The 57,104-nt window shown below is 64.8% G+C and carries 50 protein-coding genes, 1 tRNA gene and 1 pseudogene (1 of these 52 running past the window's edge); 33 read left to right on the top strand and 19 right to left on the bottom strand.

Translation table 11 applies throughout. The features are described 5' to 3' along the window. On the top strand, positions 1–117 hold the 3' portion of the coding sequence (gene hutG / locus IB236_RS22850) for an N-formylglutamate deformylase (RefSeq protein ID WP_192422321.1). The gene continues 699 nt to the left of window position 1, outside the view; the window shows 117 of its 816 coding nt (coding positions 700–816); the start codon falls outside the window, past its left edge; its stop codon occupies positions 115–117. A 118-nt stretch (positions 118–235) separates the two neighbouring features. After that, positions 236–445, top strand: a complete 210-nt coding sequence (locus IB236_RS22845; RefSeq protein ID WP_056063577.1) for a hypothetical protein — start codon at positions 236–238, stop codon at positions 443–445. A 45-nt stretch (positions 446–490) separates the two neighbouring features. Here IB236_RS22845 and asd read toward each other — a convergent pair whose 3' ends face one another. The 6 genes from asd to IB236_RS22815 form a co-directional block, all read right to left on the bottom strand. Further along, positions 491–1,342 (bottom strand): archaetidylserine decarboxylase, encoded by an 852-nt coding sequence (gene asd, locus IB236_RS22840; RefSeq protein WP_121942744.1) that lies wholly within the window; start codon positions 1,340–1,342, stop codon positions 491–493. 64 nt (positions 1,343–1,406) lie between these two features. After that, on the bottom strand, positions 1,407–2,120 hold the full coding sequence (locus tag IB236_RS22835; RefSeq protein ID WP_056063569.1) for an ABC transporter ATP-binding protein: 714 nt from the start codon (positions 2,118–2,120) through the stop codon (positions 1,407–1,409). A gap of 1 nt (position 2,121) precedes the next feature. Next, a complete protein-coding gene (locus IB236_RS22830) occupies positions 2,122–2,895 on the bottom strand; it encodes an ABC transporter ATP-binding protein (protein WP_192422320.1) in 774 nt (257 codons plus the stop codon). Continuing rightward, complete coding sequence (locus IB236_RS22825) at positions 2,888–3,886, bottom strand: branched-chain amino acid ABC transporter permease (RefSeq protein WP_192422319.1); 999 nt, start codon at positions 3,884–3,886, stop codon at positions 2,888–2,890. The genes IB236_RS22830 and IB236_RS22825 overlap by 8 nt, the downstream gene beginning before the upstream one ends. A gap of 82 nt (positions 3,887–3,968) precedes the next feature. Beyond that, a complete protein-coding gene (locus IB236_RS22820; RefSeq protein ID WP_056063561.1) occupies positions 3,969–4,832 on the bottom strand; it encodes a branched-chain amino acid ABC transporter permease in 864 nt (287 codons plus the stop codon). A gap of 213 nt (positions 4,833–5,045) precedes the next feature. Then, positions 5,046–6,233, bottom strand: a complete 1,188-nt coding sequence (locus IB236_RS22815; protein ID WP_015014404.1) for an ABC transporter substrate-binding protein — start codon at positions 6,231–6,233, stop codon at positions 5,046–5,048. A 547-nt stretch (positions 6,234–6,780) separates the two neighbouring features. On the opposite strand from IB236_RS22815, the gene IB236_RS22810 reads away from it, so the two are divergent. From IB236_RS22810 to IB236_RS22795, 4 genes are all read left to right on the top strand, one after another. Then, entirely contained in the window at positions 6,781–7,953 is a 1,173-nt protein-coding gene (locus IB236_RS22810; RefSeq protein ID WP_121942748.1) for an HPP family protein, read from the top strand. Positions 7,954–8,255: 302 nt separating this feature from the next. After that, on the top strand, positions 8,256–8,507 hold the full coding sequence (gene infA, locus IB236_RS22805; RefSeq protein WP_015014402.1) for a translation initiation factor IF-1: 252 nt from the start codon (positions 8,256–8,258) through the stop codon (positions 8,505–8,507). Between the two features lie 188 nt (positions 8,508–8,695). Then, positions 8,696–8,772: transfer RNA gene (locus IB236_RS22800), tRNA-Pro, on the top strand. 235 nt (positions 8,773–9,007) lie between these two features. Beyond that, a complete protein-coding gene (locus tag IB236_RS22795) occupies positions 9,008–9,823 on the top strand; it encodes a heparan-alpha-glucosaminide N-acetyltransferase (RefSeq protein WP_192422318.1) in 816 nt (271 codons plus the stop codon). A 101-nt stretch (positions 9,824–9,924) separates the two neighbouring features. On the opposite strand, the gene IB236_RS22790 is transcribed toward IB236_RS22795, so the two are convergent. The 6 genes from IB236_RS22790 to IB236_RS22765 form a co-directional block, all read right to left on the bottom strand. After that, on the bottom strand, positions 9,925–10,710 hold the full coding sequence (locus tag IB236_RS22790) for a peptidylprolyl isomerase (RefSeq protein ID WP_056063551.1): 786 nt from the start codon (positions 10,708–10,710) through the stop codon (positions 9,925–9,927). Between the two features lie 66 nt (positions 10,711–10,776). Then, positions 10,777–11,037, bottom strand: coding sequence for a BolA family transcriptional regulator (locus tag IB236_RS22785; RefSeq protein ID WP_056746271.1), 261 nt, complete (start codon positions 11,035–11,037; stop codon positions 10,777–10,779). A gap of 15 nt (positions 11,038–11,052) precedes the next feature. Next, the gene (locus IB236_RS22780) at positions 11,053–11,592 is read right to left on the bottom strand and encodes a septation protein A (protein ID WP_056063543.1); all 540 of its coding nucleotides are present in this window, start codon (positions 11,590–11,592) and stop codon (positions 11,053–11,055) included. Between the two features lie 24 nt (positions 11,593–11,616). Then, entirely contained in the window at positions 11,617–12,030 is a 414-nt protein-coding gene (gene msrB / locus IB236_RS22775) for a peptide-methionine (R)-S-oxide reductase MsrB (protein WP_192422317.1), read from the bottom strand. After that, positions 12,027–13,508, bottom strand: coding sequence for a YdiU family protein (locus tag IB236_RS22770; RefSeq protein ID WP_192422316.1), 1,482 nt, complete (start codon positions 13,506–13,508; stop codon positions 12,027–12,029). Before IB236_RS22770 ends, msrB begins: the two co-directional genes overlap by 4 nt. A gap of 79 nt (positions 13,509–13,587) precedes the next feature. Then, entirely contained in the window at positions 13,588–14,655 is a 1,068-nt protein-coding gene (locus IB236_RS22765) for an AraC family transcriptional regulator (RefSeq protein ID WP_192422315.1), read from the bottom strand. Between the two features lie 185 nt (positions 14,656–14,840). On the opposite strand from IB236_RS22765, the gene IB236_RS22760 reads away from it, so the two are divergent. Then, the gene (locus IB236_RS22760) at positions 14,841–16,574 is read left to right on the top strand and encodes a carboxylesterase family protein (RefSeq protein ID WP_192422314.1); all 1,734 of its coding nucleotides are present in this window, start codon (positions 14,841–14,843) and stop codon (positions 16,572–16,574) included. A 46-nt stretch (positions 16,575–16,620) separates the two neighbouring features. Here IB236_RS22760 and IB236_RS22755 read toward each other — a convergent pair whose 3' ends face one another. After that, complete coding sequence (locus IB236_RS22755; protein WP_192422313.1) at positions 16,621–17,307, bottom strand: Crp/Fnr family transcriptional regulator; 687 nt, start codon at positions 17,305–17,307, stop codon at positions 16,621–16,623. 288 nt (positions 17,308–17,595) lie between these two features. Between IB236_RS22755 and IB236_RS22750 the strand changes: the two genes are divergently transcribed. The 19 genes from IB236_RS22750 to IB236_RS22660 all read left to right on the top strand — a co-directional run bounded on the left by IB236_RS22750 (position 17,596) and on the right by IB236_RS22660 (position 38,379). Next, positions 17,596–19,239: a 3-(methylthio)propionyl-CoA ligase gene (locus tag IB236_RS22750; protein ID WP_099730444.1), complete on the top strand. Its 1,644-nt coding sequence runs from the start codon at positions 17,596–17,598 to the stop codon at positions 19,237–19,239. 187 nt (positions 19,240–19,426) lie between these two features. Next, the gene (locus IB236_RS22745) at positions 19,427–20,659 is read left to right on the top strand and encodes a branched-chain amino acid ABC transporter substrate-binding protein (protein WP_056063523.1); all 1,233 of its coding nucleotides are present in this window, start codon (positions 19,427–19,429) and stop codon (positions 20,657–20,659) included. An 83-nt stretch (positions 20,660–20,742) separates the two neighbouring features. Next, positions 20,743–21,696 (top strand): branched-chain amino acid ABC transporter permease, encoded by a 954-nt coding sequence (locus tag IB236_RS22740; RefSeq protein WP_192422312.1) that lies wholly within the window; start codon positions 20,743–20,745, stop codon positions 21,694–21,696. A 4-nt stretch (positions 21,697–21,700) separates the two neighbouring features. Beyond that, positions 21,701–23,023 (top strand): branched-chain amino acid ABC transporter permease, encoded by a 1,323-nt coding sequence (locus tag IB236_RS22735; RefSeq protein ID WP_056746259.1) that lies wholly within the window; start codon positions 21,701–21,703, stop codon positions 23,021–23,023. Positions 23,024–23,025: 2 nt separating this feature from the next. Next, complete coding sequence (locus IB236_RS22730; protein ID WP_015014388.1) at positions 23,026–23,811, top strand: ABC transporter ATP-binding protein; 786 nt, start codon at positions 23,026–23,028, stop codon at positions 23,809–23,811. A gap of 1 nt (position 23,812) precedes the next feature. Further along, entirely contained in the window at positions 23,813–24,508 is a 696-nt protein-coding gene (locus tag IB236_RS22725; protein ID WP_056063513.1) for an ABC transporter ATP-binding protein, read from the top strand. Positions 24,509–24,842: 334 nt separating this feature from the next. Further along, positions 24,843–26,942, top strand: coding sequence for a 3-hydroxyacyl-CoA dehydrogenase NAD-binding domain-containing protein (locus tag IB236_RS22720; RefSeq protein ID WP_192422311.1), 2,100 nt, complete (start codon positions 24,843–24,845; stop codon positions 26,940–26,942). A gap of 40 nt (positions 26,943–26,982) precedes the next feature. Next, a complete protein-coding gene (locus IB236_RS22715; protein ID WP_056063507.1) occupies positions 26,983–28,158 on the top strand; it encodes an acetyl-CoA C-acyltransferase in 1,176 nt (391 codons plus the stop codon). A 3-nt stretch (positions 28,159–28,161) separates the two neighbouring features. Next, positions 28,162–28,662 carry a PaaI family thioesterase gene (locus IB236_RS22710; protein WP_225581328.1) on the top strand — a complete coding sequence of 167 codons (501 nt, stop codon included), beginning with the start codon at positions 28,162–28,164 and terminating at the stop codon, positions 28,660–28,662. Between the two features lie 115 nt (positions 28,663–28,777). Further along, on the top strand, positions 28,778–30,646 hold the full coding sequence (locus IB236_RS22705; RefSeq protein WP_121942756.1) for an acyl-CoA dehydrogenase: 1,869 nt from the start codon (positions 28,778–28,780) through the stop codon (positions 30,644–30,646). Then, complete coding sequence (locus IB236_RS22700) at positions 30,646–30,855, top strand: hypothetical protein (protein ID WP_146871973.1); 210 nt, start codon at positions 30,646–30,648, stop codon at positions 30,853–30,855. The genes IB236_RS22705 and IB236_RS22700 overlap by 1 nt, the downstream gene beginning before the upstream one ends. Positions 30,856–31,038: 183 nt before the next feature. Further along, positions 31,039–31,830 carry an SDR family oxidoreductase gene (locus IB236_RS22695; RefSeq protein WP_056063500.1) on the top strand — a complete coding sequence of 264 codons (792 nt, stop codon included), beginning with the start codon at positions 31,039–31,041 and terminating at the stop codon, positions 31,828–31,830. A gap of 152 nt (positions 31,831–31,982) precedes the next feature. Beyond that, complete coding sequence (locus IB236_RS22690; protein ID WP_192422310.1) at positions 31,983–32,414, top strand: PaaI family thioesterase; 432 nt, start codon at positions 31,983–31,985, stop codon at positions 32,412–32,414. A gap of 114 nt (positions 32,415–32,528) precedes the next feature. Beyond that, positions 32,529–33,545 (top strand): NADP-dependent oxidoreductase, encoded by a 1,017-nt coding sequence (locus tag IB236_RS22685; protein WP_192422309.1) that lies wholly within the window; start codon positions 32,529–32,531, stop codon positions 33,543–33,545. Continuing rightward, positions 33,545–33,997, top strand: coding sequence for a GNAT family N-acetyltransferase (locus IB236_RS22680; protein WP_192422308.1), 453 nt, complete (start codon positions 33,545–33,547; stop codon positions 33,995–33,997). Before IB236_RS22685 ends, IB236_RS22680 begins: the two co-directional genes overlap by 1 nt. Before the next feature lie 53 nt (positions 33,998–34,050). Further along, positions 34,051–35,718 (top strand): isovaleryl-CoA dehydrogenase, encoded by a 1,668-nt coding sequence (locus IB236_RS22675; protein ID WP_192422307.1) that lies wholly within the window; start codon positions 34,051–34,053, stop codon positions 35,716–35,718. Between the two features lie 30 nt (positions 35,719–35,748). Beyond that, entirely contained in the window at positions 35,749–36,684 is a 936-nt protein-coding gene (locus tag IB236_RS22670; RefSeq protein WP_192422306.1) for a glutathione S-transferase family protein, read from the top strand. A 148-nt stretch (positions 36,685–36,832) separates the two neighbouring features. Next, a complete protein-coding gene (locus tag IB236_RS22665; protein WP_056063479.1) occupies positions 36,833–37,738 on the top strand; it encodes an SDR family oxidoreductase in 906 nt (301 codons plus the stop codon). A gap of 50 nt (positions 37,739–37,788) precedes the next feature. Beyond that, positions 37,789–38,379, top strand: a complete 591-nt coding sequence (locus IB236_RS22660; protein WP_192422305.1) for a methylated-DNA--[protein]-cysteine S-methyltransferase — start codon at positions 37,789–37,791, stop codon at positions 38,377–38,379. Positions 38,380–38,385: 6 nt separating this feature from the next. Here the strand turns inward: IB236_RS22660 and IB236_RS22655 are convergent, their stop codons facing one another. Next, positions 38,386–39,168 (bottom strand): IclR family transcriptional regulator, encoded by a 783-nt coding sequence (locus tag IB236_RS22655; RefSeq protein WP_192422304.1) that lies wholly within the window; start codon positions 39,166–39,168, stop codon positions 38,386–38,388. Positions 39,169–39,410: 242 nt separating this feature from the next. Between IB236_RS22655 and IB236_RS22650 the strand changes: the two genes are divergently transcribed. The 6 genes from IB236_RS22650 (at position 39,411) to IB236_RS22625 (ending at position 52,063) form a co-directional block, all read left to right on the top strand. Continuing rightward, positions 39,411–40,364: a TRAP transporter substrate-binding protein gene (locus IB236_RS22650; RefSeq protein ID WP_192422330.1), complete on the top strand. Its 954-nt coding sequence runs from the start codon at positions 39,411–39,413 to the stop codon at positions 40,362–40,364. 129 nt (positions 40,365–40,493) lie between these two features. Beyond that, the gene (locus tag IB236_RS22645; RefSeq protein WP_010465590.1) at positions 40,494–40,943 is read left to right on the top strand and encodes a type II 3-dehydroquinate dehydratase; all 450 of its coding nucleotides are present in this window, start codon (positions 40,494–40,496) and stop codon (positions 40,941–40,943) included. Between the two features lie 384 nt (positions 40,944–41,327). Then, positions 41,328–41,570 (top strand): hypothetical protein, encoded by a 243-nt coding sequence (locus tag IB236_RS22640; RefSeq protein WP_192422303.1) that lies wholly within the window; start codon positions 41,328–41,330, stop codon positions 41,568–41,570. Positions 41,571–41,629: 59 nt separating this feature from the next. Continuing rightward, a complete protein-coding gene (locus tag IB236_RS22635; protein ID WP_192422329.1) occupies positions 41,630–50,245 on the top strand; it encodes a GH36-type glycosyl hydrolase domain-containing protein in 8,616 nt (2,871 codons plus the stop codon). A 226-nt stretch (positions 50,246–50,471) separates the two neighbouring features. Then, positions 50,472–51,146, top strand: a complete 675-nt coding sequence (locus tag IB236_RS22630) for a Crp/Fnr family transcriptional regulator (protein WP_056746691.1) — start codon at positions 50,472–50,474, stop codon at positions 51,144–51,146. A gap of 212 nt (positions 51,147–51,358) precedes the next feature. Continuing rightward, positions 51,359–52,063: a Crp/Fnr family transcriptional regulator gene (locus tag IB236_RS22625; RefSeq protein WP_056746240.1), complete on the top strand. Its 705-nt coding sequence runs from the start codon at positions 51,359–51,361 to the stop codon at positions 52,061–52,063. Positions 52,064–52,112: 49 nt separating this feature from the next. Here IB236_RS22625 and IB236_RS22620 read toward each other — a convergent pair whose 3' ends face one another. Further along, positions 52,113–52,784 carry a BON domain-containing protein gene (locus IB236_RS22620; protein WP_056746237.1) on the bottom strand — a complete coding sequence of 224 codons (672 nt, stop codon included), beginning with the start codon at positions 52,782–52,784 and terminating at the stop codon, positions 52,113–52,115. A 169-nt stretch (positions 52,785–52,953) separates the two neighbouring features. Next, on the bottom strand, positions 52,954–53,856 hold the full coding sequence (locus IB236_RS22615) for a GGDEF domain-containing protein (RefSeq protein WP_225581327.1): 903 nt from the start codon (positions 53,854–53,856) through the stop codon (positions 52,954–52,956). 317 nt (positions 53,857–54,173) lie between these two features. On the opposite strand from IB236_RS22615, the gene IB236_RS22610 reads away from it, so the two are divergent. Further along, entirely contained in the window at positions 54,174–55,199 is a 1,026-nt protein-coding gene (locus tag IB236_RS22610; RefSeq protein WP_146871978.1) for a diguanylate cyclase, read from the top strand. Positions 55,200–55,217: 18 nt separating this feature from the next. Here IB236_RS22610 and IB236_RS22605 read toward each other — a convergent pair whose 3' ends face one another. From IB236_RS22605 to IB236_RS22595, 3 genes and pseudogenes are all read right to left on the bottom strand, one after another. Continuing rightward, positions 55,218–56,303 (bottom strand): DUF72 domain-containing protein, encoded by a 1,086-nt coding sequence (locus tag IB236_RS22605; protein ID WP_192422301.1) that lies wholly within the window; start codon positions 56,301–56,303, stop codon positions 55,218–55,220. A 46-nt stretch (positions 56,304–56,349) separates the two neighbouring features. Further along, positions 56,350–56,754, bottom strand: coding sequence for a hypothetical protein (locus tag IB236_RS22600; RefSeq protein WP_056063453.1), 405 nt, complete (start codon positions 56,752–56,754; stop codon positions 56,350–56,352). A gap of 241 nt (positions 56,755–56,995) precedes the next feature. Further along, positions 56,996–57,104, bottom strand: a pseudogene (locus tag IB236_RS22595) (DUF4148 domain-containing protein); the annotation flags it as partial.

Raw genomic sequence — 57,104 nt, 5'->3', positions numbered from 1 at the left:
TACATGCAAGAAGCCTTGCCGTTTGACTATCTGCCCGATGTGGCGGCAGGCGTTCAGCCGCACCTGCGCCGCATGCTGCAGGCCACGCTGGCCTTTGCGGCAGCGCAAACAGTTTGAAATGGGCACCCCGCGGCGGGAGGGATCGGTGCTAGTATGAACTGGTCGGTCCACCATGGACCGCCGTCAGGGCCTGCATTCACGCAAGGGCCCGTTGTAGCGGGAGGAGCCGCGCCCCATGGACCCCACCGCTTACTACTACATGCCCCTGTTCAAGCCCGGCGCGTTTGTGCAATGGAACCACCAGCGCGAAACCGTGAGCCATGTGGTGGTGCGCCGAAACTCTCTCATGGTGTATCTGGTGGGGCATGAATCCCCCGTGCACCCTGAAGCGCTGCACCTGGCACCCACCGCCTTCCGGCTCACGCGCGCGCCAGACCGTTTGTGAGCGCGGCGCCCCGGCCGAAGGGCTACTGGGCTGATGGGCTGAAGGTCAGCCGCCAGTGCACTGCGCCATCGACTCGCCCAGCTGGATGGGGCGCGTGGGCGACCACTGCGGGTTGAACTGCAGCGGCCCCTGTGGGAACAGCATCACCACGGTGGAGCCGAGCAAGAAGCGGCCCATTTCCTCACCTTGCTGCAGGCTCACCTGGCCCTTGGCGTAGTCCCACTGCCGCAGCGTGCCAGTGCGCGGCGGGTTCACCTGCCCATGCCACACGGTGGCCATGCTGCCCACGATGGTGGCGCCCACGAGTACCAGCACAAACGGCCCCTGGGCCGACTCAAAGAAGCACACCACGCGCTCATTGCGGGCGAACAGGCCGGGCACGCCGCGTGCCGTGGTGGGATTGACCGAAAACAGGTCGCCCGGCACATGCACCATGCGCGTGAGCTCGCCCGCGCAAGGCATGTGGATGCGGTGGTAGTCGCGCGGGCTCAGGTACAGCGTGGCGAAGTGGCCGTTGTCAAAACGGGCTGCGGCGGCCGCATCGCCACCCACCAGGGCGGTGGTGGAGTAGGTGTGCCCCTTGGCCTGGAAAACCTGGTCCTTGGCGATGGGGCCAAACTGGCTGATCGCACCGTCCACAGGACAGATCAGGTCGGCTGAGGCCAGCGGGCGGGCGCCGGGCTTGAGCGCCCGCGTGAAGAAGTCATTGAACGACGTGTAGCTGGCAATGTCGGGGTTGGCCGCCTCGGCCATGTTGACGTTGTAGCGACCCACGAACCAGCGGATCACCGAGGTGGTGAGGCCGCCAAGGCGGGCCGATGCGAACTTGCCAGCCAGGGTGGTCAGTGCCTGCTTGGGCAGGAGGTATTGCGGCAGAACTGCCAGGCGATCAGACACGGGCGAACCCCTCAAAGACGAAAGCGGACGATTCTATCGGCGGTGCGCCATCGCCCGCGCAGGGTCATACCCCGAGGTACTGCTCCAGCAGGAGGGGCTGCGCATGCAGTGCGTCCGAGCTGCCGTCAAACACCACCTGGCCCTTGACCAGGATGATGTTGCGGTCGGTGATCTGCGTGACGTGCTTCCAGTTCTTGTCCACGATCACGCTGCTGATGCCGCTGTCCTTGATGAGGCTGCAGATGCGCCAGATCTCGCGTGCGATCAGCGGCGCCAGGCCCTCGGTGGCTTCGTCGAGGATGAGCACGTCGGGGTTGGTCATCAGCGCGCGGCCGATGGTGAGCATCTGCTGTTCGCCACCGCTGAGCTGCTGGCCGCCGTGGCCCAGGCGCTCCTTCAGGCGCGGGAAGGTCTCCAGCACGCGCTCGTAGGTCCAGTCGCGCTGGCCGCGCGTACCGGCGCGGGCGGCCATCTGCAGGTTCTCGACCACGCTCAGGTTGCCGAAGATCCCACGGCCCTCGGGCACGTAGGCAATGCCCAGCCGGGCCACTTCGTAGGGAGGCTTGCCAGTCATGTCGCGGCCCGCCACGGCCACACTGCCTGAGCGGGGCTTGACCAGGCCCATCAGCGACTTGAGCAGGGTGCTCTTGCCCATGCCGTTGCGGCCCATGAGGCCGATGGTCTCGCCCTGGCCCACGGTGAAATCAATGCCGTGCAGGATGTGGCTGCTGCCGTAGAAGGTGTGGATGCCCTTGGCATCGATCCATGGAGTGGTCATCTCAGTGGTCCTCCCCCAGGTAGGCGGCCTGCACGGTGGCATCGGCGCGTACCTCGGGCGGTGTGCCATGCGCAATCACCTCGCCGTTGACCATCACCGTCAGGCGGTCGGCCAGCGCAAACACGGCATCCATGTCGTGCTCGACCAGCATCATGGCGTGGGCAGGCTTGAGTCGCTGCAGCAGCTCCACCATGCGTTCGGCCTCGGCCACCCCCATGCCGGCCAGAGGCTCGTCGAGCAGCAGCACCTGCGGCTCGGTGGCCAGGGTCATGGCAATTTCCAGCTGGCGCTGCTCGCCGTGGCTCATGGCACCCGCAATGGCCATGCGCCGGTCTTTGAGACCGGACAGCTCGATAGCGCTTTCAAGACGTGCGCTGGTTGCTCTGTTTTTGATAGTGCCCGAGCGGGTGTCCTGCCACCAGCGCAACGGGTTCCAGGGCTGCTGTGCATCGCGCGACTGGGCCGCCAGGCGCACGTTTTCGTGCACAGTGAGCGGCAGGAAGATGTTGGTCTTCTGGTAGCTGCGGCCCAGGCCCTGGCGCGAGATGCGTTCGGGCGCCCAGCCGGTCACATTGGTGCCGCCCAGCAGCACCTGGCCCGAGGTGGGGGGCAGGTCGCCCGAGAGCAGGTTGGTCAGGGTGGACTTGCCAGCGCCATTGGGGCCGATCACCGCATGGATCTTGCCCCGCCAAAGGTCTACCGAGACACCATTGACGGCAGCCAGGCCGCCGAAGCGTTTGGTGACTTTCTGTGCAGACAACAGGACTTCAGCCATGGTGCGATCCCTCCGAGGCCTTGGCTGCGCTCCGCTGCGCAAACATGCCCAGCAGCCCGCGCGGCGCGGCCACCACCACCAGCACGATGAAGCCTCCCATCAGAAGCTGCCAGTGTTTGCTGATGTCCTTGAACACGTGCAGCAGGTACTCGAAGGCAAACGCACCCACGATGGCACCTGCGAAGTTACCCATGCCGCCCAGAATGACCATCATGATGGCGTGCGCGCTCATGTGAAATCCCATGAGCTCAGGATTCACATAGCCGGTCTGCGCGCCCCACAGGTAACCGGCCAGGCCTGCCAGCGCCCCAGCGATGGTGAAGGCGGTGAGTTTGTAGCCCCGTGTGCCAAAGCCCATGGCGCGCATGCGGTGCTCGTTGATGCGGATGCCCGCCAGCGCGCGGCCCAGCGGGCTCCACAGCAGGCGGCGCAGCAGCACGTACACCAGCACCACCAGCGCCAGCGTGAAGTAGTAGAAGGTCTTGCGTCCCTCCAAATCGAACGGCAGCCAGCCGAAGAGCGACGCATCGGGCCGGAAGTTGATGTACAGCCCGTCCGAGCCACCCAGCACCTTGTTGTCGAAGAACAGGTAGAAGACCATCTGCGCAAAAGCCATGGTGACCATGATGAAGTAGATGCCGTGGGTGCGCACCACAAAGAACCCGATCACCAGTGCCACCAGGCCGGCCACAGCCACGGCCAGCGGCAGCGACCACCACAGGCTGACCGGCATGTCTGCAGGGGTGAGAAAGGCCAGGGCGTAGCCCGCCACGCCAAAGTACGCAGCATGGCCCAGTGATACCAGTCCGGTCACGCCCTGCAGCAGATCCAGGCTCATGGCAAAGATGGCCATGATCATCATGCGGGTGACCATCTGTACGTAAAAGTCGGTGCCCACCACAGGGAACAGCAGCAACGCAGCCAGCCCCAGTGCCAGGGCGAACTGCACGCTGCGCGGCAGCACTTCGATATTGGCGCGCGGGGTGCTCATGAGCGGCCGCCGGGCCGCCCCAAGGCAGCGAAGGCCCCCTTGGGGGGTAGCGAGGTACACGAGGTGATGAGCGTGGGGGTAATCATTGCTTAAACAGGCCTTCGGGTTTCCACAGCAGCACGGCCGCCATCAGCATATAGACCAGCATGCCCGCGGCCTGCGGCAGCAGCACCTTGCCAAACGTATCGACCAGGCCCACCAGCAGCGCCGCAATCAGCGCTCCCCGTACTGAGCCTATGCCACCAATCACCACCACCACAAAGCACATGATGAGGACCGACGAGCCCATGTTCGGGTACACGCTGGACACCGGTGCAGCCACCATGCCCGCGACGGCCGCCAGGCCTACACCCAGCGCGAACACGATGGCATGGATGAGCTTGATGTTCACGCCCAGCGACTCGGCCATGTCGCGGTTGAAGGCGCCCGCGCGGATCTTCATGCCCAAACGCGTCTTGGAGATCAGCAGGTACAGCGCCACAGCCAGCGCGATGCACACGCCCGATATGAACAACCGGTAGACCGGGTAGGAGAGGGTGTCGGTGAGCGGGATCGACCAGTCAAGCATTTGGGGGATGGGCACGCCGTGCACATCGTCGCCCCACAGGATGGAGCGCAGTTCTTCAAAGATGTAGATCAGCCCGAAGGTCAGCAATACCTGATCCAGGTGGTCGCGGTGGTAGAAGTGGCGAAACAGCAGCCATTCAAGCGCCAGCCCGAAGACCACCGACAGCAGCGCGCCACCCACGATGGCCAACGCCAGGCTGCCGAAATGCCCTGAGAGCGAATACGCGAGGTAAGCCCCCAGCATGTAAAAGCTGCCGTGCGCCAGGTTCACCACGCCCATGATCCCGAAGATCAGCGTGAGCCCGGCCGCCAACATGAACAGCAGCAGGCCGTATTGAACGCTGTTGAGCAGCTGGATCAGGAAGGTGGCGAAGTCCATGAATGTGGTGATGTTGGCGGCCTGCCGATGTGGCTGGTAGCCACTGGTGAAAGGGGCTTTGTGCGGGCGATGTGCCCGTGGAGTTGGTAACTGGCGCGGCCCCATGGAGGGCAGCCGAGCAAGGGCCGCCCCGCAGCGAGGGCTGCGTCCCCCTGCACGCTGCGCGCAGCGCTGCGAGAACGGGGGGAAGGCGCGCAGCGCCTCAGGGGGGTGTTATCCCATCCTGCAACCGGCGCCGCTGTCGGCCAGCGCCTTGGCGGCTACGCCGATCACCTTGTTTTCCTTGTTCTCGACGCGGCGCAGGTAGATGTCCTGCACGGGGTTGTGCGACTTGCTCATCGTCCACTTGCCGCGTGGGCTGTCGATGACTGCGCTTTCCATCGCCTTGATGACGGCCGGTTTGGCAGAAAGGTCGCCCTTGACCGCGTTGGCGCCCTGCACCAGCAGCAGGCCGGTGTCGTAGCCTTGCACGGCATACACGTCGGGCTGGCTGCGAAAGGCCTTGGCGTATTCCAAGCGGAACTGCTTGTTGCGCGGCGTGTCCAGCGAATCGCTGTAGTGCATGGTGGTGATGATGCCGTCGGCCGCGGGGCCGGCAGCGTCCAGCACGCCCTCGGTGAGGAAGCCCGAGCCGTACAGCGGAATCTTGTCCTTGAGGCCGGCCGCCGCATAGTCCTTGATGAACTTGGCCGCGCCGCCACCGGCGAAGAAGCAGGCCACGGCATCAGGCTTGAGGGCCGCGATCTCGGTCAGAAGCGCCTGGAATTCGACGTTGGGGAAGGGCAGGCCCAGCTCCTTGACGATGGTGCCGCCGGCCTTGGTGTAGCTTTCCTTGAAGCCCTCAAACGCCTCGTCACCAGCAGCGTACTTCCAGGTGATCCACACGGCCTTCTTGTGGCCTTTTTCGACCATGGCCTTGCCCAGCGCCAGGGTGGGTTGGGAGTTGCTGAACGAAGTGCGGAATACATTGGGCGCGCACAGCGCGCGGGTGGCGGCGTGCACGCCCGCGTTGGGGATGAGGTTGAGCACACCGGTGTCGCGCGCCACCTTCTGGATGCCCATCTGCACGCCCGAGTGCACAGTGCCAATCAGCACATCCACCTTGTCGCGCTGGACCAGCTTGCTGGCGTTTTCCACGCCCTTGCTGGGCTCGGACTCGTCATCGACCTTGAACCATTCGATCTCGCGGCCGCCGAGCTTGCCGCCTTGCTGGTCGATGGCCAGGCGCACGCCGTTTTCGATGGCCACACCCAGCTGGGCAAAGGTGCCGGTGTAGGGCAACATGAACCCCACGCGCACCTTGCCGCTTTGAGCACGCACGATGGAGGGCAGCAGCAGGCCCGTGGATGCTGCGCCAACGAGGGCGGCACTGCGGCTGATGACGAGGCGGCGGGTGGTCATGGGGCTTGTCTCCTTTGTTTAGGCTTAAAGTAATTTACTGCAAGCGTTCGGTGGTGAATACCTATGGGTTACCCGTACCGGTGCTGGCGTGCGGTTCCACGTGCATGGGTCGTGGCGTCCGTGGGTTCTCTGTCTTCGCTGCTAGAGGCCTGACGAATCCGCGTGACATGGCTGCGAACGTTGATGGCTGCCGCAGCCATAGGGTAACTTTGAAACATGAATTAAAATGCATGTATTAAATTTTTGTGCAGTATAGATCGTGTTTTTTGGATTCGGGTGGCCGATTTGAGCCTGCGTTCTAGGTAGTTTCCAGCAGGGAGGCGGTAGCGGCGCCGACCGGTGCCCGGAGGTGTTCCAACGGACCGATGACCTCTCGCGCTCCTGCAGCATGGCTCTACCTGCACAATCGCGGACTGATCATCGGCCCCGTCGCATATGGAAGGACGTCTTGCCGGGGTGATAGCAGTGTTAACTGCACGGCGCCCGCCACCATCCAGTCTGCGCCGAGTTGATGCAGCTTGCGGTTGCATCCGCATTTTTATTCTGTATGCCTCCTTCTTCCCCCTCCGACCTTTCTCCTTCTGTACCGTCCCGGCCGCCATTGGTGGCGCGCCTGGCCGAATGGCTGCGGCATTTCTGGCCCGCCCCGCTGGGTATTGATGGCAAAGAGCGCCTGCGCTTTGTGGTGGGCGCGGTGATCGGTGTGCTGCTCACGGCATGGCTCAGCCGCTGGTGGGCCCAGGGGAATGGCACTGGGCCGTGGATGGTGGCTTCTCTGGGCGCCAGTGCCGTGCTGGTGTTTGGCATGCCCTCCAGCCCGCTGGCGCAGCCCTGGCCAGTGTTGGGTGGCAGCACCTTGTCGGCGCTGGTGGGGGCGGTCTGCTGTGCGTTGATTCCGGACAAGGCTCTGGCGGGGGCGGTGGCAGTGGGGCTGGCCATCGCGCTCATGGTGCCATTGCGTTGTCTGCATCCTCCGGGTGGGGCCATGGCGTTGTACGTGGTGTTGACCTCTGGCGATGGGTGGCACCTTGCGGCATTCCCGGTGTTGTTCAACGTCGTACTCCTGTTGATCGCCGCCGTGGTCTACAACGGTTTGACAGGCCGTCGCTACCCACATCCTCAGCGTGTCACGCCGCGGGTGGCAACAAGCCAGGGCGCTTTCACTGCGTCGGATGTCGATGCGGCGCTGGCCCATTACAACCAGGTGCTCGACGTGAGCCGGGCAGATTTAGAGGGGTTGTTGCACCTGGCGGGCCGTGCAGCTTTCCAGAGAACCCTGGGAGAGTTGCGCTGCGCGGACATCATGTCCAGTCCGCCTCACGCTGTGGAGGCCGGCGTGTCGCTGAAGGAGGCGTGGGCTCTGATGCGTTTGCAGCAAATCAAGGCGCTGCCGGTGGTGGATGCGCAGCGCCAGGTGATCGGTATCGTGACGGTGGCCGACTTCATGCGGCTAGCCAACCTGGACACCCATGAAGGGCTTGGGCAGCGGTTGCGCACACTGGTCATGGGGCGTGGTGGGCAACCCCAGGCAGTGGGCGAGATCATGTCCCACCCTGTCCAGGTGGCGCGCTCGGCCCAGCATGCGATGGATCTTGTGCCGCTCTTTTCGCAGGGCGGACACCATCACATTCCCATCGTGGATGATGTAGATCACCTCGTTGGCATCATCACCCAGACCGACCTCGTGCGCACCCTGGCCTCGGCGGTGCAAGGCCGATAGCGGATGGTTTTCGAGGTTCTGGCTGCGAGCGCTGCGCCCGCGCCACAGGGCAGACCGGGTGTCCCATAGGCAAAACACGGCTTGTCGCGGTACAATTGACAGGCTTTGCACAGCGCTGACGCCTGTTCATTGAAGCCGTCTCCCGGCCCTCTGCCTGATCTGCGCCCTGGGTGCAGCGACTCCCACCGCCCGCCATGCACCGTGTGTCGAGTTTCGACAACGCTGCAGCTGCCGTGGTGAATGCAATAAAACCGCTCAGGCGCCGACCACAGAACATTTGCTTTGAAGAGATAGAGAAACACATGGCCAAAGAAGAACTCATTGAAATGCAGGGCTCCGTCACGGAAGTCTTGCCCGACTCGCGATTTCGCGTCACGCTGGACAACGGCCACCAACTGATTGCCTACACCGGCGGCAAGATGCGCAAGCACCACATCCGTATCCTGGCTGGTGACAAAGTGTCCCTGGAGATGTCGCCTTACGACCTGACCAAGGGCCGCATCACGTTCCGCCACCTCGCCGGTCGCGGTCCTGGCCCTTCCTCCAGCCGCTGATCTTTCCGTTTTCGGTCCGTGGCAGACCGAGGCGGTTTTCTAGTTTTTTCTGGTTCGTCTCTTGCCACGTCGCGTTCGCGCGACCGCTCCCTCCTGCGATCTCTTCGCCCTGCTACTTTCTAAAAAAAGTCAAAAAAGCAGGCGATGAGCCAAAAACAGGGGAATTGGCGGGTTAGAATACGAGCTGTCGGAGCGTAGCGCAGCCTGGTAGCGCATCTGCTTTGGGAGCAGAGGGTCGCGAGTTCGAATCCCGCCGCTCCGACCAATGTTTGAAGGCCTTGCAGCAAATGCTGCAAGGCCTTTTTTATTGCCCCGCCTGGTGCCTTTCAACGCAGAGGCGATCGGGCGATCGGGGTCTCGGTGGCGAGCGGAAATGGGCTATTCACCGCCTTCGCTTCCAGCAGGCTCGCGGAATCTACGTACCATTGTGGCCATCGCCGGTTGGCTCCCATTTGCACCGCCCCTGCCGTTTACCGCGCACGGTGCTTGCTGGTATCTCCATGACCTTCTCTGTGCTCTCTAAAGCCGCTGCCGCACCGTTGCCCCAGTCCGAAGCACTTGCCCTGCCTGCAGTGCAGCGATACGACGCGGTCGATGCTCTGAGGGGAGTAGCCATGGTGTGGATGACGGTGTTCCACTTCTGTTTTGATCTGAGCCACTTCGGCTTGTGGTCACAGAACTTTCGTGTGGATCCGTTCTGGACCACGCAGCGCACCTTCATCGTGAGTCTTTTCCTGTTTTGCGCGGGACTGGGCCAGGCCATTGCGTTGCATCAGGGACAGGGCTGGCACCGGTTTGGGCGCCGCTGGGTGCAGATCGCCGGGTGTGCGTTGCTGGTGTCCGCGGGGTCGTTTGTGATGTTTCCGGCCAGCTTCATCTATTTCGGTGTGCTGCATGGCGTGGCGGTGATGTTGCTCATTGCGCGCTGTACGGCAGGGTGGGGGCGCTGGCTGTGGCTGGCCGGACTGGTGGCGGTGGCCTTGTCGTGGGCTGCGCAGCAGCTTCTGGCGGGGGTATGGGCCGATGCCGCACCCTGGTTCAATGGGCGAGCCCTGAATTGGCTGGGGTTGGTGTCCCGCAAGCCGTTCACGGAAGACTATGTGCCCGTGTTGCCATGGTTGGGTGTGCTCTGGTGGGGGCTCGCTGCAGGTCAATGGGCCATGCGCGCGCGCAGGGGCTGGTTGCAATGGCCGCTACCCGTGGTGGTGCGGCCTCTGGCGACACTGGGGCGATGGAGCCTGAGCTATTACATGCTCCACCAACCGGTGATGATCGGCCTGCTGATGGCTGTGGTGTGGCTGATGGGGCGGACCTGAGCCTCGTCGAACTGTCTGGCCTTGCTAAACAGGCCGAGCCATAAAAAAACGCGACCGAGGTCGCGTTTTTTGTGGCCATGACGGCTGGGGGGCCGAGTGGCTTATTCCACCTTGGCCTTGGCGCGCAGGTCTTCCTGGAACTTGGCCAGCTTTTGCTGCTGCAGTTGCTGCGCCACTTGGGGCTTGACTTCTTCGAGCTTGGGCAGCTCTGCCTGGCGCACATCGTCCAGGCGGATGATGTGCCAGCCAAACTGGCTCTTCACGGGCGTCTCTGTCATCTTGCCCTTTTCGAGCTTGACCAGCGCTTCGGTGAATTCGCTCACGTAGCTCGATGGGTTGGCCCAGTCGAGGTCGCCGCCCTTGGCGCCGGAGCCTGGGTCCTTGGATTGCTTCTTGGCGATGTCTTCAAACTTGGCGCCCTTCTTGATGGACGCGATGATGGCCTTGGCGTCGGCTTCCTTTTCCACCAGGATGTGGCGGGCCTTGTATTCCTTGCCGCTGTTGGCTGCCACGAACTTGTCGTATTCGGCCTGGATTTCAGCGTCGGTGACGGGGTTCGTCTTCTGGAAGTCGGCGAACAGTTCGCGGATCAGGATGGCCTGGCGTGCCAGGTCCAGCTGGGCCTTGTAGTCTGCCGAGGTTTCCAGGCCGCGCTTCTGAGCTTCCTGCATGAAGATTTCACGGGCAATGACTTCTTCCTTGATCTGGCCTTCGATGTCGGGCGTCACGGGGCGGCCCGAGCGTTCGACCTGCTGCTTGAGCGCCTCGACGCGCTCCTTGGGAACTGCCTTGCCGTTAACAATGGCGACATTCTGGGCGGAAACGGGCAGGGCCAACGTGCCCAGCACGGCAGCGGCGACGAGGCCGGACAGGAGCTGTTTCTTCATGCGGAATCCAAAAAATGAGGGGTTGTTTGCCGACTGAAATCCGGCAGATGTTGACTTGGGGCCGGCTCAGAGAACTTCAATGGCGAGGGCGTGAACGCCTTGGTCAATAAATTCTTGCAGCGCATCATACACAAGGCGGTGTTGGGCTACCCGGGAGCGTCCTGTAAAGAAAGGTGACGAAATTCGCACCCGAAAATGGGTGCCAAATCCCGTGCCGTTGGCGCCCGCATGGCCTGCGTGGGCGGCGCTTTCGTCCAGCACCTCCAGGTGGCTGGGGGTGAGGCGGTCGGCCAGTGTCTGGTGCATCTGGTCTGCGATGGAGTTCATGGGCTTCACACTCGTTCAGGTGGTGGGCTCGTCGCCCTTGAGGTGGGGCGCAATGTAGATGCCCTGGGCCACCAGGAAGACCAGCGGAAACGCATAGCCCCACAGCTTGAAGTCCACCCAGGCTTCGGTGCTGAAGTTCATTACCACGTACGCGTTGATGGCGGACATGAAGGCGCAGTAGATGATCCAGGCCACGTTCAGCCGCTGCCATACGGCGTCGGGCAAGTCCAGCTGGCTGCCCAGCAGCATCTTGAGGAAATTCTTTTTGAGCGCCCAGAGCGCCACCGCCAGGGCCACCGACATAGCGCCATAGAGCACTGTGGGTTTCCATTTGATGAACCGGTCGTCCTGCAGCACCAGCGTGAGCGTGCCAAACAGCAGGATCAGCACCAGGGTGACCTTGTGCATGGTCTGCAGGCGCCGGTCGATGGCGTAGATGATGGCCATCTGCAAGGCCGTGGCCGCCATGAGCACGGCGGTGCCTACGTAGATGCCGTAGAACTTGTAGGCCCCGAAGAACAGCAGGATGGGGAAAAAGTCGATCAGAATTTTCATGGAGTCAGCAAGGAGTCCCGGGCTTCAGCGGTCGCCGGACTCGAAGTCCAGCGAGGCCGAGTTCATGCAATACCGCAACCCGGTGGGCGCTGGGCCATCTTCAAACACGTGGCCCAGGTGCGCCCCGCATTGTGCACACACCGTTTCGGTGCGGACCATGCCATGGCTGCGGTCCACGATTTCGGTGATGGCGCCGGGGAGGGCTTCGGAAAAGCTGGGCCAGCCGCAGCCCGCGTCAAACTTGGTGACCGAGTCAAACAGCTTGGCGCCGCAGCAGACGCAGTGGTAGCTGCCGTCGGCCCAGTGGGCTTCGTACTTACCGGTGAAGGGGCGCTCGGTGGCGGCATGGCGCGTGACCTGGAAGGCCACGGGTTCTGCGCCTTTTTCGCGCAGCACGGCTTGCCATTCGGCGTCAGTCTTCTGGATGGGATGGGTCATGATGAACAGCTGATCTCGATGGAAGACGCCCAGTCGGGCGGGAAGGCGGCGTAGGCGTCATGCCCCGGGTGCTCGTCAAACGGGCGCTCCAGCAGCCGCTGCAGGGTTTGGAGTTCACCGAAGTCGCCAAGTTTCGCCGCACGAATGGCCTGTTCGCCCAGGTGGTTGCGCAGCACGAACTTGGGATTGGTTTTGAGCATCAAATCGACTTGATGCGCTACATCCATATGCCTTGAGTGCTCTGAATATAGTAGCAGCCATTGGTCCAGGCCAGCACGGTCTACAAACAGGTCGCGCACGGGCTCCATGTCTTGGGTGCCCACGGCCTGCGACAGGCGGCGCCAGAAGATGGGGTAGTCCACCCGGTTCTGGGCCAGCAGCAGCAAGATGCCGTCGATGAGCGCGCCATCGCCGTCGCTGGCCTCCCGCAGCCCCAGCTTGGCGCGCATGCGGGCCATGAAGGCCTCGGGGAAAACCGTCTTGTAAGACTCCAGGGCCTGCTTGGCCAGTTCCTGGTCGCCGATCAGGGGCAGCAGCGCCTGCGCCAGGCAAAACAGGTTCCAGTACGCCACATTGGGCTGGCGGTTGTAGGCGTAACGGCCTTGCGAGTCGCTGTGGTTGCACACGTGGCCGGGCACAAACGCGTCGAGAAACTGGAACGGCCCGTAGTCAATCGTCAGGCCCAGGATGCTCATATTGTCAGTGTTCATCACCCCATGGCAAAAGCCGACCGCCTGCCACTGCGCCATGAGGCGTGCGGTGCGCTCGCTCACGGCCTGCAGCAGGGCGGCGTACGGGTTGCCTGCCAGGTCGGTGCTGTCCCGGCATTCGGGGTAGTAGCGGTCAATGACGTAGTCGGCCAGCGTTTGCAGCGCGGCCTCCTGGCCGTTGGCAGCAAAGTGCTCGAAATGACCAAAACGCACAAAGCTGCGTGCCACGCGGGTGACGACGGCAGCGGTCTCGATTTCTTCGCGGCGGACGTGCGCGGGAGAGCCGGTGATGCACAGCGCGCGCGATGTCGGCACACCCAGTCCGTGCATGGCTTCGCTGCACAAAAACTCGCGGATGCTGGAGCGCAATACCGCACGGCCGTCGCCCATGCGAGAGTAGGGCGTGCGGCCTGCACCCTTGAGCTGGACCTCCCACCCCGTAGCCGTCTCCCCGAGCAAGATGGCGCGCCCATCGCCCAGCTGACCGGCCCAGACGCCAAACTGGTGTCCGCTGTACACGCTGGCCAGGGGGCGCGAGCCTGCCAGCAGGCGGTTGCCGGTGAAGGCCTGCAGGGCCTCATCGCTGCGCAACGCGGCTTCATCCAGCCCGAGCAGTTGCGCCACGGCGGGGCTGGTGCCTACCCAATGGGGCGTGGGCAGAGGGGTGGGGCGCAGTTCGGTGAAAAAGTCGGTGCCCAGCGCGGCAAAGCGGTGGTCCCAGGCGAGGCCGAGGTCGGTGTGGGCGTCGCTGTCGGCAGTCAGGGTCATGGGCTGGATTGTCTCGCAGGCCGGATGCCCCGGCGCCCACAGGGCCATGGCAGGGCGGGTAGGTCCTGCACCGCGACCGCTACAACAACGCTGCCGCCGTCAGGCAGGCCGGGCCTGACGCAGGCTGCAGCAGCTGCTGGCGGTATTGGCCTGGGGGCATGCCAAACCAGCGCTTGCAGGCCCGAAACAGGTTGCTCTGGTCGCTGAAACCCAGCTGGTCCGCCACCTCGGCCAGGCTGCGGCGCGGGTCGGCCAGGTATTGGCGTGCCAGCTCGCTGCGGGTGTCGTCCAGAAGTTGCTGAAAACTCACCGACTCTGCCTGCAGCCGGCGCTGCAAGGTGCGATCGGTGAGGTGCAGGCGCGCAGCCACGTCCTCGCGCCGGGGTTCACCGAGGTGCAGCATGCGCGATATCTCGGTGCGCACCTTGGCGCTGACCAGCGACTGGCCCAACGGGCCCAGTTGTCCCAGCTCCGCCTCCACCAGTTGTTCGTGCAGCGCCCACAGGCTCGGGTTGTGGGTGGGAATGGGTTGCAGCAGGTCGGCTTCGGCCATCAGAAAGCGATTCACTGGCTGGCCAAAGCGGGGGGGTACGCCAAATGCCGCGCGGTGCCGCGTGTCGTCGGCTGGCGCTGGGGTGACCAGCTCCACAGCCAGGGGCGTGAGGTCGCGCCGGGTGAGCCAATCGCACAGCGTTAGCAGGGTCAGCACCGCAAACTCCACCCGCTGTCGCGGTATGGGGCGCGAGGCGCCGATGTGGTTGAGCACCACCCAGTAACCGCGTGGGTCTCGCTCCATCGAGAACGTGGTGGCGTCCGAGATCAGCGCCATGTGCCGGTCCAGGTGCCTGAAGCCTTCGAGAAGGTTGGGCCCCGAGGCCAGTGCGTGGCCGACCAGATCCAGCTTGCCGTAGCGCGCGGCCAGCTGGCGGTCCAGGCCGAGCCCCGGGCGATCGTAGTGCTGGGCTGCGGCCTCCCACAAGCGGCTGACGCGGTCCACATCCACGCGGGTGTGGGGGTGCTGCAGGCTCTGCAGGTCGATGTCGGCCTGCGCGCACAGGGCTTGCACCGGCAGTCCTTCGGCTGCAAACAGCTCCGCAATGCCGCGCACCCAGGCGGCAGAGCTTGTGCGCTGCGGCAATGGGTTCATGGGCAAGCCCCAGTCTCAGGGTTTACGCGCGGGTGGTGTTCTGAAGTCACTGTTTTGGTGCGGTTGCGATAGTGGGTTGTGGGCCGGGCGTTTCCACAATCGGCGCCGAGGTCGGTTCCAGGCGCGAGTGTGATGCGTTCTGCAGGCCCGCCCCATTCCTGAAAACCCCGAAGGAGACAAACAACATGGCCTATTTTGCAAAGAGCCTGCGCTGGGGCGCAGCATGCCTCGCCGCTGTGATGACCACGGCGTGTGGTGGTTCTGGCGGTACGCCGCCCGAACTGCGCGAAACCCGCTATGGCATGGTGCGCGGCACGGATGACAGCACCACCAGCGGCACTTATGCCTGGAAGGGTGTTCCCTACGCACAACCCCCTGTCGGGGCCCTGCGCTGGCAGCCGCCCGCGGAGCCCGCCGCCTGGACGGGCGAGCGCAGCGCCACCCGGTTTGGTAGTGCGTGCCTGCAGATGGGCCGCATTTACGGACCCGGGGCCAACAACCGCTTTGACGACACGATTGGCCAGACGCTGAACACCCCGCTGGGCAGCGAAGACTGCCTGACCCTCAACATCTGGCGTCCGGCCACCGTGCAGGACAACCTGCCAGTGCTGGTCTTTATCCACGGGGGCAGTGCCATCTCGGGCTACACCGCCGACCCGGTGTACGACGGCGCCGCGCTGGCCAAGTCGGCCAATGCCATCGTGGTCACAGCCAACTACCGGCTGGATGTGCTGGGGTATCTGCAGTTGCCCGCCCTGCATGCCGGCAACAACGGCAGTGGAAGCAGCGGAGGCGGCAGCACCTATACCGGCAACTACGCGCTGCTGGACGTCGTGCAGGCGCTGCGGTTCGTCCAGGGCAACATCGCCCGGTTTGGCGGCGATGCGGGCAACGTCACGTTGATGGGGCAGTCGGCGGGGGCCATCAATGCCTTGGCGCTGCTGACCGCGCCGCAGGCTACGGGGCTGTTCCACAAATTGGTACCGATCAGTGGCGGGATCTCCTTGGCGTCGAACCTGCCTGCCGGGTCCATCCCCACGCTCAACCCGGTCTCCCGCTACGCCACACAGGCCAGCCAGTTGCTGGCGCATCTGGCCGTGGCCGATGGCCTGGCACCTGGCCTGCCCGAAGCCCAGACCCTGGTGGCCAGCTGGCCCCCCGCGCAGGTGGCCAGTTACCTGCGTGGCAAGGATGCGCGGGTCGTCTTGCAGACGGTGCTGGCAAAGGGGCTGACAGGTTCTGGCCCGATCCCGGACGGTGTGGTGGTTCCGGCCGATCCGATCACGGAGATTTCTGCGGGCCGCTATCAGAAAGTGCCTGTGTTGTCCGGCTACACGGCCGAGGAGGGCAAGCTGTTTGCCCCGTTCCTGGTGCTGCTGGGCGGCAAGCCCGGCATGAAGATCGGCGATGCAGAGCGCTTTGCGATGATGCAGCGCTTCGACCCTGATGCCCCCACCACCCTCACTGCGGCGGACATTCTGGATGCGTCCTACCTGCCGGTGACAGCCCCGGGCACGGGCTACAACGCACGCACCCAGCTGCTGGGCAATGTGTTCATTGGCGCCAGCCGCGACAACCTGCTGAACGCCCTGCGCAGCCAGCAGAGCAATGTGTGGAACTACCAGTTCAACTGGGCCCAGCAGCCCGCACCATGGAACGATGTGTACGGCGCGGCCCATGCGTTCGACCTGCCCTTTGTGTTTGGCAACTTCGGTCCCTCGGTGTTTGCGAAGGCGACCAACAGCACCGCCAACCAGCCGGGGCGCCTGGTCCTGTCGCGGGCCATGATGGACAGCCTGCGCGCCTTTGTGCACACCGGCGATCCCAACAACGCCACGCTGGGCCAGACCTGGCAGCCCTGGCCCCGCAAGTTCATCTTTGATGCAGACCAGAAGGCGGTGCGCCTGAGCGTGCAATGACCCGCGTGCTGCAGATGTCGAACAGACCTCGGCCGAATGCGCAGGGTCAGCGCGCGGCCGTGGCGGCGAGGTATGCGTTCAGCGCCTCGTCGTCCACGATGGCCACGCGCCCGAAGTCCAGCGACACAATGCCCATGCCCTCCAGCGACTGCAGCACTTTGTTCACGGTCTGCCGCGACAGGCCCACGAGCTGGCCCAGCTCTTCCTGCGTGAGGTTGAGCCGCCGGGTGCTGCGCCAGAATAGGCGGCTGAGGTACAGCGCCACGCGGTGCTCGGTGGACTGGGTGCGCCCGGCTTCGATGATGGTCATGGCCTGGCCCAGCCGCATATTCAGATGCAGCACCAGGAACTGGTTGAACGCCAGGCTGGTCTCGCGCAGCGTGGCAAACAGCGGCAGGGGCAGGCACAGCAGGGTGGTGGGGCGCAGTGCCACCACGTGGTACCGGCGGGGCTCGGGCTTCATGGCCGAGCCCTCGCCAAACCATTCACCGTCAGGCACGCCGATGAAGGCGGACGACCGGCCCTTGCTGGTGGGGCTCTGCAGCATCACCAGACCCGACAGCACGGCATGCCAGCCCCGCACGGCGCTGCCGGCGGGCATCATCACCGCGCCCTTGTCGGCCTGCTCGGCAAACACCTCTTCGCGCAGCCGCTCCTGCATGGCAGCAGGCAGGCCCGCGAACCAGGGCTGGGCGGCAATGAATCGTTGGGCAGAAGGGGCAGCGCAAAGCATGGGCCCGATTGTCGCTGCAGCGGTGCCAGCGGTTCAGGGTATTCCCTTGCCCTTTGTCAGTGGGACGACAAGTGTTGGCAGCCATGCCCGCCGGGCGCACACTCCGCTGCGGTTCACGGAGGCCACCGACAGCGCAACCATGCCGCCGCCGATGCCATGCCAGTGCGGTGGTGCGGCGTGTGTGGGTTCATCCCAGCGGCGTGCGGGGGCACGACGCGGGCGACACCCGGACGCCGATACGCGCGCTACGATGACCGTTCCATTCACTACAACATCCAAGGAGTATTCATGCTGGGCTTGATGCAGAGTCAACCGTTGCTGATTTCGTCGCTGATCGAATTCGCAGAGCGCCACCACGGCGACGCCGAAATCGTGTCCCGACGGGTGGAGGGGGACATCCATCGCTACACGTACCGCGACCTCGCCGCACGTGCCCGCCGCCTGGCCAACGCGCTGGATGACCTGAAGCTCCAGTTCAGCGACCGGGTGGCCACGCTGGCCTGGAACGGCTATCGCCACATGGAGATGTATTTCGGCGTGAGCGGATCGGGCCGCGTGCTGCACACCGTCAATCCACGCCTGCACCCCGACCAGATCGCCTGGATCATCAACCACGCAGAAGACCAGGTGATGTGCTTTGACACCACCTTCCTGCCCCTGGTGCAGGCGGTGCACGCCAAATGCCCCACCGTCAAGAAATGGGTCGCCCTGTGCGATGCCGACAAGCTGCCGGCCGACACCGGCATCCCTGGCCTGACCAGCTACGAAGCCTGGATTGGCGCGCAGTCTTCGGACTACGCATGGCCTGAGTTCGATGAGAACTCTGCATCGAGCATGTGCTACACCAGCGGCACCACAGGCAACCCCAAGGCCGCGCTGTACAGCCACCGCTCCACCACGCTGCACGCCTACGCTGCGGCGCTGCCTGATGTCATGTGCCTCTCGGCCCGCGACTCGGTGCTGCCCGTGGTGCCCATGTTCCACGTCAATGCCTGGGGCATTCCGTACTCGGCCGCGCTCACTGGCTGCAAGCTGGTGTTCCCCGGCCCGGCGATGGATGGCAAGTCGATCTACGAATTGATCGAAGCGGAGAAGGTCAGCTACGCGGCGGGCGTGCCCACCGTGTGGCAGATGATGCTGGGCCACATGAAGCCTGCGGGCCTCAAGTTCTCCACACTGCGCCGCACGGTGATCGGCGGATCGGCTTGCCCGCCCGCCATGATCCACGCTTTCAAGGAAGACTACGGTGTGGAGGTGCTGCACGCCTGGGGCATGACCGAGATGAGCCCGCTGGGAACGCTGTGCACGCTGAAGAACAAACACCTCGTCATGTCCAAGGACGAGCAGATGAAGATCCTGCAAAAGCAGGGCCGTGCGATCTATGGTGTGGACATGAAGATCGTGGGTGGCGACGGCAACGAGCTGCCCTGGGACGGCAAGACCTATGGCGACCTGCTGGTCAAGGGCCCCTGGATCGTGGGCAGCTACTTCAAGGGCGAGGGCGGTGACCCGCTGGTGCGCGACGCGCAGGGCAGGGGCTGGTTCCCCACGGGTGACGTGGCCACCATCGACGCCGACGGCTTCATGCAGATCACCGACCGCAGCAAGGACGTGATCAAGTCCGGTGGCGAATGGATCAGCTCCATCGACATCGAGAACATTGCGATGGCCCATCCCGCCATTGCCATGGCAGCGTGTGTGGGTATGCCGCATCCCAAGTGGGACGAGCGCCCCATCGTGGCCGTGGTCAAGCGGCCTGGCGCAGAGGTGACGCGCGAAGCGCTGCTGGCCTTCTACGAAGGCAAGACGGCCAAGTGGCAGATCCCTGACGACGTGGTGTTTGTCGATGCCATTCCGCTCGGTGCCACCGGCAAGATGCTCAAGACCAAGCTGCGTGAGCAGCTCAAGGATTACAAGCTTCCCGGCCTGTGATCAGGGTGGGGCAATGCATGTGTGCGCATCGCTTGCGAGCGCCATTTTTTGCACTGCCCCAGGCTGGTGCGCGCTCGGGGGAGCGCAGCGCCAGTCACGTGTGCGACGCTGGTAGGGGCAATCCCTGAGCATCGCTTTGTTGCAACGCGGTACGCTGCGTTGTGTCGATTTACAAGGAGACAAAAGCATGAAGTTCGCTATTAAGGCTGTAGCAGCCTCGGTAATCTTGGCAAGCGCTGGCGGGGCCTTCGCTCAAAAGGGCGAGACGGTCAAAATCGCCTGGCTCGACCCCCTGTCTGGCCTGATGGCGGCCGTGGGAACGAACCAGCTCAAGAGCTTCCAGTTCATCGCTGAAGAGTTCAACAAGAAGAACCCTGCCGGCGTCAAATTTGAAATCATCGGCATCGACAACAAACTCAGCCCGCAGGAAACCACCAGCGCCCTGCGCTCGGCCATGGACCAGGGTGCGCGCTACGTGGTGCAGGGCAACGGCTCTGGCCCCGCACTGGCCATCATGGACGCGCTCGAAAAGCACAACGCACGCAATCCCGGCAAGGAAGTCCTGTTCCTGAACTACGCTGCCGTGGACCCAGACCTCACCAACAGCAAGTGCAGCTACTGGCACTTCCGTCTGGATGCAGACACCTCCATGAAGATGGAAGCGCTGACGACCTACATGAAGGACCTGCCAGAGGTCAAGAAGGTCTACCTGATCAACCAGAACTACTCGCACGGCCACCAGGTCTCCAAGTTTGCCAAGGAGATGATGCAGCGTAAGCGCCCCGACGTGCAGTTTGTGGGTGACGACCTGCACCCCCTGGCCCAGGTGCGCGACTTCTCGCCCTACATCGCCAAGATCAAGGCGTCGGGCGCTGACAGCGTGATCACCGGCAACTGGGGTTCTGACCTGGCACTGCTGATCAAGGCCGCCAACGACGCGGGCCTGAACAACGTCAACTTCTACACCTACTACGGCTCCGTCACCGGCAGCCCCACTGCCATGGGCTCTGCCGCTGCAGGCCGCGTTTACATGGTGGCTTACGCCCACATGAACCTGCCGGGCGAGCTCAACAAGATCGTGGTGGACTACAAGAAGAAGTTCAACGACGACATGTACACCGGCGCCGTGTACCACGCCTTCACCATGCTGTCCGAAGGTTTCGTGAAAGCCAAGTCCACCGACCCTGTCAAGGTGGCCGCAGCGTTTGAAGGCATGAAGTTCAAGAGCTTCAACGGGGAAGTCGAGATGCGCAAGACCGACCACCAGTTGCAGCAGGGCCTGTTCATTTCCAAGTGGGAAAAGGCCGGCGGCAAGTACCCCATCGACTCGGAAAATACCGGCTACACCTTCGTGCCGCTGAAGTACTACGAGCCCTACGTGGCCAGCACGCCCACGTCGTGCCAGATGAAGCGCCCCTAAATCCGGCGCTGGCGTTTCGGCGCCAGAACTTCGAGGCCCGACGTACTCGGGCCTTTTTTTTCCCTCCGTGATGAAAAATTCCAATGAATCCTGAGTTTTTCGTGATCTCTTTGCTGAACGGCGTGAGCTACGGGCTCCTGCTGTTCATGCTGAGTTCCGGCCTCACGCTGATCTTCAGCATGATGGGCGTGCTCAACTTCGCACACACCAGCTTCTACATGCTGGGTGCCTATTTCGCGTTCACCATCTCCGGGGTGGTGGGCTTTTGGCCTGCGCTGGTGCTGGCACCGCTTGTGGTGTTTGTGCTGGGGGCTGTGTTCGAGCGCTACGCCCTGCGCCGGGTGCACAAGTTTGGCCATGTGCCCGAGCTGCTGGTCACGTTCGGGCTGTCGTACCTGATTCTGGAAGTCGTGCAGCTGGTCTGGGGTCGCTCCACGGTGCCTTACGGCCTGCCAGAGCAATTGCAGGGCCCGCTGTTCTCGCTGTACGGCACGCAGTTTCCCAAGTCGCGTTCGTTTGTGATGCTGGTGGCGCTGCTGATGCTGCTGTCGGTGTGGCTGCTGCTCACACGCACCCGCATCGGGCTGGTGATCCAGGCGGCTCTCAAGTACCCCGAAATGGTGGAGGCGCTGGGCCACAACGTACCGCGTGTCTTCATGCTGGTGTTTGGTGGCGGAGCCGCGCTGGCGGGCCTGGCGGGCGTGATCGGCGGCAACACCTATGTGACCGAGCCTGCGATGGCGGCGTCCGTGGGCTCCATCATCTTCGTGGTGGTGGTGGTGGGTGGCATGGGCTCGTTGGCCGGTGCTTTCATCGCTTCGCTGCTGATTGGCGTGGTGCAGACCTTTGCCGTGGCGCTGGACTACTCGCTGATCCACGTCTTCAAGGCCGTGGGTGTGGCGGTGACCGACCAGACCTTTGGCTATCCCTTGCTCAAGCTCACGATTTCCCAGGTGGCGCCCATCCTGCCGTACCTGTTCCTCGTGCTGATCCTGATCTTCCGCCCCAAGGGCCTTTTGGGCACGCGGGAGGACTGATGCCATGAATTCAACCACTCATCCTGTCTCCAGTGCCACGTCGCACTACCGGTTCAAGCCCTGGAACGTCGGGCGCTTTGTGATCTGGACGCTGTTTGCCGCAGCACTGATCGTGGCGCCCATGCTGTTTCGCAGCAGCCTGGCGCTGACCATGCTCTCGCAGATCGGCTACCTCATCATCATCTGCCTGTCCTACAACATGTTGTTGGGGCAGGGCGGCATGCTGAGCTTCGGCCATGCCGTGTACACCGGTCTGGGTTCGTTCATAGCCATCCACGCCATGAACATGGCAAGCAAAGGCAGCTTCAGCATTCCGCTGGTGCTGATCCCCATCGTGGGCGGGCTGGCGGGGGCCTTCTTTGCCATTTTGCTGGGCTTTGTCACGACCAAGAAGTCGGGCACCACGTTCGCCATGATCACGCTGGGCATTGGCGAGCTGGTGGCTTCGATGGCGCTGATGTTCCCCGAGTTCTTCGGGGGCGAAGGCGGCATCACCACCGACCGCGTGTATGGCCAGTCGTTCTTCGGCATCACCTTCGGTCCTGCCATCCAGGTGTACTACCTGATCGCCGTTTACTGCTTCGTGTGCACTGCGGCGATGTTTGCCTTCACCGGCACACCGCTGGGCCGCATCCTGAACGCAGTGCGCGACAACCCCGAGCGTGTGGAGTTCATTGGCTACAACACGCAGCGGGTGCGCTACTTCGCCTTCATCATTGCGGGCTTTTTTGCCGGCATTGGTGGTGGTCTGGCCACCATCAACTTCGAGATCGTGACGGGCGCCGACAGCCTGAACGTGGTGCGTTCGGGTGGCTACCTGCTGTTCACCTTCCTGGGCGGTGCCACCTTCTTCTTCGGCCCCATCATTGGTGCGGTGTTGCTGGTGCTGGCGTCTGTGTTGCTGTCCGAGCTGTCCAAGGCCTGGCTGCTGTATCTGGGCCTGGTGTTCCTGTTCATGGTGATGTATGCGCCCGGTGGCGTGGCCAGCCTGATCATGATGAACCTGCGCCTGGCCAAGTTTGGCAAGCTGCGCCAGCTGTGGACCTCTTACCTCGCGCTGGGCGGTACTGCCCTGGTGGGTGTGATGGGCGCGGCCTGCATGATCGAGATGACCTACCACTTGCAGCTCAATGCCGCGCTGGGGCCAGAGTTGACCTTCCTCGGCGCCACGCTCAACGCCAAGGGCTTTACCAGCTGGTTTGGCGCGGTGTTTGTGATGGTGACGGGCTTTGCCCTGTTTGAACTCTGCCGCCGCCAGTTTGTGCGCCAGTGGAGCAGGATCCAGGAAGAAATAGAACATGAAATCAAGCGCGGGGAGGCTTTGTAACCATGGCGGCTGACAACGCAACCTATGCGCTCGAACTGCGCGACCTGCGCAAGAGTTTTGGCAAGACCGAGATCATCCGTGGCGCCAACCTGGCGGTGGCGCCTGGCGAGCGCGTGGCCATCATCGGCCCCAACGGTGCGGGCAAGTCCACGCTGTTCAATCTGATCAGCGGGCGCTTTGCGCCCACCAGCGGCGATGTGATCCTGAATGGCCAGCGCATCAACGGCATGGCACCGTACGAGATCAACCGGCGCGGGCTCTCGCGCAGCTTCCAGATCACCAACATCTTTCCCAAGCTGTCGGTGTTCGAGAACCTGCGGTGCGGCGTACTGTGGAGCATGGGCTACAAGTACACGTTCCTGCGCTTCCTGTCGAACCTGCACGATGCCAACGAGCGCGCCAAGCAGCTCATGGAAATGATCAAGCTCGACAAGAAGCGCGACACGCTGGCGATGAACCTGACCTACGCTGAGCAGCGTGCGCTGGAGATTGGCATCACCATCGCGGGCGGTGCCAACGTGATCCTGCTGGACGAACCGACGGCCGGCATGAGCAAGACCGAGACCTCACGCTTCATCCACCTCATCAAGGAAGTGACCGAAGGCCGCACGCTGCTGACGGTGGAGCACGACATGGGCGTGGTGTTCGGTCTGGCCGACAAGATCGCTGTGGTGGTGTATGGCGAGGTGATTGCCTTTGACACGCCCGACAAGGTGCGCGCCAACCAGCGCGTGCAAGAGGCCTATCTGGGCTCGGTCGTTGCGGACGAGCAAGGGGCGGGACACTGACATGCTGAAAATCGAAAATCTCCACGCCTATTACGGCAAGAGCCATGTGCTGCATGGCGTGACCTTTGATGTACAACCCGGTGAAATCGTGGCCCTGCTGGGGCGCAACGGTTCGGGCCGCTCCACCACCGCGAAGGCCATCATGGGTCTGGTGGACTGGGAGGGCACACTCAACTGGAAGGGGCAGGACCTCAATGGCAGGAAGGCCTACGAGATCGCCCACCTGGGGGTGGGTTATGTGCCCGAAAGCCGCGATGTGTTCCCCAACCTCACCGTGCACCAGAACCTGATGCTCGGCCAAAAGGGCAGTGGCAAGAACAGCCGCTGGTCGTTTGACGACATGTATGAGATGTTCCCCCGACTCAAGGAGCGCCAGCACACCGAGGCGGGCGTGATGTCGGGCGGCGAGCAGCAGATGCTGACCCTGTGCCGCACGCTCATGGGTGACCCGGACCTCATCATCATCGACGAGCCCACCGAGGGTCTGGCACCCAAGATCGTCGAGCTGGTGGGCCAGTACCTGCAGACCATCAAGTCGCGCGGCATCTCGGTGCTGTTGATCGAGCAGAAGCTGACCATTGCGATGAAGATCTCAGACCGCGCACTGGTGATGGGCCACGGTTCGATCGTGTTCCAGGGCACACCGGACAGCCTGCGGGCCGACAACTACATCCGCAAGGAATGGCTTGAGGTGTGAAGCCCCCTTGAGTCGCCTGGCGGCGCCTTCCCCCCATTGGGGGGACGCCCCCAGCGCGGCGGGGCGGCCCTTGCGCGGGGGCGCTGGCCTGCGGCGCGCCAGTTTCACCGACTGAGGTCATGGTGAAGCCTGAGAAGCTGCTCCCATGTCGATCTGCAGAGGTGCCCTGTCTTCGGTGGTGCCTCTTTTTTTTGCCTGTCGGAGTGTGCTCTTCAGGGAATGTCTGAAACCCCCTTGTCCCGCCCGGGACAAATTGACACGCCAAATGGGTTTGAAGTCTCTACAATAAAAACGCACGATCGTTCTTTTTCACTTTCCAAGGAACAACAGCACCATGACCGCTGAATACAAAGTCCACGGCTCCGTTGCCGTGATCACCATGGCCAACCCTCCCGTCAACGGACTCGGTCTGGCGACCCGCCAGGGCATCGTGGACGGCCTTGGCCGTGCCAATGCCGATGCAGCGGTCACGTCCATCGTGATCACCGGTGCCGGTGGTGCGTTCTCTGGCGGCGCCGACATCAAGGAGTTCGGCACCGACAAGTCGCTGCAAGAACCCAACCTGCTGTCGGTGATTGCCGCCATTGAAAACTCGGCCAAGCCCGTCGTGGCAGCCGTGCACAGCGTCGCCATGGGTGGCGGGCTGGAGCTGGCCCTGGGTTGCCACTACCGCATTGCGGCGCCTGGCTGCTCGATTGCACTGCCCGAAGTCAAGCTGGGCCTGATCCCTGGCGCAGGCGGTACGCAGCGCCTGCCCCGCGTGATTGGTGTGGAAGCCGCGCTCAACCTCATCGTGAGCGGCGAGCCCGTCAAGAGCGAAATGATCGGCGCCGTGCCCGGCCAGAAGCTGTTTGACAAGATGGCCGCGTCGGCCGAATCGCTGGCCGCAGAAGCCCTGGCGTTTGCCCAGAGCGTGGCCGATGCCCGCCCGCTGCCCCTGGTGCGCAACTTCCCCTGCAAGCACCCCGAAGGCGATGCGTACTTCCAGTTCGCGCGCAACATGGTCAAGGGCATGGCCAAGAACTTCCCCGCCCCCGCCAAGTGCGTGGACGCGGTCGAAGCGGCCACCAAGAAGAAGTTCGCCGAAGGCATGCTGGTCGAGCGCGAAATCTTCATCAACCTGATGTGGACGCCCGAGTCGCGTGCACTGCGCCATCTGTTCATGGCTGAGCGTGCAGCCTCCAAGATTCCTGATGTGGCCTCCGACACCCCCAAGCGCGACATCAAGCTGGTGGGCGTGATTGGCGCGGGCACCATGGGCGGCGGCATTTCCATGAACTTCCTGAACGCGGGCATCCCCGTCAAGATCCTGGAAATGAAGCAGGAAGCCCTGGACCGTGGCGTGGCCACGATCAAGAAGAACTACGAAGCCCAGGTCAAGAAGGGCAAGCTCAAGCAGGACAAGTACGAGCAGCGCATGGCCCTGCTGAGCACCACGCTGAGCTACGACGACTTCAAGGACTGCGACCTCATCATCGAAGCCGTGTTCGAAGAGATGGGCGTCAAGGAAGCCGTGTTCAAGCAACTCGACGCTGTGGCCAAGCCCGGCGCCATCCTGGCCTCCAACACCTCCACGCTCGACGTGGACAAGATCGCAGCGTTTACCAAGCGTCCGCAGGACGTGGTGGGCATGCACTTCTTCAGCCCCGCCAACGTGATGAAGCTGCTGGAAGTGGTGCGTGGCAAGGAGACCGCCAAGGACGTGCTGGCCACCGTGATGGCCATCGGCAAGAAGATCAAGAAGACTTCCGTGGTCTCGGGCGTGTGCGATGGTTTCATCGGCAACCGCATGATCGAGCAGTACAGCCGCCAGGCTGGCTTCCTGCTGGACGAAGGCTGCACGCCCCAGCAGGTGGACAAGGCCATCGAAAAGTTTGGCTTTGCCATGGGCCCGTTCCGCATGGGCGACCTGGCCGGCAACGACATTGGCTGGGCCATCCGCAAGCGCCGCTCCGTCGAACGTGCCGACATGAAGTACAGCCGCACGGCCGACAAGCTGTGTGAACTGGGCCGCTTCGGCCAGAAGACCGGCGCAGGCTGGTACGACTACCAGGCCGGCAAGCGCGACGCGATCCCGAGCGACCTGGTCAACAAGATGATCGAAGACCACCGCAAGGAGCTGGGCATCACGCCGCGCAAGATTTCCGACGAAGAAATCGTGCAGCGCCTGGTGTTCGCACTGGTCAACGAAGGCGCGCACATCCTGGAAGACGGCATTGCCAGCAAGTCCGGCGACATCGACATGGTGTACCTGACCGGCTACGGCTTCCCCATCCACCGTGGCGGCCCCATGCACTACGCCAGCGAAGTGGGTCTGTTCAACGTGGTGCAGGCCATGGACCGTTTTGCCAAGAACCCGCTGGATGACGCAGCGTTCTGGAAGCCCGCTCCGCTGCTGGCCAAGCTGGCCGCCGAAGGCAAGGCCTTCCAGTAAATAGCCGCGTGCACCCATCTACAGAATCAAAGGAATTCACATGACCTCCGCAGTGATTGTTTCCACCGCCCGCACGCCGCTCGCCAAGAGCTGGAAGGGTTCGTTCAACATGACGCATGGCGCCACCCTGGGCGGCCATGCCGTGCAGCACGCCGTGTTGCGCGCCGGCATTGATGGCGCTGACGTGGACGACGTCATCATGGGTTGCGCCACGCCCGAAGGCGCCACCGGCAGCAACATCGCGCGCCAGATCGCCTTGAAGGCCGGTCTGCCCATCACTGCCTCCGGCGTCACGGTCAACCGCTTTTGCTCTTCGGGCCTGCAGACCATTGCCATGGCCGCCCAGCGCATCATCGCTGGCGAAGCCGATGTGTTCGTGGCCGGTGGTGTTGAAAGCATCTCCTGCGTGCAGCAGGAGATGAACCTGCACATGATCCAGGACCTGGCTCTGGCCAAGCAAAAGCCCGAGATTTACTGGAGCATGCTGCAGACCGCCGAGCAGGTGGCCAAGCGCTACAACATCGGCCGCGAAGCCATGGACGAGTACGGTGCAGGCAGCCAGCAAAAGGCTTGCGCGGCGCAGGCCAACGGCTTGTTCGATGCAGAAATCGCCCCTATCACCGTGACGGCCGGTGTGGCTGACAAGACGCTGGGCCTGATCACCAAGCAAGTGACGGTGAGCAAGGATGAAGGCACGCGTGAAGGCACGACGGTGGAGGCCATCAGTGGCCTGCGGTCGGCACTGCCCGGTGGCCTGATCTCGGCCGGCAATGCCAGCCAGTTCTCTGACGGCGCCGGTGCCTGCGTGATCACCAGCGAAGAGTACGCCAGCAAGAAGGGCCTCAAGCCCCTGGGCCGTTTCCTCGGCTTTGCAGTGGCCGGTTGCGAGCCTGACGAAATGGGCATCGGCCCTGTGTTTGCCGTGCCCAAGGTGCTGAAGAAGCTGGGCCTCACGGTGCAGGACATCGACCTCTGGGAGCTGAACGAAGCCTTCGCCGTGCAGGTGCTGTACTGCCGCGACAAGCTGGGCATCCCGGCGGACCGTCTGAACGTGAACGGCGGCGCCATCGCCCTGGGCCACCCCTACGGTGTGTCGGGTCAGCGCCTCACGGGCCACGCCCTCATCGAAGGCAAGCGCCGTGGCGCCAAGAAGGTGTGCGTGACGATGTGCATCGGCGGCGGCATGGGCGCTGCGGGCATTTTCGAGGTGCTGTAAGCCATGTCCGGGCAGGCCTCGTCGCCACCGCGCACCGACATCCCCGATGTCGTGGTGTCGCCCGAGGTCTTCCTGGCCATGGGGCGTGAGGTACTGGCATCGCAGCCGTTCAGCATCCTGGTGGGGGCGCGGCTGCATGCCTTGTCCCCAGGGCACTGCGAGCTGCACCTGCCCATCACGCCCCAGTTGCTGCAACAGCATGGTTTTGTGCACGGGGGCGTGCTGAGCTATGTGGCCGACAACGCCCTGACCTACGCGGGAGGCACCGCGATGCGGGTGCCCGTGGTGACCTCCGAGTTCAAGATCAACTACCTGCGCCCTGCGGTGGGCGAACTGCTCATCGCCCGTGCGCAGGCGGTGCACCATGGCCGTGCGCAGGCGGTGTGCCGCTGCGATGTGTTGGTGGTGCAGGCAGGCACCGAAAAGCTGTGCGCCGTGGCGCAAGGCACCATTGCCGCACTGCCACCGCGCGAAGACGCGGCACCGTCGCCCGCTGGCGCCTGATGGTGGCAAGGGATGGGAGCATGTTCCTCCTCACTCCTGCGCCGTTTACTCCTTATTTGATAGCTGCTGGCGCATGATTTATCTGCGCCTGGGGCTGTTTTAACCCTGAAATGCCATGAGCCTACGTCCCACCGTCGATTTCCTGCTCTACCAGTGGCTGAACGCCGAGAAGCTGCAAGCCCGCGAGCGCTTTGCAGACCACTCCCGCGAGACCTTCGATGCCGTGCTCGACACCTCCGAGCGCATCGCGCGCGAGAAGTACGCGCCCTTCAACCGCGTGGTGGACACCGAAGAACCCCGCACCGAGACCGAGCCCGACGGCACGCTGCGTGTGGTGCTGCCGCAAGCCACCTACGAAGCACGGCGCGCCTACGCCGAGTCGGGTCTGCTGAGCGCCGCGCAGGACTACGACATTGGCGGCATGCAACTGCCCTACACGGTGGAGGCTGCGGCCAACAGCTTTTTCGCAGCCGCCTCGATCAGCATTGGGTCCAACCTGCTGACCTCGGGCAACGCCAACCTGCTCATGGTGCATGGCACCGATCTGCAAAAGCAGGTGTTTGCGCTCAATGAATTCAACGGCCGCTGGTCGGGCACCATGTGCCTGTCGGAGCCACAGGCGGGCTCGTCCCTGTCCGACGTGGCCACACGCGCCGTGCCGGATGGCGAGGGCTTTGAGAGCGACCCGCTCGGCCCCCGCTACCGCCTCAAGGGCAACAAGATGTGGATCAGCTCGGGCGACCATGAGCTGACCGAAAACATCGTGCACCTGGTGCTGGCCAAGATCCCGGGGCCAGACGGCAAGCTGGTGCCGGGCACCAAGGGCATCTCGCTGTTCATCGTGCCCAAGAAGCTGGTGGACACCAACGGCCAGCTGACCGGCGTGCGCAACGACGTGGCGCTGGCGGGCCTGAACCATAAGCTGGGCTGGCGCGGCACCACCAACACGCTGCTGAACTTTGGCGAGGGCAAGTACCCCGTGGATGGCCAGGCAGGCGCCGTGGGCTACCTGGTCGGCCAGCCCGGCAAGGGCCTGCACTGCATGTTCCACATGATGAACGAGGCGCGCATCGGCATCGGCATGGCCGCTACCATGCTCGGCCTGGCGGGCTACTACGCGAGCCTGGATTACGCCAAGAACCGACCCCAGGGCCGCCCCGTGCAGGGCCCCAAGGACGGCGCGGCTGCCGTGGTCAAGGACGCCGCCCAGCCCCAGGTGCGCATCGTCGAGCACGCAGACGTCAAGCGCATGCTGCTCGCGCAAAAGTCGTATGGCGAGGGCGCCTTGGCGCTCAACCTGTTCTGCGCGCGGCTGGTGGACGAGCAACACACGGGCGATGCCGCTGCGGCCGACGAAGCCCGCCTGCTGCTGGAGGTGTTGACCCCCATCGCCAAGAGCTGGCCCAGCGAATGGTGCCTGGAGGCCAACAGCCTGGCCATCCAGATCCACGGCGGCTACGGCTACACGCGCGACTTCCCGGTGGAGCAGTACTGGCGCGACAACCGCCTGAACATGATCCACGAAGGCACCCACGGCATCCAGGCCATGGACCTGCTGGGCCGCAAGGTGCTGATGGAAGGCGGTCGTGGCCTGCAACTGCTGGCCGGGCGCATCAACGCCACCATCGAGCGCGCCATCCAGGTGCCCGCGCTCGCCGCCCACGCCAACGCGCTGGGCAAGGCGCTGCAGGACGTGGGCGCTGCCACCAAGGCCGCCTGGGCCACGGGCCAACCCGCTGATGCGCTGTCCAACGCCGTGCCCTACATGCAGGCCTTTGGCCACACGGTGCTGGCCTGGGTGTGGCTGGACGTGGCGCTGGCCACCCTGGCGGCCGATGCAGCCCTGGCGCAGCCCGCCAGCGTGGGCCGCATGGGCGCCATGCGCTTTTTCTTCCATTACGAGCTGCCCAAGATCGGCGCCTGGCTGCAAGTGGTCAGCACACGCGACGCGACCTGCGCCAGCTTTCCGGAAGAGGCGTTCTGATGGCCGCTGCGCACACCCTGCAGCGCTTGCACAAAATCATCTGGGCGCTGATCTACGGCGGCCTGCTCACGCTGGTGCTGGGCATTGCCACCGCCCGCACCGACACGGCCACGGGCTGGGTGCTGATGGTGGGCGGGGGCGTGGTCGCTGCCGTGGGCGTGGTGCTGATCGCCGTGCGTGCGCGGCTCAAGGCCGACCCCCAGGGCTGACGCTGCGGCACCGCGGCAGCCACCTGGCTGGCCCACTGCGGAGCGGACGCGGCGGCGACACAATGCAGCCTTCTGGCGCCGCACAATGGCTGCCTGTATTCCACCCCCTGGCTGGCGCATCCCAGCGCCGGGCTGTGGTCCGAGAACATCCATCGACTGGCAAAAATCCAAGGAGACATTCACATGACACGCACCATCCAACAACTGTTTGACCTGACGGGCAAGACCGCCCTGGTGACCGGCGGCTCGCGCGGCCTGGGCCTGCAACTGGCCCACGCGCTGGGCGAGGCGGGCGCCAAGATCGTGCTCAGCTCGCGCAAGGCGTCTGACCTGGAAGAAGCCACGGCCGACCTGCAAGCCGCAGGCATCGACGCGCGCTGGATTGCCGCCGACTGCGCCAAGGAAGAGGACATCCGCCGCTTGGCCGACGAGACCTTGCAGCGCCTGGGCCATGTGGACATCCTGGTCAACAACGCAGGCGCGGCCTGGGGCTCTCCGGCTGAAGACCACCCCGTGGAGGCCTGGGACAAGGTGATGAACCTCAACGTGCGTGGGTACTTCATCCTGAGCCAGCACATCGCCAAGCACAGCATGATCGGCCGCCGCAGCGGCAGCATCATCAATGTGGCGTCCATCGCCGGCCTGGGCGGCAACCCCAAGGGCATGAACACCATTGCTTACAACACCTCCAAGGGCGCGGTGATCAACTTCACACGGGCGCTGGCGGCCGAATGGGGGGCCTACAACATCCGCGTCAACGCGATCTGCCCGGGCTTCTTCCCGAGCAAGATGACGGTGGGCACACTCAAGGCCATGGGCGAAGAAGCGCTGGCTGCCCACGCCCCCCTGGGCCGCCTGGGCGATGATGAAGACCTGAAGGGCCTGTGCGCGCTGTATGCGTCGGATGCGGGCAAGCACATCACCGGCCAATGGCTGGCGGTGGACGGAGGCGTGAGCATTGTGACTGGCGGGTGAACATCCCCCTGAGCGGCTGCGCCGCTTCCCCCTTCCCGAATCGCTGCGCGATTCGGGAAGGGGGACGACGCAATCGCTGCGGGGCGGCCCTTGCTCTGCGTCCCTCGCCTGTGCCGCGCCCGTTGCGACCTACATTTCCAAAGGAACAAACCTTGATCAGTTTTGGTGTCGAAATCCCCTTTGTCAGCCACCTGGGCTTCACGCTGCACCGCATGGAGGACGGCAAGTCCGAGCTGCGTTACGAAGCCAAGCCTGAGCACCTGAACTCGTTTGCCGTGACCCACGGCGGCGCGTCGATGACGCTGCTGGACGTGACCATGGCGACGGCCGCGCGCAGCGTGACGCCGGACATGGGGGTGGTCACCATCGAGATGAAGACCAGCTTCATGCAGCCCGCGCGCGGGCCGCTGGTGGCCAAGGGGCGATTGATTCACCGCACGGCCACCATGGCGTTCACCGAGGGCACGGTGTACGACGCCCAAGGCAAGGTGTGCTGCCACGCCACCGGCACGTTCAAGTACGTCAAGCGCCTGCCGGTGGACGGGCGCAATGTGAATGACCTCAAGGTCATCTCCACCGACTGAGCCGGTGGTTGAGGTCGCCAGCAGGTTTTAAAGCCTTTTTGCCTGCAAGCGCAATGGATATATGCGCTGGCAGCTATCAAAAACATAGTGTTGAATTTTCTGAAGGAGCTTTCCATGCCACGCAACCAACAAATCGTTCTCGACAACCGTCCCCAGGGCGAAGCGGTGGCCAGCAACTTCAAGCTGGTCGCGACCGACACGCCCGCGCTGCAGGACGGCCAGGTGCTGGTGCGCCACCACTACCTGAGCCTGGACCCCTACATGCGCGGCCGCATGAACGAGAGCAAGAGCTACGCCGCGTCGCAGGCGCTGGGCGAAGTCATGATCGGTGGCACCGTGGGTGAAGTGGCCGAGAGCAAGCATCCCAAGTACGCCGTGGGCGACAAGGTGGTGGGCATGGGCGGCTGGCAGGAATACAGCGTGGTCAATGCCGACCAGCCCGGCGCGCTGCGCAAGGTCGATACGACTCATGTGCCGCTGTCGCACTACCTGGGCGCCGTGGGCATGCCGGGTGTCACGGCCTGGTACGGCCTGGTCAAGATCATTGCGCCCAAGGAAGGCGACACCGTGGTGGTGAGCGCCGCCACGGGCGCCGTGGGCAGCGCTTTTGCGGCCCTCGCCAAGGCCCGTGGCTGCCGCGCGGTGGGCATTGCGGGCGGTGCCGACAAGTGCAAGTACGCAGTGGAAGAACTGGGCTTTGACGCCTGCATCGACTACAAGCAGCACAGTGACGTGAAGGCCATGTCCAAGGCCCTGAAGGAAGCGTGCCCCAACGGCATCGATGGCTACTTCGAGAACGTGGGCGGCTGGATCATGGACGCCGTCATGCTGCGCATGAACGCCTTCAGCCGCATCGCCCTGTGCGGCATGATCGCCGGCTACGACGGCGCACCGCTGCCCATGGCCAACCCCGCGCTCATGCTCATCAACCGCATGAAGGTCGAAGGTTTCATCGTCAGCGAGCACATGGAAGTCTGGCCTGATGCTCTCAAGGAGCTGGGCACGCTGGTCGGCAACGGCAAGCTGCGCCCGCGCGAAACCATTGCCCAAGGCATTGCCGCCGCGCCCGAGGCCTTCCTGGGCCTGCTCAAGGGCAAGAACTTTGGCAAGCAACTGGTCAAGCTGATCTGATGATGCTGAAGTGGACCTGGGCCCGCTTCGACGACCTGGGCGTGCATGCGCTGCATGACGCCCTGGCCTTGCGCTGCAAGGTCTTCATCCTGGAGCAGGGCCCGTACCAGGACCCAGACGAAGCGGACAAAAAGTCCTATCACCTGCTGGGCTACGACGAGACGGGTGTGCTGCAAGCCTGCCTGCGTGTGGTGGACCCGGGCGTGAACTACCCCGAGCCCTCCATCGGCCGCGTGGTCACCGCCAAGGAAGCGCGTGGCAACGGCACGGGCCGGGCGCTGATGCAGGAGGGCATTGCCCGCTGCAGCCAAGCGTGGCCGGGGCGTGACATCCGCATCAGCGCGCAGGCCCATCTGCGGGGCTTTTACGGCAGCCTGGGCTTCGAGGCCGTGTCCGACGAATACCTGGAAGACGACATCCCGCACGTTGAAATGCTGAGAAAGGCGGGCTGACGCCGCCGCAGCCCCCTCGACCATTCACCCCGCCCACCCGTGAAGGAGCCGACATGACCCTGCCCACCGCCTCCCTGGCGCGTACCCATGACGTCTTCAACCAGAGCACGCCATGGGCGGATGTGAACCTGTTCACCACCAACCTGCCGCTGCAGGATGCGTTGCGCCTGCATGCGCCCGGACTGGGTGTGGCGGGCCTCACGGCGCTGGGTGCCGAGATGGGCTCGGCCGAGATGCTGACCCACGCGCGCCTGGCCAACACCCACAAGCCCCAGCTGCGCACACATGACCGCTTTGGCCACCGCACGGATGTGGTGGAGTTCCACCCCAGCTACCACGCGCTGATGTGCGCCGCGCTGCGCCACGGCCTGCATGCCACGCCGTGGTCGCGCCAGGACACGGGCCACGCGCATATGGAGCGCGCGGCCGGCTTCATGCTGTTCACCGAGGCCGAGCCCTCGGTGCTGTGCCCCGTGTCGATGAGCTACGCCGTGACCCCGGCATTGCGAGGCAATTCAGCGGTATGGGCGGACTGGAGCAAGGGTTTGGCGAGTACGCAGTACGACCCGCGCCTTGCGCTGTTCTCGCAGAAATCCGCGCTCACCATGGGCATGGGCATGACCGAGAAGCAGGGCGGATCGGACGTGCGCGCCAACACCACGCAGGCCGTGCCTGATGGCGACGATGCCTGGGGTGCGCGCTACCGAATTACCGGGCACAAGTGGTTCTTCTCAGCGCCGATGTGCGATGCGTTCCTGATCCTGGCGCAGGCGCCCGGCGGGCTCACCTGTTTTTTCCTGCCGCGTGTGCTGCCCGATGACACGGTCAATGCGATCCGCATCCAGCGCCTGAAAGACAAGCTGGGCAATCACGCCAATGCCAGTTCCGAGGTCGAGTTCATCGGCGCGATGGCCTGGCGCGTGGGCGAAGAGGGCCGGGGTGTGGCGCAGATCCTGGAGATGGGCACCATGACGCGGCTGGACTGCGCGCTGGGCACCAGCGGCCTCATGCGGCAGGCGCTCAGCATTGCGCTGCACCACACGCGCCAGCGCTCGGCCTTTGGCAAGAAGCTCATCGAGCAGCCGCTGATGCGCAATGTGCTGGCCGACCTCGCGCTCGAAAGTGACGCAGCCACTGCGCTATCCATCAGGCTTGCAAGCGCTTTTGATCGCAAAGAGAAAAGCGAGCACGAAGCCCTGATGGCCCGCCTGCTCACGCCAGTCGCCAAGTTCTGGGTGTGCAAGCGCGGCAGCGTGTTTGCGCAGGAGGCCATGGAATGCCTGGGCGGCAACGGCTATGTGGAGGAGGGCGGTGAGGGCGTGATGGCTCGCATCTACCGCGAGATGCCGCTCAACTCCATCTGGGAAGGCGCGGGCAACATCATGGCGCTGGATTTGATGCGCGCTGTGCGCCGCGCCGATGCCGCCGCCGCGCTGGACGCCGAACTGGCACCCGCACGCGGCGCCCACCCGGCGCTGGACCGTCTGGCCGGCGCACTGCCCCTGCGTGTAGACGCCATGACCACCGAGGCCGAGGCCCGGCGACTCGCCCAGGATGTAGCGTTGGCAGTGCAGGCGGCCCTGTTGCTGCGCAGTGCGCCCGGCGCAGTGTTCCGCGCGTTTTGCGACTCGCGCCTCTCCGGTGACTGGGGCTACAGCTTTGGCACGCTGGGCGCGGGCGTCAACCTTGACGCCATCTTGGACCGCGCACTTCCGGCCTGAGCCATCCCACAGAATTTTGCGGAGAAACCCATGTCCCACCTCATCCTGCACCACTACCCCTCGTCCCCGTTTTCCGAAAAGATCCGTGCGGTGCTCGGCTTCAAGCAGCTGGCCTGGAAGTCCGTCATCATCCCCAGCGTCATGCCCAAGCCCGATGTGGTGGCGCTGACCGGCGGGTATCGCAAGACGCCGTTCTTGCAGATCGGCGCCGATATCTATTGCGACTCGGCCCTGATCTGCGATGTGCTGGAGCATGAGCATCCCGAACCCGTGCTGTATCCGCCGCATCTGAAGGGCGTGTCGCGCGTGTTTGCGCAGTGGGCCGACACCACGCTGTTCTGGGCTGCCATGGCCTACAACCTGCAGCCCAAGGGCGCCGCCGTGTTGTTTGCCAACCTGCCGCCAGCGGCCGCGCAAGTGTTTGGCGAAGACCGCCGCGAGATGAGCGCGGGCATGCAGCGCCTGCGACCGGCCGATGCCACGGCCGCCTACCGCTCGTACCTGCGGCGTATTGCGCACATGGCCGAGGAACACGACTTCCTGTTCGGCGCCGAGCCTTGCCTGGCCGACTTTGCGGCCTACCACCCGCTGTGGTTCACGCGCCAGTGTGTGCCCGTGATGGCCGACATCTTTGCCGCCACACCCGCCGTGCTGGAGTGGATGGACCGCATCGCTGCGCTGGGCCACGGCCGCATGGAGAAGTTCAGTGCCGCCGACGCCATCACCGTGGCTGCGGGCATGGAGCCGCTGCCGCTGACCGACGACGTGTTCCAGGACGAGCACGGCATCCCGCTGGGTACCCAGGTCACGATTGCCGCCGAGAGCTTTGGCACAGAGCCCACGGAAGGTGAGCTGATTGCCGCCACCCGCACCCGCTACACCTTGCGCCGTGCCGACCCGCGTGCGGGCACGGTGCACGTTCACTTTCCCCGTATCGGCTACGTGCTGCGGCCGGTGGCGCCCTGAACAACGGCAGCCTTTTTGATCGCGTTGCGCCCGATGCGCTCTGCGTGTTCGGGCGGCGTTGGTCGAAGCCGTGTGTCGGCATGAAAGCCGTCCCGTGTTTCACGACCGCACCCCATCATCCATCGACAACCCCTAGGAGACACAAAACATGATTGACAACTTTGCCGGCAAAACCGCCGTCCTCACCGGCGCAGGCTCGGGCTTTGGCCTGGAATGCGCGCGCATTGGCGCCCGCCTGGGCATGAACCTGGTGCTGGTCGATGTGCAGCAGGACGCGCTCGACGCTGCAACGGCCGAGATGCAGGCCGCAGGCGCCCAGGTGCTGGCGCGCAAGGTGGACGTGTCGAACGCCGCCCAGATGGAGCAACTCGCCGCCGACGTGCAGCAGCGCTTTGGCGCACCGCACCTGGTGTTCAACAACGCAGGCGTGGGCGCGGGCGGCCTGGTGTGGGAAAACTCGGTCAAGGACTGGGAGTGGGTGCTGGGCGTAAACCTGTGGGGTGTGGTGCACGGCGTGCGCCTGTTCACCCCCATGATGCTGGCAGCCGCCAAGGCCGACCCCGCTTGGCGGGGCCACATCATCAACACCGCCAGCATGGCGGGCCTGCTGGCAGCGCCCAACATGGGCATCTACAACGTGAGCAAGCACGCAGTGGTCAGTCTGTCGGAGACGCTGTATCAGGATTTGTCGCTGGTTACTGACCAGATCGGCGCCAGTGTGTTGTGCCCGTTCTTTGTGCCCACCGGCATCAACCAAAGCCACCGCAACCGCCCCGGCGACCTGCCTGCCGAAAAGCCCACCAAGAGCCAGCTCATCGGCCAGGCGATGAGCGACAAGGCCGTGGGCAGTGGCAAGGTGACTGCTTCCGAGGTCGCGCAAAAGGTCTTCGACGCTGCTGCCCAGGGCCAGTTCTACATCTACAGCCACCCCAAGGCCCTGGCCTCGGTGCAGACGCGCATGGAAGACGTGATGATGGGTCGCAACCCCACCGACCCGTTTGCCGCCAAGCCCGAGCTGGGTGCACAGTTGCGGGCAGCGCTGAGGGCTGATTAAGCCAGAGGCGCTTGATTTACATGCCCTGAATGCTATTCAAAGAGTAGCAAATGGCCGCAGAGCTGCACGCCAACGACACGGCGCACCGCCCCACAGGCGGCTATGCGCTGTTCCCCACGGCCATCGGCCACTGCGGCATTGCATGGCGGGGGGCGCTGCTTGTGGGGGTGCAGTTGCCGGAAGACGCGGGCGAGGTGGCAACGCGTGCCCGCATGCAGCGCCGGTTTCCGCAGCTCGCCGAAGCTGCGATGCCACCCGATGTGGCAGCCTGGGCAGCACGCGTGGTGGCCCTGCTTGAAGGTGCGCAGGACGACCTGCGTGATGTGCCCTTGGCGCTCGACGCCGTGCCTCCCTTCCACGCCCGCGTGTACGAGCTGGCCCGCCGCATTCCACCCGGCAAAACCATGACCTATGGCGAGATGGCCGCCGCATTGGGCGAACCGGGTGCTGCGCGTGCCGTGGGCCAGGCGTTGGGCCACAACCCGTTTGCGCCTGTGGTGCCGTGCCACCGCATCCTGGCGGCGAACGGCAAGACAGGCGGTTTTTCGGCCGGTGGCGGCGCCACCACCAAGATGCGCATGCTGGAGATCGAGGGCGCGTTTGCGCACGAGACCCTGGCGTTGTTTGCACCCAGGGGCTGAAGGGGTTCAGCCGCGCTTTTTGAGCAGGGGCGACCCCGCGCTGGCCATGGCCAGCTCGTGCGTGGTGTTAAGCAGGGCAGGGCCCAGGGCCTGCATGCGCTCGGGCGTCAGGCGCACCAGCGGGCCCGCAATGGTCACCACCCCGATCACCGGGCCGTTGCCTTGCCGGATGGGTGCGGCCATGGCCGTCATGGCCGGTGCGAACACCTCGACGATGGTGCTGAAGCCCTGCTGCCGTGCGGTGCGCAGGTAGGCCAGCAGGGCCTTCACGGTGGTGGGGGCGTTGGGGCCGTAGTCCTCGGGTTTGCCAAAACCCTGGCGCGCCACCAGGGCCAGGGCCGCTTCATCGCTCATCGTGGAGAGCCAGGCGTGGCCGGCCGAGCTGCACGACAGGTTGACCGACAGGCCCATGTCTGGGTCGTAGCGCAGGCCGCGCACGGCCCCTTGCGCCTTGGCCACAAAGGTCAGCGCGTCGCCATCCACCACGGCCAGACGCACCAGTTCGCCAGATTCGGCGGCCAGCCGGTCCAGCAGGGGCTGGGCAATGTCCACCACGCCCGTGGCGCTCAGATAGCCCAGGCCCAGCGACACCAGCTTGATGGTGAGCATGTAGTTGCCCTGGCTCTGGTCCTGCCGCACGTAGCCGCAACGGATCAACTCGGCCAGCAGGCGGTGCGTGGCGCTCAGTGGCATGTCCAGTTCGGAGGCCAGGCTCGACAGGGCCTTGCCTTCAGGGTGTGGAGCGAGGTGCTCCAGGACTTTGAAACTGCGTTCAAGGATGCTGCTCATGGCGGGGGCTCTTCGTGATCGTGAACCGGTTTTTCCAGGATACCCAAGCGCTGGTTCTTCGGGCGCAATGTATCAAAAACTGTTAAAGGGTTTCTACTGTGGAAACAGTTTCCACTTTATTCATACGATGCAGTCCCCGATGCACTCCGGGCCTGGTGTGCACATTGCTGGTCTCTTTTTGTGGAGAAGTCCCTGTGAAAAAAACTGCTTGCCTTCTGGCGGCCGCTGGCCTGTCCTTCTTGATGGCGCTGCCCGCCGCCGCGCAGCAGGAGCGCGTGATCCGCTTCGGGCACCTGAACAATGCCGACCATCCCGTGAGCTTTGGCGTCAAGCGTTTTGGCGAGTTGCTGGCGGCCAAGAGCGGCGGCAAGATGAAGGTGATGGAGTTCCCCGCCTCGCAGCTGGGCAACGAGATGCAGCAGCAGTCGGCGTTGCAGGGCGGTGTGCAGCAGATGTCGGCCCCGGCCACCACCTCGCTGGCCGGCATCGTCAAGGAATTCGGGTTGGTGGACTTCCCCTTCTCGGTGGCCAACTTTGCGCAGGCCGATGCGCTGCTCGACGGCCCCCTGGGCCAGGCGCTGATCGCCCGATTGCCCGAGAAGGGCCTGGTGGCCCTGGGCTACTGGGACCTCGGTTTTCGCAACGTGACCAACAGCAGGCGCCCCATCACCAAGGCCGATGATTTTGATGGACTCAAGCTGCGCGTGATCCCCAACCCGGTGTTCCTGGAGACCTTCAAGGCCTTCAAGGCCAACCCCGTGCCCATGCCGTTTGCCGAGCTGTACGGCGCGCTGGAAGCCAAGGCCGTGGACGGCCAGGAGAACCCCTATGCCGTGATCCTGTCGAACAAGATGTTCGAGGTGCAGAAGTACGTGAGCGCCACCAACCACGTGTACGCCGCCAACATCGTGCTGGTGAGCAAGAAGTTCTGGGACCAGCTCACCCCCGCTGAGCAGAAGATGATGCACGACGCTGCCAACGAGTCGCGTGGCTACCAGCGCCAGGTGAGCCGCGCTGCAGCGCAGCGTTCGGTGGGTGACCTGCAGGCCAAAGGCATGGCCTACAACGAGATCACGCCCACCGAGCTGGCGCGCATGCAGCAGATCGCCAAGCCCGTGATCGAGAAATTCGCGGCCACCTATGACCCGGCGATCGTCAAGCTCTACAACGACGAACTCGCCCGCATCCGCAAGTAAGAGCGCCTGGCAAAACTCTTCTGGCGTCGTTACTGCGTCTTGTCGTGCTATTCGCACTGCCTGCGACGCAGCGCCTAGCCAGAACCGCTTCGCTGAGCTTTGTCAGCCGCTCCCAATCCTGAACACCCCATGAAAATCCTCATCCTCCACGGCCCCAACCTCAACCTGTTCGGGCGCCGCGAACCCCATATCTACGGCACCACCACGCTGGCCCAGATCAACGAGCGTTTGCTCAAGCTCGCTACAGAGCTGGGTGTGGAGCTCGACATCGTGCAGTCCAACCACGAGGGCGCGCTCATCGACTTCCTGCACGCGAACATCGATGCAGCGCAGGGCGCACTCGTGAATCCTGCGGGGCTGACACAGCACGGCGTGCCGCTGCACGATGCCATCAAGGCCATGCCTTTCCCGGTGATCGAAGTGCACATGTCCAACATCGCTGCGCGCGAGGCCTGGCGCGCGCATTCCATCATCTCGCCCGCCGTCAAGGCCACGGTGCAGGGCTTCGGTCCCCACTCCTACCTGGCCGGGCTGCGGGCGCTGGTGGACAGCCTGCGCGAGGCCGCCCAGGTTGCCTGAGCGGTGTGCGCGCACGGTGGTGGGCGTTCAACGTGTCTTCTGAAAATTCGTAGTCCAGTGATGGACTGGCGCTGACTTGTGCCGTGCTGGTGCCGAGCAGTGTTTGATTCGTTATTTTTGGATCAAATCGACCGCTAGTGCTTTGATGTATTGCGCTGTGCGCTATACAAATAGTAGCGTTGTAGTTGACTTCAACGCTACCCACCTCGCCAGTAGCTTTGCCAGCGAAGCCAGGCATCAGGTGGTGAGGTGCCTGGGCAAAAATCAGACTGGCTGGGGTCTGTTCGATAGCGCACAGACGCGCAGCATGTGCCCCTTGTACAAGAGGATCGGAGCGCACCCGCCATGTGGTTGCGCCATTCACTTGTGTACCAGGAGCCGCCCATGTCCCATCCATCCAACCTTGCCTCCGCGTGGGACACGTCTTCCGTGGGGCAGCCGGCAGACATATCGCTGCTGGAACTCTCCCATCTGGGTGAACATCTGGAGCATTGCGGCGCATTGCGGGGGCCGCTGGACCGGTTGCTCGGTGGCGCTGCATGGCTGCAGGCCCAGGTGGCAGAGCATGTGGTGACGGTTGCACTGCTGGTCACGTTGCTGGTGGGGGCTGTATCGCTGGTGCGGTAGGGCGCGCGCGCATGGGCTTACGCACACCATGGCCCTGGGTTCCCTCCGCGATGGACCGCATGCTCGATGCCCGGGCAGGCCCGGTGCTGGAGCCCCTGCGGGCCGAAGTGTTTGGCGTGGCCCGCTTCGAAGAGCATGGCCGGCACCTCGGTTCCTCCCACGACGCAGGCAAGGCGCCCTTTGGCCGCACCACGTTTTACCCGCGCCTGCAGAGCAACATCCGCGCACTACGGGGCGCGTACCGCTACCTGTTTGACGCACCGCATGACGAGCATGCGATCAGCCCCGCCGCTGAATGGCTGTTTGACAACTTTCATTTGATCGAAAGCCAGCTCAAGGAGATCCGGGCCGGGCTGCCGCCGCGTTACTACCGCTCGCTGCCCGTGCTCAAAGACGCCCCGCTGGTGGGCCTGCCGCGTGTGTACGGTGTGGCCTGGTCGTTTGTGGCCCATACCGACAGTGCGTTCGATGAATCGCTGCTCGTGCAGTACCTGAACGCTTACCAGGAGACCCGCGAGCTGAGCCAGGGCGAGCTGTGGGCGTTGCCCACCACGCTGCGCGTGGTGCTCATCGAAAACCTGCGCCGCCTGGCAGAGCGCCTGGCCAGCCACAAGGCCGCGCAGGAGCTGGCCAGCCTGTGCGCCGCCCGCAGCCAGGACCTGAACGGGCTGACACTGGATGCTGCCTGCGCCGCCATGGAGCGGCGTGGCGTGGCCCCGGTGTTCCTTGCCCACCTGGCGCAGTCGATGATGGGGCGCGGCGTGGTGGGCGGGCATGCCGCTGCAGGCACGCCATCGCCCGTGCAGCAGTGGTTGTTGTCCGCGGTGCCCGACCTGGTGGCGTTGCAGGCCCAGCAACAGATTAACCAGGCCGCCGACCAGCTGAGCATGGGCAATGCCGTTACCGCACTGCGGCGGGTGGGCGCTGCCGACTGGTCCGACATCATCAGCCAGACCAGCCTGGTGCTGCGCGCCATGCTGCAGTCGCCCGTGTTTGCGGCCGAGGACGAGTCCACCCGCAACACCACCTTGCATGGCATTGAAAACCTGTCAGCCCGCAGCGGGCAGGGCGAGGCCGCGGTGGCGCGGACGCTCCTATTGCTGATGTCGGGCGCAGACCGTGAGCCTCAGGATGAGACTGGGGCTGAACAGGCGTTGGCAGGCTATTGGCTGCAAGGCGCCGGGCGCGGCCAGCTGGAGCATGCCCTGGGCGTGCGCCGACATACCACCGATGTGTTGTCCCTGTGGCGTTCTGCGGTGGGTCTGTCGCGTGTGCCGTTGTACCTGGGCGCATTGCTGCTGGGCTCGCTCGGTCTGCTGGCCTGGCTGATGGCGCCCCTGTGGGGTGTGCAGGCGGGGCCCGATACCAGCGCAGCCCATCTTGCGGGCCTGGCGCTGGTCGCCGCTTTGTTGCTGCTGCCCGTCTCCGAGATCGTGGTGGCCGTGGTCAACCGGCTCATTGGCGAATCCGTCCGGCCCACCTACATGCCCCGCTACCTGCTGCCAGCGGGCATTCCGGTATCGGCACGTGTGCTGGTGGCGATCCCGGCGCTGCTCAGCAGCACCGGCACCATCGACCGGCTGGTGCACCGCCTGCACCTGCATTACCTGGCCAACCCCGAGCCCTGTGCGCAGTTTGCGCTGCTGACCGACGGTGTGGATGCCGATCTGCAAGACCTGCCCGAAGACGGCCCGCTGCTGGCCCATGCCCAGAGCCAGATGCAGGCCCTGAACCAGCAGCACCCCTTCACTCCAGGCAGTGCCCCGCGTTTTGTGCTGCTGCACCGCGCGCGCACCTACAGCCCTACGCAGCAGCAGTGGATCGGCTGGGAGCGCAAGCGCGGCAAGCTCGAACAGCTGGTGGCCGCACTCGCCACCGGGGGGCAGGGCGCCTTCCTGGACCTGGACGAACTCTCGCACCTCGCACCGCAGACCCGCTATGTGCTCACGCTGGACAGCGATACGCAGCTGCCCCCGGGCCGCCTGCGCAGCCTGGTGGGTGTGGCTGAGCACCCCGAGAACCAGCCCCGGCTGGATGCCACAGGCCAGCGCGTGGTGCAGGGCTACGGCATCCTGCAGCCCCGGGTGCTGGCGCCACTGCCCACTTTTGCCACCACCTCGTTGTGGCAGTGGCTGTTTGCGGGCCAGCAGGGGCTGGACCCGTACAGCGCCATGACCTCCGACGTGTACCAGGATTTTTTTGCCGAAGGCAGCTTCACCGGCAAGGGCCTGCTGCATGTGGCCACCGTGCACGCCGTGCTGGGCGGGCGCCTGCCAGCCGACCAGGTGCTGAGCCACGACCTGCTTGAAGGTGCGCTTGCACGCTGCGCCGTGGTGAGCGATGTGACGCTGGTGGAGGCGGAGCCCGAACACAGTGACACCGCCGCCGCCCGCCTGCACCGCTGGACGCGGGGCGACTGGCAGCTGTGGCCCTTTCTGGCCCAAGCCCATCGCTGGGGCCTCTCACCCACCAACCGCTGGAAGCTGCTGGACAACCTGCGCCGTTCGCTCGTGGCACCCGCATCGCTGGTACTGGTGGTGCTGGCCCTGGTAGGGCTGGGCCTGCCTTTGGCCAGCACGCTGGCGCTGGTGGTGGCTGCCTATGTGGCTGCGCCCTTGATGGGCGCGCTGGCGGGCTGGGTGCCCAGCCGCTTTGGGCTGGTCGGCATGCGTTTTGTGCACGAAGCATCGGGCGACCTGTTGCGCGCCCTGGCCAGTGGTGTGTGGCACCTGGCCCTGCTGCCGCAGCAAGCGCTGCTGCTGGGCGATGCCGTGGTGCGCTCCGTGCACCGGCAGGCCGTGAGCCGCTGGCACCTGCTGGAGTGGACCACGGCCGAGGCCGCGCAGAGCAGCCTGATCACAGGCCTGGGCGCCACGCTGCGCAGACACAAGGCGACCCCCTTGCTGGCGCTGGGCTGTGGCCTGGCACTGTGGGCCTGTGGAACCTTGGTGCCTTGGACTTTGGTGGGGCCGCTGCTGGCGCTGTGGGCGCTGTCGCCGCTGCTGGTGTGGCTGGCCAACCGCGTTCCGTCTGGCCTGGGCAAACCAACCTTGTCGGTACAAGACCAGGACCTGCTGCACGGCGTGGCGCGAGACACCTGGCGATTGTTCGAGCGCTGTGTAGATGCCTCCAACCATCACCTGCCGCCCGACAACCTGCAGACCGCCCCGTATGAAATGGTGGCGCACCGTACCTCGCCCACCAACATCGGGCTGTACCTGCTGAGCGCAAGTTGCGCGCGCCAGTTCGGCTGGATCGGCACGCTGGAGCTGCTCGACAGGCTCGAAGCCACCCTCGCGACCCTGCAAGTGATGGAACGGCACCGGGGCCACTTCCTGAACTGGTACGACACCCAAACCCTGCAGCCTCTGCACCCGCGTTATGTGTCCACGGTGGACAGCGGCAACCTCTGCGCCCAACTGGTGGCCGTGGCGCAGGCCTGCCATGCGCTGGCGGCGCAGCCGCTGTCGCCGCAGGCGGGCGAGCAGGCCATCCGCGCATCGCTGGCGCGGCTGCAGCCCCGGCTGGGCATCCACCACCCAGGCATGCGCGGGTTGCACCACCCCTCTGCGCTGAGCCGCCTGCTTGGCATGCGCCCGCCAGACGCAGCGCATCTGCCAGAGGCCACGGCGTTTCGCGCGCTGCTGGCGCAGGCGCAGGACGAACTGCGCAGCATGGCCCAGCCACGCCACCCGGCCATCGTGCACAGCCCGCCCACCGAACAGGACGAACTGCTGTGGCTGCTGGCCGACCACCTGGCCACACTGCAGTCGGTGGACCGTGACCAGCAAGCAGCACACCACGGCGGCGCACCCGAGACCACGCGCCGCCTCATGGCCCTGGCCGAGGGGCTGGATGCCCTGGCCTGGCAGGCTGACTTCAGGTTTCTGTATCACCCCCGACGGCATCTTTTGCACATTGGCTACCGGGTGGACGAGCAGCAGTTGGACACCTCGTTTTATGACCTGCTCGCGTCCGAGTCGCGCACCACCAGCCTCCTGGCTGTGGCCAAGGGCGACCTGCCGGTGAAACACTGGGCGGCCCTGGGGCGGCCGTTTTTTGCGAGCGGCCACCATGCGGTGCTGCGCTCGTGGTCGGGCTCGATGTTCGAGTACCTGATGCCCACGCTGGTCATGGCTGAGCCGTATCACAGCGCACTGGGCGAGGCCGGACGGTCGGCCCTGCGCGAGCAGGCGGCGCTGGTGCAGGGGCTGGGCAAAGATATGCCCTGGGGCATTTCTGAATGCGCCTATGCTGGGCGCGACCACACCCTGGCGTACCAGTACGCGCCGCAAGGCGTGCCACGCCTGGCCTTGCGCCGCACGCCGGTGGGCGAGATGGTGATTGCGCCCTATGCCACGGCGCTGGCCACGCAGGTGGATGCCCGCGCAGCCTGCGCCAACTTCCGCACCCTGGAAGCACTGTCGGCGCGTGGGCGCTACGGCTTCCACGAGGCATTGGACTTCACGCCCGAACGGCAGACCCACGGCGAGCGGTTTACCCTGGTCAGCACCTACATGGCCCACCACCAGGGCATGACCATCGTGGCGCTGGCCAATGTGCTGCTCAGCGGCGTGGCCCAGTGCTGGGGCACGGCGCATGCCCGCATCGAGGCCGTACTGCCGTTGCTGCAGGAGCGCGCCCCGCGCGAACTGCCCACCTTGCAGGCGACACCGCCGCGTCTGCCGCTGCATGCGCGCCAGCAAAAGACGCCAGACCATGTGCGCAACGTCACCCCTGGCGCCCACGCGCTGGAGCCCACACACTTACTGGGCAACGGGCGCTACAGCGTCACACTGCGCGCCAACGGGGCAGGGTGGAGCCGCTGGCACCAGACGGGTATCACCCGCTGGCGCGACGATGCGCTGCGGGACGCACATGGCAGCTTTCTGTATGTGCGGCAGATGGGCTCCAGCGTGCCCGTGTCCGTCACCAGCCACCCCGCTCCCGATGCGCGAGCGGTGTACGGCAGCATCTTCCACACCGACCGCGTGTGTTTTGATGCACTGTGGCCGGGGTTGCGCGTGCACACCACGGTGTGGGTGAGCCCGGAAGACGACATCGAACTGCGCAAGGTGGTGGTGAGCAACCTGGGCGACGCGGTGATCGAGCTGGAGCTGATATCGGCCTTGGACATCACCCTGGCCACCCACGCGGCCGACGAGGCGCACCCGGCGTTCTCCAACCTTTTCATTGCCGCCGATTGGCTGCCTGCACAGCGGGCCCTGCGGTTTGTGCGCACCCCCCGCCTGCAGACCGAGGCCACGCTGCAGGCTGCACACTTTGTGGCCGATACCCAAGGTCATGTGCTGGGCCTGCGTTGCCAGACCGACCGGCAGCTCTGGCTGGGGCGCAACCACACGCCAGGCCAGCCGTTGGCGATGCTGGACTGTGTGCCGGAGGTGCCCGCCACGCTGGACACGGGCCTGGACCCCGTAGCCGCCCTGGGCGTGATGCTGCGCATTGCGCCTGGCGCGCAGGCCTGTGTCACGTTTGCCACGGCGGCATCGCCAGACCCGGCCACGCTGCTGGCCATCATCGACAAGTACCGCCAGCCCAGCTATCTGGAGCGGGCATCGGCCATGTCGGCCACGCTCGCCAGCATCCAGTGGGCATCGCACCGCCCGCACCGCGACTACCTACCCGCGCTGCAGGCACTGACCACGGCGCTGGTGTTCACGCTGCCCAAGGTCCACAGCACCCACCTGGGTGTGCTGACCGAGGCTCAGGCAGCCCACCCCGTGTGTGACCGGCGCACGCTCTGGCAACTGGGCCTGTCGGGTGATCGACCCATGGTGCTGGTGATGGCCGGGTCGCCCCAGGGCATGGGCCTGCTGCGCACGCTGGCCCAGGCGCTGCGCGAATGGGCGCATGGCGGCGTGGCCTGCGACCTGGTGGTGCTCAGCACTGAATCGCACTCGTACCACATGCCCTTGCAGCGCGAGCTGACGCTGCTGCGCGAACACCACGATGCCGACCTCGCCATCCACACCGGTCCGGCGGTGACCAGCCTGCGGGTGCTGCGGCTCGATGAGCTGTCGGCTGCACAGCTGGGCACCTTGGCGAGCCTGGCCCGTATCACCCTCCATGCTGATGGCCATGCCCTCATGCACCAGGTAAAGGCCTGGGTGGCTGCCCATGGGGTGTCCATGGCCAGCCCTTGGCGCGGCGGTGCCACGGACGAAGTACCCACGCACCAGGGCAGCGCCCCGGTGCTCGCGCCAGTGGGCGGCTTTGCACCTGCGACCGGTACCTTTGGGTTTGAAGTGTCGGCAATGCTGCGGCCTGCCAAACCCTGGGTCAATGTGCTGGCCAATGCGCAGCTGGGGACCATGGTGTCGGAAAGCGGCGCAGGCAACACCTGGGCGCTCAACAGCCGCCTGAACCAGCTCACCGCGTGGTCGAATGACCCGGTGGCTGACCCGCCCGCCGAATGGCTGTTGTTGCAGGACCGCCGCACGCGCGAGGTGTGGAGCCTGACGCCTTCGGCCTGGGGCGCCGCCGATGTGGTGTACGGCGTGGAACATGCCCAGGGCACCACCACCATCCGCCACCGCAGAGGCGCGCTGGAGGTGGAGGTGCGCTGGTGCGTGGACCCCGTCACCGCCATCAAGCAGGTGTTTGTGCAGGTGCGAAACCTGGGCAACCGGCGCGAGCACTTGCGCCTGGTGGGCATGGTGGAGTGGATGATGGGTGAAAAGCGCAGCGACCGCGCCACGCTGGCCACCGCACCGTGTTTTGCACCACTGCCCGATGGCCGCTTGCTGGGCCTGTTGTGCACGCAGACCGAGGCGGCTGCGGGCTTGGGCGGGGGCACGGCCTTTTTCTGCGAGGCCTCGGCTGGGCCGGGCACGGACGACCGTGCCAATGACAGCCTGGACTGGACTTGCGACCGCAGCGAGTTCTTCGATGCGCAGGGCGATCTGGTGGTACCCCTGCAACTGGGGCAGCGCAGCGGTTTTGGGCTGGACCCCTGTGCAGCGTTGTCGCGTTTGGTGACCTTGCGGGCCGGGGCGATGTTTGAGCGCGTGTATCTGATGGGCTACGCCCCCACCGAGGCTGCGGCACGCACGCTGGGCGCCCAGGCCATGGCCGTTGCGGCCCGCACGCGAGAGAAGGCCACCCTCGACCAGTGGAATCTCCTGCTGGGCGCGACGCAGGTGGCCACGCCCGATCCACTGTTTGATGTGCTGGTCAACCGCTGGCTGCTGTACCAGACGGTGTCTTCGCGCCTGTTTGCCAAAGCGGGCTTTTACCAGGCGGGCGGTGCCACGGGCTACCGCGACCAGTTGCAGGATTCCATGGCGCTGGCCTGGGCGCAGCCGGGCACCTTGCGCGCGCAGATCGTGCTGTGCGCATCGCGCCAGTTTGAAGCGGGCGATGTGCAGCATTGGTGGCACACGCCGGGCGGGGCCGGGGTGCGCACCCATTTCTCGGATGACCTGTTGTGGTTGCCCTTTGCCTGCGCTCATTATCTGGAGCGCACTGCAGACCACGGTTTGCTGCAGGAGCAGGTGGCGTTCCTTGAAGGTTCTGCGATCCCCGACGGGGCGGAAGACATCTACGAATCCCCCAGCGCCAGCGCCACAACGGCCAGTGTGTACGAGCATGCCGCCCGCACCATAGACCGCAGCCTGCGCACCGGCGCACATGGCCTGCCGCTGATGGGCGGGGGCGACTGGAACGACGGCATGAACCGCGTGGGCGACGGTGGGCGCGGTGAATCGGTGTGGCTGGCGTGGTTCCTGTGCGCCATCGTCACCGACTGGATTCCGATCGCCCGCGATCATGGCGATTGGGAGCGCGTGCAGCGCTGGGACGCTGCCCTGACCGGCTGGCGCGTGGCACTGGAAAACCAGGCGTGGGACGGTGACTGGTACCAGCGCGCCTTTTTTGACGATGGCACGGCCCTGGGCAGCCACACGCGGGACGAGGGTCGCATTGACCTGATCGCGCAGGCCTGGGCAGTGCTCTCGGGCGCAGCAAAGCTTGCGCGGCAGCGCCAGGCCATGGACGCGGTCGAGGCGCATCTGATCAACCCCGCAGCAGGCTTGATCCAGCTCCTCATGCCCCCATTGCGCCATGCATCACCTAGCGCGGGTTACATCCAGGCCTACCCGCCCGGCGTGCGCGAGAACGGCGGGCAGTATGCCCATGGCGGCGTATGGGCGCTGATGGCCGCTGCAGAACTGGCGCTGCAGAAGCCTGAGCACCCCGGTGCGTTCGATGTGCCTTACCGTTACTTCACCTACCTGAGTCCGGCGCACCGCGCCCAGCACCCCGTCTGGGGGCCGGTGTATGCCGTCGAGCCCTATGTGATGGCGGCCGACATCTACAGCCAGCCGCCCTATGTGGGGCGCGGCGGCTGGAGTTGGTACACCGGAGCAGCAGGCTGGCTGCACCGAGCAGCGGTGGAGTCCATCGTGGGGCTGCAGATGCGGGCGCAAGAGCTGTTCTTCACGCCTTGTCTGCCGCCACACTGGCCGGGTTCAGAGCTGACGCTGGTGCGTTCAGGACGCACGCTGCGGTTTGTGCTGGTGCGCGTTGCCGCAGGAGCCTCAGCGGTCTTGCCGTCGAACGTCCCACCGGACGCCCGATGGTTGCAGGTGGGCGAGCGGCTACGCTGGGGTGACGGGCCCGATGGCCAGTGTTTTGTGATTCCGTTGCCTGGGTAGGGCATGCGCAGAGTGCATCTTTTGTGGGGCCTTGGTGCACCTTGACATCCGGCATTTGGTAATTGTGTGTATGTGCGATACCGTACAGACCTTGTTCGGCGCGCTGCCACAAACTTGCGGCATGCCCAGGCGGCAGGCAAGGCCGCAGGGGCACAGCACCGCGATACACCAAGGTTCCACCATAAAACGCTCCAATATCCCCCTTCAAAACCAGTTGCTGGCAGCCTTGCCCGAGCCAGACCTGCAGCGCTGGCTTCCATTGCTGGAACCTGTGGAACTGGCTTTGGGACAGGTGCTGTACGAATCGGGTGCGGCCATGCCGCACGTGTATTTCCCCACCAGTGCCATCGTGTCGCTGCTGTATGTGCTGGAGGATGGCGCGTCGGCGGAGATCGCGGTGGTGGGCTACGAGGGCTTGGTGGGCATATCGATCTTCATGGGCGGTGGAACCACGCCCAGCCGGGCAGTGGTGCAAAGTGCTGGGGCGGGATTTCGGCTGCGTGCGGACGTCATCAAATCCGAGTTTGAACATGCAGGACCGGTCATGCACCTGTTGCTGCGCTACACGCAGGCACTCATCACCCAGATGGCACAAACCGCCGTGTGCAACCGCCACCACTCGCTGGACCAGCAGCTGTGTCGCTGGCTGCTGCTGAGCCTGGACCGCTTGCCCAGCACCCAGTTGATCATGACGCAAGAGTTGATCGCCAACATGCTGGGCGTGCGGCGCGAAGGGGTGACCGAGGCCGCACTCAAGCTGCAGCGGTCGGGCCTCATCAGCTATGCGCGCGGGCACATCAACGTGCTGGACCGCCCGGGGCTGGAGCGCCGCACCTGCGAGTGCTATGAGGTGGTCAAAAAGGAATACGACCGACTGCTGCCATTGGTCGTAGCGAGCTAGGGGCGCCGACCTGGCAGACAGTGTGAATCGGTCCCCCTCTGATCCTGCGGGATGAAGACGTCGCACAGGGCCTGCACCCTGTGTGCGCTGGCAGACAGTCGCACCGCGCAAAGCCACCCACACTGGGCTCCACCTTGCGCAAGGCAAGGCATTGCGCAGGGGTCCTGGCGCTGCACTCCCGTGCAGTGCGGACAACAGCCCAAGGCCCCGCAATGCAAAGCAAAGACAACACCCTTCTTCAGCAACTGCCGACTGCGGCGCGCGAGCGTTTGCTGCAGCACTGCGAGCCCTTCGAGCTGGTACTTTCAGCCGAACTGAGCACCCGCGGCCGACCACTGGCGCATGCCCATTTCCCGACCGAAGGTTTTTTGTCGCTGGTCATTGATGTGGACAGCCACCCCCCGCTGGAAGTGGGGATGGTGGGGTCAGAGGCCATGCTGGGCTCGGAGCTGATCCTGGGGCTCGCAGCCACGCCGTGGCGGGCCCTGGTGCAGGGCGCCGGGTCTAGCTGGCGCATTGGCGCCAAACAGTTGCGTGCGCAGATCGACGCGATTCCCGAATTGGAGGCCTTGATTCAGGCCTGCCTGCTGGCGCGACTGCACCAGCAGACGCTGGCTGCAGCGTGCCAGCGCTATCACCTCATTGCCCCCCGCCTGGCGCGCTGGCTGCTGATGAGCCAGGACCGATCGTTGTCGGACTCGTTTCACCTCACGCAAGAATTCATGGCACTGATGCTGGGCGTGCGCCGCGTGGGAGTGACGGAGGCGGCGGGGCACTTTCAGGATGCGGGCCTGATCACCTACCAGCGGGGTGAACTCACCGTGCTCAACCGTAAAGCGTTGGAGGCCGAGGCCTGCAGTTGCTACGCAGCGGACAAGGCCATCTATCGTCGGTTGATGAAATACAGCAGCCCGTAGCTCGCCGGAGTTCTGGCTAAGGACTGCGGGTACCGGGTTGACTTCTCATTCACGGTTTGATCTGCAGATCGTCTTGAATGCTGCGAATGCCCAGCACGCTGTGGGCAATCGTCACCCAGCGGTTGGCGCGGGGCATGCCCTGTGGTTGCATGACATTGGGAGATTCAGGCGCCGGAATGGGTGGGGGCAGGGGGGAATCGGCATGCACTGCACTGGCGGGGGCGGAGTGCTCGTCGGCACCCGTTGGGGCGTGGCGTTCCTGGTAGAGCTGGCTGGGTACGGGAGCCAGCAACCGCTTGGCGCGCAGCGCCTGCAGGTCCGGCGTGTGGCCTTGGCGTACTGCCAGAGCCGGCGCGGTGCCATTGGAGAACATGAAACTGTCCACCGATTTCACACCGGACACGGTTTGCGCCACAAACACAGCCAGGTCGATCTGCGTGGGGTCTGCGGCCATGCCGCTGAGCAGCACCACGCCCTGGTGCGATTCCACACGGATGTTGTAGCTATTGACTACGGGTGACAGGATGAGTGCGGCCCGCACCCGCGAAGTGATCACGCCGTCTTCCAGATAGGCCACCGGCGACGGGCTGGCGGGTGGCCACTCGGTCACCATATCGCTGCGCTTGCAGCCCTGCAGCGGCAGCAGTGCAAGCACCATCATCAGCGCAGAAAGGGCGGTGGGCAGCGGCTGTTGGTGACGCTGAAGTGTCGGGTGGCGCATGGTGAAAGATTCCCTGGAAAAGCCCGGTCGCCCAAGCGGGGTTGGCCGTATCTTCACTGTGTGCCCCCGTGGTGCGTTTGTCTGTTCGTAACCGTACCCACCCAGGTGTGAGCAGCCGTTGCGGGCTGCGAAGCCAGGCTGATGGCTGCCGCAAGCCAGGGCCTCCAGCTCAAGGGTGCTGGTCCGGGCGGTCTGTGATGTCGGTACCTTCCGTTTTTCCAAACGCATACCCGCATCGTTCGCGCTTGGCGGCATACATGGCTGCGTCGGCACAGGCCAGCAGGGCGTCTGCCTGCGTGCCATGCTGGGGGCAGATGGCCACCCCGATGCTGGGGCGCACCAGCAGTTGCAGGTGGCCAATCTTCATGGGGCAACACACCGCCTGCAGCAGTTTGGCGCACAACTGGTGTAGCGGCGCTTCGTCCGCCACACCTCGGAGCAGGCAGGCAAACTCATCGCCGCCCAGGCGCACCACCAGGTCGCCATGGCGCACAGCGGCGTTCAGTCGCGCGGCTGTGATGCGCAATACCTCGTCGCCCACGCCGTGACCGTGGGTGTCGTTCACGGTCTTGAAGTTGTCGAGGTCGATGAACAACACCGTCGGTCCGGGTTGCAGGGAGTGCCTTTGGTCCAGCAAGTCTTCCAGGCGCAGTAGCAGATGGCGCCGGTTGGGCAGGTTGGTCAACTCGTCGTGCAGCGCCTGGTGTCGCGCCAGGCGCTCACCGTTGCGCACGCGGTCCAAATCGGCCAGCGCCTGGGTCAGTGCCGCCTGAGTGCCTTCCATGGTGCGCTCCAGGGCGTGGCGTTCTGCGGCTTCACGCGCCATTACCTGCAGCATCTGCTGCATGGCTGCCACACAGGTGCTCACACTGGGCTCGCCCAGGTTTTGATTGGCATGCGATGGGGGCGCCATCCACAGCCGGCCGTGCTGGGTGCTGGAGCCCTGTGCCCACTTCACTTGCAGCGAACGCAGCCACAGCTTCCAGCGCTGGACTTGTTCTGCTGTGGGCCAAGTGGCCGCCAGGGCCTTGCCCCACTCCCATGGTCTTTGGTTGCTGTCCATACGATTCATCAGGTGTTTCCGCCTCGCGGCACGAAGACGGTATGAGCCACAACACCGACGCCGCTCCGGTGTGCCTGCCTCACCAGGTCAAGCGGTTGGCGGGCCAGCCAAGGCATCTGAACAGTGATTTGCCAGTGCCAGAGTCTGCTTGCTGCAAGGGGCGTGTACCGTCTGGCAGCGCACATAAACGTGGTAGGCAGCGCTGGCAAGGTCAATGTTGCAGGTGTTACATTTGTTCGAAGCGTTAGCTGCCGCGGGCGCAGCGCCTTTGCAAAGCGCTTCAGGCCGTTGCCCAGCACCTTCCGTCCCCGCCAAGGAACCGTCCCATGTCACCAGAACGCCAACGGCTCATCCGCATGCTGTTCGACGAGTACATCGAGATGTATGCCGGACGCGATGCCCGGCTGGTGGATCGCTTCAGCGAGAACTTCAGCGGCTTTGCGGGCAGCAGCGACAAGCTCATCAAAACCCGCAGCGAATGGGTGGACATCACGCAGACCGACTTTGCGCAGGTGCCCGGGCGCATCGGCATCGAGGTGCTGGACCTGTTCCCGCAGGAACTGGGCGCCGATGTGCTGGCCGTGACCGCGTTTTTCCACATCCACCTGCCCAACCCCGACCCGCTGTTTGCCAGCGAGACCGCCCGCTTGGTGCTCGTCTTCCGGCAGGAGGGCGATGACTGGAAGATTGCGCACAGCAGCATCTCCATCCCGTATGGACTGGCCCGAGACGGCGAGGTGTACCCCGTCAGCCGCCTACAGCAGCGCAACCAGGAGCTGCAGACGTTGGTGGATGAGCGCACCCAGGCGCTGGCCCAGGCCAACAACCAGCTGCAGCTGCTCAGCAACACCGACGGCCTGACCGGTATCGCCAACCGCCGCCATTTTGACCAGACCTTGGCCCATGAATGGGCTCGCGCACAACGGGCCCACGGACCGCTGTCGCTGATCATGCTGGACGTGGATGTGTTCAAGCACTTCAACGACCACTACGGCCATCTGGCGGGCGATGCCTGCCTCAAATCCCTGGCCTTGACGCTGGCACAGACCGGGGGACGGCGCGATGGCGACCTGGTGGCGCGCTTTGGCGGCGAGGAGTTTGTGGTGCTGCTGCCCGGCGCCGATGCCCAGGTCGCCCTGGAGATGGCCCAGCACATCCAGCAAGCCATCCGGGCACTGGCCCTGCCGCACGAGGGTGCGCCGTGGGGCATCGTGACGGTGAGCTTCGGCGTGGCCACCATGGCGCCGCAGCGCGAGCAGCTGGCCGAAGAGCTGGTACGCCGCGCGGACCGCGCGATGTACCGTGCCAAGCAAGGCGGCCGCAACCGCATCGAGCAGGCGCCGGAGCAATAAAACCGGGTGGGTCGAGTTTTACCTGGCCGCCAGCCGAGCGAATTCTTCCGCCACGCCCCGCACCGTGAGTGGCGCACAGCCTTCGGCATGGTTGCTGATGGTCACGAAGGCGTTCTGTCCACGGCCTGTGATGCCTGCGATCACTGCGGCCAGTGCCGCCCGGGTGTCCAGGTCCGGGTGGTGCAGGCGGTCGTAGGGTTCGTACATCCGCTCGGCCTCTTCATAGCCGTAGGGGCCGTGCACAGGGTTCAGGTTCCAGCGGCACACCAGCGGGCTAGGCCACAGAGCACGCAGCAGGGGCAGTTGGTCGGGGAGCGGCGGCATCTTGGCATGCAGCCCCAGGCAATAGGTGGCGCCCGCTTCACGCAGCACGGCCGCAAAGTCGGGCGTCAGCCACTCGGGGTCGCGCACCTCCACGGCAATCACCCCATCGGGCGCCAGTGGTGCCAGCGGGGGCAGGGCCAGCAGCATGGCACGCAGGCGATCCAGCAAGGCGGGCATGCGATCCAGCTGCGCCAGCGGCAGGGGGCTGAGCTGGAATACCAGCGCGCCCAGCTTGTGGCCCAGGCCCTGGAGCGCCGGCTCCACACATTCGCTGCGGGCCAGCTCGGGGCTCAAGAACGCCGGGTTGGGCTGGCGACCGCGTCCGTCTTCGCTGCGCACCAGTGCATCCGTCACCACGCTGGGCGCCTTGACCACAAACCGGAAGTCGTCGGGCACCTGCGACGCATAGCGCTCGTACTGGCTCACCGTGAGCGGTCGGTAGAAGCTGCGGTCGATGCTCACCGTGCGCATCAGCGGGTGCTGGGCGTACACGGCCAGCCCCTGTTTCGACAGCTGCGTGTCGGAATGCTCGCCCTCCCACACCAGGCCTTTCCAGCCAGGGTAGGTCCATGACGAAGTGCCCAGGCACAACTGGCGGGGCAGGGCAGCAGCCAAGGCTTCCAGAGCGTCGTCCAGAACAACTGAGGCTACCGTGCCAGACCGAGTACGCCGTGCAGTGGACTCAGCGCCTTGCGTGGGGGATGGAGCCGATGGCCCGTTGGCCGGCACGTCTGCCGGCGGGGGCTTGGGAAGCGTGTCGCCAAAAAGATCGTCTTGCATGCGCTGCGGTGGTGCGGCTTGGTGCGGTACGGCGGGGCAGGTTGCGCTACGAGCTGCCAAACAGCCCGCTCTCGTCCAGCAGGTCAAACGTGATCTGGGGGTGGGTGTCCATGCTTTTCTTGATGGCAGCCGGTATGGCCTGCCGTGTCTTGCGGCACAGGCCCGGCTGTTCGTGCACCAGGATCGCAATTCCCCGCAGGCTGCGCACCTCGTTCGGGCTTTGGGTGATAGACAGGCGGATGCCCAGTTGCTGCTCCATGCGCTCCTGCATCCTGCGCAGGTCGGCAAGACTGCCCAGGTTCTCCAGGCGCTCCAGCATCTTCTTTTCTTCGCTGCGCGTGAGCATCAGGATGCGCAGATCTCCCCCCGGTGCTTGCAGCAACGCCTCCCGGTCGCACACGCAGGTGCCAGGGGGGCATTCGGTACGGATGGGGAAAGGTGGGAGGGACATGAAGCGGCGTGCGAACAGTCCTTCATTCTATGAAGGGCTGACCGTGCCGAGCGTGTGGCCACCCGCAAGTCCATGCGGCCCAACAACAAAAAGGGCTCCCAAAGGGAGCCCTTTTTGCCTGCCCGCCCCTGCGGTTCAGTTAACACTCCCCATGGCAGCAGCACCCGCACCGCGCGAAGTGCCACCACCATGGGAAGTCCCGCAACTGCTTCAATCCAACCCAAGCAGTTGGTCTGCCAAATTACATGGCGCTGAATTCGCCCGAAGGGATCTGGCCGGTGCGCACGGCTTCGGCAGCCTGTGCACGCACGGCAGCGCGGTCAGCGGTGAATTGGTAGGTCACCACACGC

The sequence above is a fragment of the Acidovorax sp. ACV02 genome, assembly GCF_014851475.1.
GTDB lineage: Bacteria > Pseudomonadota > Gammaproteobacteria > Burkholderiales > Burkholderiaceae_C > Acidovorax > Acidovorax delafieldii.
The sequence above is the reverse complement of the archived record's forward strand: the minus strand, read 5'-3'. Positions and strand labels throughout refer to the sequence as shown.

Bases quoted from the DNA above. Each gene is read 5' to 3' on its own strand.
- IB236_RS22845 (WP_056063577.1), top strand. From the start codon at position 236: ATGGACCCCACCGCTTACTACTACATGCCCCTGTTCAAGCCCGGCGCG.
- IB236_RS22835 (WP_056063569.1), bottom strand. From the start codon at position 2,120: ATGACCACTCCATGGATCGATGCCAAGGGCATCCACACCTTCTACGGC.
- IB236_RS22830 (WP_192422320.1), bottom strand. From the start codon at position 2,895: ATGGCTGAAGTCCTGTTGTCTGCACAGAAAGTCACCAAACGCTTCGGC.
- IB236_RS22825 (WP_192422319.1), bottom strand. From the start codon at position 3,886: ATGAGCACCCCGCGCGCCAATATCGAAGTGCTGCCGCGCAGCGTGCAG.
- IB236_RS22820 (WP_056063561.1), bottom strand. From the start codon at position 4,832: ATGGACTTCGCCACCTTCCTGATCCAGCTGCTCAACAGCGTTCAATAC.
- IB236_RS22815 (WP_015014404.1), bottom strand. From the start codon at position 6,233: ATGACCACCCGCCGCCTCGTCATCAGCCGCAGTGCCGCCCTCGTTGGC.
- IB236_RS22810 (WP_121942748.1), top strand. From the start codon at position 6,781: ATGCCTCCTTCTTCCCCCTCCGACCTTTCTCCTTCTGTACCGTCCCGG.
- infA (WP_015014402.1), top strand. From the start codon at position 8,256: ATGGCCAAAGAAGAACTCATTGAAATGCAGGGCTCCGTCACGGAAGTC.
- IB236_RS22795 (WP_192422318.1), top strand. From the start codon at position 9,008: ATGACCTTCTCTGTGCTCTCTAAAGCCGCTGCCGCACCGTTGCCCCAG.
- IB236_RS22790 (WP_056063551.1), bottom strand. From the start codon at position 10,710: ATGAAGAAACAGCTCCTGTCCGGCCTCGTCGCCGCTGCCGTGCTGGGC.
- IB236_RS22785 (WP_056746271.1), bottom strand. From the start codon at position 11,037: ATGAACTCCATCGCAGACCAGATGCACCAGACACTGGCCGACCGCCTC.
- IB236_RS22780 (WP_056063543.1), bottom strand. From the start codon at position 11,592: ATGAAAATTCTGATCGACTTTTTCCCCATCCTGCTGTTCTTCGGGGCC.
- msrB (WP_192422317.1), bottom strand. From the start codon at position 12,030: ATGACCCATCCCATCCAGAAGACTGACGCCGAATGGCAAGCCGTGCTG.
- IB236_RS22770 (WP_192422316.1), bottom strand. From the start codon at position 13,508: ATGACCCTGACTGCCGACAGCGACGCCCACACCGACCTCGGCCTCGCC.
- IB236_RS22765 (WP_192422315.1), bottom strand. From the start codon at position 14,655: ATGAACCCATTGCCGCAGCGCACAAGCTCTGCCGCCTGGGTGCGCGGC.
- IB236_RS22760 (WP_192422314.1), top strand. From the start codon at position 14,841: ATGGCCTATTTTGCAAAGAGCCTGCGCTGGGGCGCAGCATGCCTCGCC.
- IB236_RS22755 (WP_192422313.1), bottom strand. From the start codon at position 17,307: ATGCTTTGCGCTGCCCCTTCTGCCCAACGATTCATTGCCGCCCAGCCC.
- IB236_RS22750 (WP_099730444.1), top strand. From the start codon at position 17,596: ATGCTGGGCTTGATGCAGAGTCAACCGTTGCTGATTTCGTCGCTGATC.
- IB236_RS22745 (WP_056063523.1), top strand. From the start codon at position 19,427: ATGAAGTTCGCTATTAAGGCTGTAGCAGCCTCGGTAATCTTGGCAAGC.
- IB236_RS22740 (WP_192422312.1), top strand. From the start codon at position 20,743: ATGAATCCTGAGTTTTTCGTGATCTCTTTGCTGAACGGCGTGAGCTAC.
- IB236_RS22735 (WP_056746259.1), top strand. From the start codon at position 21,701: ATGAATTCAACCACTCATCCTGTCTCCAGTGCCACGTCGCACTACCGG.
- IB236_RS22730 (WP_015014388.1), top strand. From the start codon at position 23,026: ATGGCGGCTGACAACGCAACCTATGCGCTCGAACTGCGCGACCTGCGC.
- IB236_RS22725 (WP_056063513.1), top strand. From the start codon at position 23,813: ATGCTGAAAATCGAAAATCTCCACGCCTATTACGGCAAGAGCCATGTG.
- IB236_RS22720 (WP_192422311.1), top strand. From the start codon at position 24,843: ATGACCGCTGAATACAAAGTCCACGGCTCCGTTGCCGTGATCACCATG.
- IB236_RS22715 (WP_056063507.1), top strand. From the start codon at position 26,983: ATGACCTCCGCAGTGATTGTTTCCACCGCCCGCACGCCGCTCGCCAAG.
- IB236_RS22710 (WP_225581328.1), top strand. From the start codon at position 28,162: ATGTCCGGGCAGGCCTCGTCGCCACCGCGCACCGACATCCCCGATGTC.
- IB236_RS22705 (WP_121942756.1), top strand. From the start codon at position 28,778: ATGAGCCTACGTCCCACCGTCGATTTCCTGCTCTACCAGTGGCTGAAC.
- IB236_RS22700 (WP_146871973.1), top strand. From the start codon at position 30,646: ATGGCCGCTGCGCACACCCTGCAGCGCTTGCACAAAATCATCTGGGCG.
- IB236_RS22695 (WP_056063500.1), top strand. From the start codon at position 31,039: ATGACACGCACCATCCAACAACTGTTTGACCTGACGGGCAAGACCGCC.
- IB236_RS22685 (WP_192422309.1), top strand. From the start codon at position 32,529: ATGCCACGCAACCAACAAATCGTTCTCGACAACCGTCCCCAGGGCGAA.
- IB236_RS22680 (WP_192422308.1), top strand. From the start codon at position 33,545: ATGATGCTGAAGTGGACCTGGGCCCGCTTCGACGACCTGGGCGTGCAT.
- IB236_RS22675 (WP_192422307.1), top strand. From the start codon at position 34,051: ATGACCCTGCCCACCGCCTCCCTGGCGCGTACCCATGACGTCTTCAAC.
- IB236_RS22670 (WP_192422306.1), top strand. From the start codon at position 35,749: ATGTCCCACCTCATCCTGCACCACTACCCCTCGTCCCCGTTTTCCGAA.
- IB236_RS22665 (WP_056063479.1), top strand. From the start codon at position 36,833: ATGATTGACAACTTTGCCGGCAAAACCGCCGTCCTCACCGGCGCAGGC.
- IB236_RS22660 (WP_192422305.1), top strand. From the start codon at position 37,789: ATGGCCGCAGAGCTGCACGCCAACGACACGGCGCACCGCCCCACAGGC.
- IB236_RS22655 (WP_192422304.1), bottom strand. From the start codon at position 39,168: ATGAGCAGCATCCTTGAACGCAGTTTCAAAGTCCTGGAGCACCTCGCT.
- IB236_RS22650 (WP_192422330.1), top strand. From the start codon at position 39,411: ATGGCGCTGCCCGCCGCCGCGCAGCAGGAGCGCGTGATCCGCTTCGGG.
- IB236_RS22645 (WP_010465590.1), top strand. From the start codon at position 40,494: ATGAAAATCCTCATCCTCCACGGCCCCAACCTCAACCTGTTCGGGCGC.
- IB236_RS22640 (WP_192422303.1), top strand. From the start codon at position 41,328: ATGTCCCATCCATCCAACCTTGCCTCCGCGTGGGACACGTCTTCCGTG.
- IB236_RS22635 (WP_192422329.1), top strand. From the start codon at position 41,630: ATGCTCGATGCCCGGGCAGGCCCGGTGCTGGAGCCCCTGCGGGCCGAA.
- IB236_RS22625 (WP_056746240.1), top strand. From the start codon at position 51,359: ATGCAAAGCAAAGACAACACCCTTCTTCAGCAACTGCCGACTGCGGCG.
- IB236_RS22620 (WP_056746237.1), bottom strand. From the start codon at position 52,784: ATGCGCCACCCGACACTTCAGCGTCACCAACAGCCGCTGCCCACCGCC.
- IB236_RS22615 (WP_225581327.1), bottom strand. From the start codon at position 53,856: ATGAATCGTATGGACAGCAACCAAAGACCATGGGAGTGGGGCAAGGCC.
- IB236_RS22610 (WP_146871978.1), top strand. From the start codon at position 54,174: ATGTCACCAGAACGCCAACGGCTCATCCGCATGCTGTTCGACGAGTAC.
- IB236_RS22605 (WP_192422301.1), bottom strand. From the start codon at position 56,303: ATGCAAGACGATCTTTTTGGCGACACGCTTCCCAAGCCCCCGCCGGCA.
- IB236_RS22600 (WP_056063453.1), bottom strand. From the start codon at position 56,754: ATGTCCCTCCCACCTTTCCCCATCCGTACCGAATGCCCCCCTGGCACC.